This window comes from Bradyrhizobium jicamae, from assembly GCF_018130695.1.
Taxonomy (GTDB): Bacteria; Pseudomonadota; Alphaproteobacteria; order Rhizobiales; family Xanthobacteraceae; genus Bradyrhizobium; species Bradyrhizobium jicamae_B.
Genome location: NZ_JAFCJX010000024.1, coordinates 1 through 56,991, shown reverse-complemented (window position 1 = coordinate 56,991; position 56,991 = coordinate 1). Strand labels below are relative to the sequence as shown.

55 protein-coding genes (1 of these 55 only partly in view) are annotated in these 56,991 nt (G+C 65.2%); 32 read left to right on the top strand and 23 right to left on the bottom strand.

Going from position 1 to position 56,991, the window contains the following annotated elements; translation table 11 throughout:
* The 5 genes in view from JQ604_RS29750 to JQ604_RS29730 are tightly spaced (at most 6 nt apart) and all read right to left on the bottom strand, a layout consistent with a single transcriptional unit that may run on beyond the window.
* Window positions 1–635 carry the 5' portion of a VWA domain-containing protein gene (locus JQ604_RS29750; protein ID WP_212364256.1) on the bottom strand. It extends 541 nt beyond the left edge of the window, so only the first 635 of its 1,176 coding nucleotides appear in the window; it begins with the start codon at window positions 633–635; the stop codon falls past the left edge of the window.
* A complete protein-coding gene (locus tag JQ604_RS29745; RefSeq protein WP_212364255.1) occupies window positions 632–2,860 on the bottom strand; it encodes a DUF5682 family protein in 2,229 nt (742 codons plus the stop codon). The genes JQ604_RS29750 and JQ604_RS29745 overlap by 4 nt, the downstream gene beginning before the upstream one ends.
* A gap of 6 nt (window positions 2,861–2,866) precedes the next feature.
* The gene (locus tag JQ604_RS29740) at window positions 2,867–3,943 is read right to left on the bottom strand and encodes an AAA family ATPase (protein ID WP_212364254.1); all 1,077 of its coding nucleotides are present in this window, start codon (window positions 3,941–3,943) and stop codon (window positions 2,867–2,869) included.
* Window positions 3,940–5,355 (bottom strand): DUF5691 domain-containing protein, encoded by a 1,416-nt coding sequence (locus tag JQ604_RS29735; RefSeq protein ID WP_212364253.1) that lies wholly within the window; start codon window positions 5,353–5,355, stop codon window positions 3,940–3,942. Before JQ604_RS29735 ends, JQ604_RS29740 begins: the two co-directional genes overlap by 4 nt.
* Complete coding sequence (locus JQ604_RS29730; RefSeq protein ID WP_212364252.1) at window positions 5,348–6,736, bottom strand: SWIM zinc finger family protein; 1,389 nt, start codon at window positions 6,734–6,736, stop codon at window positions 5,348–5,350. The genes JQ604_RS29735 and JQ604_RS29730 overlap by 8 nt, the downstream gene beginning before the upstream one ends.
* Window positions 6,737–6,917: 181 nt before the next feature.
* Here JQ604_RS29730 and JQ604_RS29725 point away from each other — a divergent pair, with 181 nt between their 5' ends.
* A complete protein-coding gene (locus JQ604_RS29725) occupies window positions 6,918–7,469 on the top strand; it encodes a carboxymuconolactone decarboxylase family protein (protein ID WP_212364251.1) in 552 nt (183 codons plus the stop codon).
* A gap of 147 nt (window positions 7,470–7,616) precedes the next feature.
* Window positions 7,617–8,489 (top strand): LysR family transcriptional regulator, encoded by an 873-nt coding sequence (locus JQ604_RS29720; protein WP_212364250.1) that lies wholly within the window; start codon window positions 7,617–7,619, stop codon window positions 8,487–8,489.
* An 88-nt stretch (window positions 8,490–8,577) separates the two neighbouring features.
* Here the strand turns inward: JQ604_RS29720 and JQ604_RS29715 are convergent, their stop codons facing one another.
* On the bottom strand, window positions 8,578–9,684 hold the full coding sequence (locus JQ604_RS29715; protein ID WP_212364249.1) for an adenylate/guanylate cyclase domain-containing protein: 1,107 nt from the start codon (window positions 9,682–9,684) through the stop codon (window positions 8,578–8,580).
* A gap of 85 nt (window positions 9,685–9,769) precedes the next feature.
* Here JQ604_RS29715 and JQ604_RS29710 point away from each other — a divergent pair, with 85 nt between their 5' ends.
* Together JQ604_RS29710 and JQ604_RS29705 are read left to right on the top strand one after the other, a co-directional pair.
* Window positions 9,770–10,228, top strand: a complete 459-nt coding sequence (locus tag JQ604_RS29710) for an SRPBCC family protein (RefSeq protein WP_212364248.1) — start codon at window positions 9,770–9,772, stop codon at window positions 10,226–10,228.
* Window positions 10,229–10,344: 116 nt separating this feature from the next.
* Entirely contained in the window at window positions 10,345–10,917 is a 573-nt protein-coding gene (locus JQ604_RS29705) for a histidine phosphatase family protein (RefSeq protein WP_212364247.1), read from the top strand.
* Here JQ604_RS29705 and JQ604_RS29700 read toward each other — a convergent pair.
* The 3 genes from JQ604_RS29700 to JQ604_RS29690 all read right to left on the bottom strand — a co-directional run bounded on the left by JQ604_RS29700 (window position 10,859) and on the right by JQ604_RS29690 (window position 13,719).
* Window positions 10,859–11,626 (bottom strand): DUF2182 domain-containing protein, encoded by a 768-nt coding sequence (locus JQ604_RS29700; protein ID WP_212364246.1) that lies wholly within the window; start codon window positions 11,624–11,626, stop codon window positions 10,859–10,861. The two genes, JQ604_RS29705 and JQ604_RS29700, sit on opposite strands and share 59 nt — an antisense overlap.
* Before the next feature lies 1 nt (window position 11,627).
* On the bottom strand, window positions 11,628–13,223 hold the full coding sequence (locus JQ604_RS29695) for a tyrosinase family protein (RefSeq protein ID WP_212364245.1): 1,596 nt from the start codon (window positions 13,221–13,223) through the stop codon (window positions 11,628–11,630).
* A 139-nt stretch (window positions 13,224–13,362) separates the two neighbouring features.
* Window positions 13,363–13,719 carry an MmcQ/YjbR family DNA-binding protein gene (locus JQ604_RS29690; protein ID WP_212364244.1) on the bottom strand — a complete coding sequence of 119 codons (357 nt, stop codon included), beginning with the start codon at window positions 13,717–13,719 and terminating at the stop codon, window positions 13,363–13,365.
* A 168-nt stretch (window positions 13,720–13,887) separates the two neighbouring features.
* Between JQ604_RS29690 and JQ604_RS29685 the strand changes: the two genes are divergently transcribed.
* From JQ604_RS29685 to JQ604_RS29645, 9 genes are all read left to right on the top strand, one after another.
* Complete coding sequence (locus JQ604_RS29685; RefSeq protein WP_212364243.1) at window positions 13,888–14,580, top strand: GNAT family N-acetyltransferase; 693 nt, start codon at window positions 13,888–13,890, stop codon at window positions 14,578–14,580.
* A gap of 263 nt (window positions 14,581–14,843) precedes the next feature.
* Entirely contained in the window at window positions 14,844–16,706 is a 1,863-nt protein-coding gene (locus JQ604_RS29680) for a hypothetical protein (protein ID WP_212364242.1), read from the top strand.
* Between the two features lie 10 nt (window positions 16,707–16,716).
* Window positions 16,717–18,303 (top strand): hypothetical protein, encoded by a 1,587-nt coding sequence (locus tag JQ604_RS29675; protein WP_212364241.1) that lies wholly within the window; start codon window positions 16,717–16,719, stop codon window positions 18,301–18,303.
* A gap of 113 nt (window positions 18,304–18,416) precedes the next feature.
* Window positions 18,417–18,761, top strand: coding sequence for a Lin0512 family protein (locus tag JQ604_RS29670; RefSeq protein ID WP_212364240.1), 345 nt, complete (start codon window positions 18,417–18,419; stop codon window positions 18,759–18,761).
* A 175-nt stretch (window positions 18,762–18,936) separates the two neighbouring features.
* Window positions 18,937–20,649, top strand: a complete 1,713-nt coding sequence (locus JQ604_RS29665; protein WP_212364239.1) for a dihydroxy-acid dehydratase — start codon at window positions 18,937–18,939, stop codon at window positions 20,647–20,649.
* A gap of 99 nt (window positions 20,650–20,748) precedes the next feature.
* Window positions 20,749–21,453, top strand: coding sequence for a glutathione S-transferase family protein (locus JQ604_RS29660; protein WP_212364238.1), 705 nt, complete (start codon window positions 20,749–20,751; stop codon window positions 21,451–21,453).
* Between the two features lie 90 nt (window positions 21,454–21,543).
* Window positions 21,544–22,872, top strand: coding sequence for a dicarboxylate/amino acid:cation symporter (locus JQ604_RS29655; RefSeq protein WP_212364237.1), 1,329 nt, complete (start codon window positions 21,544–21,546; stop codon window positions 22,870–22,872).
* 24 nt (window positions 22,873–22,896) lie between these two features.
* On the top strand, window positions 22,897–23,937 hold the full coding sequence (locus JQ604_RS29650; protein WP_212364236.1) for an alpha/beta fold hydrolase: 1,041 nt from the start codon (window positions 22,897–22,899) through the stop codon (window positions 23,935–23,937).
* A 101-nt stretch (window positions 23,938–24,038) separates the two neighbouring features.
* A complete protein-coding gene (locus JQ604_RS29645; RefSeq protein WP_212364235.1) occupies window positions 24,039–24,407 on the top strand; it encodes an ArsC family reductase in 369 nt (122 codons plus the stop codon).
* Here JQ604_RS29645 and JQ604_RS29640 read toward each other — a convergent pair.
* Both JQ604_RS29640 and JQ604_RS29635 read right to left on the bottom strand, forming a co-directional pair.
* Window positions 24,404–25,021, bottom strand: coding sequence for a hypothetical protein (locus JQ604_RS29640; RefSeq protein WP_212364234.1), 618 nt, complete (start codon window positions 25,019–25,021; stop codon window positions 24,404–24,406). The two genes, JQ604_RS29645 and JQ604_RS29640, sit on opposite strands and share 4 nt — an antisense overlap.
* A gap of 5 nt (window positions 25,022–25,026) precedes the next feature.
* The gene (locus JQ604_RS29635; protein ID WP_212364233.1) at window positions 25,027–25,629 is read right to left on the bottom strand and encodes a PAS domain-containing protein; all 603 of its coding nucleotides are present in this window, start codon (window positions 25,627–25,629) and stop codon (window positions 25,027–25,029) included.
* Between the two features lie 344 nt (window positions 25,630–25,973).
* On the opposite strand from JQ604_RS29635, the gene JQ604_RS29630 reads away from it, so the two are divergent.
* From JQ604_RS29630 to JQ604_RS29540, 19 genes are all read left to right on the top strand, one after another.
* A complete protein-coding gene (locus JQ604_RS29630) occupies window positions 25,974–26,729 on the top strand; it encodes an ABC transporter ATP-binding protein (protein WP_212364232.1) in 756 nt (251 codons plus the stop codon).
* Window positions 26,722–27,465 carry an ABC transporter ATP-binding protein gene (locus JQ604_RS29625; protein ID WP_212364231.1) on the top strand — a complete coding sequence of 248 codons (744 nt, stop codon included), beginning with the start codon at window positions 26,722–26,724 and terminating at the stop codon, window positions 27,463–27,465. Before JQ604_RS29630 ends, JQ604_RS29625 begins: the two co-directional genes overlap by 8 nt.
* A 39-nt stretch (window positions 27,466–27,504) precedes the next feature.
* Window positions 27,505–28,725: an ABC transporter substrate-binding protein gene (locus JQ604_RS29620; RefSeq protein ID WP_212364230.1), complete on the top strand. Its 1,221-nt coding sequence runs from the start codon at window positions 27,505–27,507 to the stop codon at window positions 28,723–28,725.
* A gap of 64 nt (window positions 28,726–28,789) precedes the next feature.
* The gene (locus tag JQ604_RS29615) at window positions 28,790–29,653 is read left to right on the top strand and encodes a branched-chain amino acid ABC transporter permease (RefSeq protein WP_212364229.1); all 864 of its coding nucleotides are present in this window, start codon (window positions 28,790–28,792) and stop codon (window positions 29,651–29,653) included.
* 1 nt (window position 29,654) lies between these two features.
* Entirely contained in the window at window positions 29,655–30,623 is a 969-nt protein-coding gene (locus JQ604_RS29610; RefSeq protein WP_212364228.1) for a branched-chain amino acid ABC transporter permease, read from the top strand.
* A gap of 238 nt (window positions 30,624–30,861) precedes the next feature.
* On the top strand, window positions 30,862–31,506 hold the full coding sequence (locus JQ604_RS29605) for a DUF47 domain-containing protein (protein WP_212364227.1): 645 nt from the start codon (window positions 30,862–30,864) through the stop codon (window positions 31,504–31,506).
* Window positions 31,507–31,518: 12 nt separating this feature from the next.
* A complete protein-coding gene (locus tag JQ604_RS29600) occupies window positions 31,519–32,523 on the top strand; it encodes an inorganic phosphate transporter (RefSeq protein WP_212364226.1) in 1,005 nt (334 codons plus the stop codon).
* 136 nt (window positions 32,524–32,659) lie between these two features.
* Window positions 32,660–34,279 carry a peptide chain release factor 3 gene (locus tag JQ604_RS29595; protein ID WP_212364225.1) on the top strand — a complete coding sequence of 540 codons (1,620 nt, stop codon included), beginning with the start codon at window positions 32,660–32,662 and terminating at the stop codon, window positions 34,277–34,279.
* Between the two features lie 235 nt (window positions 34,280–34,514).
* Entirely contained in the window at window positions 34,515–35,123 is a 609-nt protein-coding gene (locus tag JQ604_RS29590; protein WP_212364224.1) for a hypothetical protein, read from the top strand.
* A 68-nt stretch (window positions 35,124–35,191) separates the two neighbouring features.
* Window positions 35,192–35,770 (top strand): NnrU family protein, encoded by a 579-nt coding sequence (locus tag JQ604_RS29585; protein ID WP_212364223.1) that lies wholly within the window; start codon window positions 35,192–35,194, stop codon window positions 35,768–35,770.
* A gap of 37 nt (window positions 35,771–35,807) precedes the next feature.
* On the top strand, window positions 35,808–37,403 hold the full coding sequence (locus JQ604_RS29580) for a class I adenylate-forming enzyme family protein (protein WP_212364222.1): 1,596 nt from the start codon (window positions 35,808–35,810) through the stop codon (window positions 37,401–37,403).
* Window positions 37,404–37,561: 158 nt separating this feature from the next.
* A complete protein-coding gene (locus JQ604_RS29575; RefSeq protein WP_212364221.1) occupies window positions 37,562–38,215 on the top strand; it encodes a tetratricopeptide repeat protein in 654 nt (217 codons plus the stop codon).
* A 35-nt stretch (window positions 38,216–38,250) separates the two neighbouring features.
* Complete coding sequence (locus JQ604_RS29570; protein ID WP_212364220.1) at window positions 38,251–38,820, top strand: hypothetical protein; 570 nt, start codon at window positions 38,251–38,253, stop codon at window positions 38,818–38,820.
* Between the two features lie 250 nt (window positions 38,821–39,070).
* Window positions 39,071–40,450, top strand: a complete 1,380-nt coding sequence (gene der, locus JQ604_RS29565; RefSeq protein ID WP_212364219.1) for a ribosome biogenesis GTPase Der — start codon at window positions 39,071–39,073, stop codon at window positions 40,448–40,450.
* A complete protein-coding gene (locus tag JQ604_RS29560) occupies window positions 40,447–41,691 on the top strand; it encodes a TCR/Tet family MFS transporter (RefSeq protein ID WP_212364218.1) in 1,245 nt (414 codons plus the stop codon). Before der ends, JQ604_RS29560 begins: the two co-directional genes overlap by 4 nt.
* Window positions 41,692–41,926: 235 nt before the next feature.
* Window positions 41,927–42,598: an outer membrane protein gene (locus JQ604_RS29555; protein WP_212364217.1), complete on the top strand. Its 672-nt coding sequence runs from the start codon at window positions 41,927–41,929 to the stop codon at window positions 42,596–42,598.
* Window positions 42,599–42,771: 173 nt separating this feature from the next.
* A complete protein-coding gene (locus tag JQ604_RS29550) occupies window positions 42,772–43,446 on the top strand; it encodes a TetR/AcrR family transcriptional regulator (RefSeq protein ID WP_212364216.1) in 675 nt (224 codons plus the stop codon).
* Between the two features lie 229 nt (window positions 43,447–43,675).
* Window positions 43,676–44,338: a DUF3313 domain-containing protein gene (locus JQ604_RS29545; protein ID WP_212364215.1), complete on the top strand. Its 663-nt coding sequence runs from the start codon at window positions 43,676–43,678 to the stop codon at window positions 44,336–44,338.
* A 28-nt stretch (window positions 44,339–44,366) separates the two neighbouring features.
* A complete protein-coding gene (locus tag JQ604_RS29540) occupies window positions 44,367–44,936 on the top strand; it encodes a DUF2147 domain-containing protein (RefSeq protein ID WP_433996296.1) in 570 nt (189 codons plus the stop codon).
* A gap of 167 nt (window positions 44,937–45,103) precedes the next feature.
* Here the strand turns inward: JQ604_RS29540 and JQ604_RS29535 are convergent, their stop codons facing one another.
* The 12 genes from JQ604_RS29535 to JQ604_RS29480 all read right to left on the bottom strand — a co-directional run bounded on the left by JQ604_RS29535 (window position 45,104) and on the right by JQ604_RS29480 (window position 56,569).
* Complete coding sequence (locus JQ604_RS29535) at window positions 45,104–46,339, bottom strand: ABC transporter substrate-binding protein (protein ID WP_212364214.1); 1,236 nt, start codon at window positions 46,337–46,339, stop codon at window positions 45,104–45,106.
* A 182-nt stretch (window positions 46,340–46,521) separates the two neighbouring features.
* Window positions 46,522–47,658 carry a hypothetical protein gene (locus JQ604_RS29530; protein ID WP_212364213.1) on the bottom strand — a complete coding sequence of 379 codons (1,137 nt, stop codon included), beginning with the start codon at window positions 47,656–47,658 and terminating at the stop codon, window positions 46,522–46,524.
* Window positions 47,659–47,902: 244 nt separating this feature from the next.
* Complete coding sequence (locus JQ604_RS29525) at window positions 47,903–48,643, bottom strand: SDR family NAD(P)-dependent oxidoreductase (protein ID WP_212364212.1); 741 nt, start codon at window positions 48,641–48,643, stop codon at window positions 47,903–47,905.
* Between the two features lie 139 nt (window positions 48,644–48,782).
* On the bottom strand, window positions 48,783–50,279 hold the full coding sequence (gene purF, locus JQ604_RS29520) for an amidophosphoribosyltransferase (RefSeq protein ID WP_249158872.1): 1,497 nt from the start codon (window positions 50,277–50,279) through the stop codon (window positions 48,783–48,785).
* 64 nt (window positions 50,280–50,343) lie between these two features.
* Window positions 50,344–50,973, bottom strand: a complete 630-nt coding sequence (locus JQ604_RS29515) for a CvpA family protein (RefSeq protein WP_212364210.1) — start codon at window positions 50,971–50,973, stop codon at window positions 50,344–50,346.
* 155 nt (window positions 50,974–51,128) lie between these two features.
* On the bottom strand, window positions 51,129–52,586 hold the full coding sequence (gene radA / locus JQ604_RS29510) for a DNA repair protein RadA (RefSeq protein WP_212364209.1): 1,458 nt from the start codon (window positions 52,584–52,586) through the stop codon (window positions 51,129–51,131).
* Window positions 52,587–52,652: 66 nt separating this feature from the next.
* Window positions 52,653–53,117, bottom strand: coding sequence for a hypothetical protein (locus tag JQ604_RS29505; RefSeq protein WP_212364208.1), 465 nt, complete (start codon window positions 53,115–53,117; stop codon window positions 52,653–52,655).
* A gap of 135 nt (window positions 53,118–53,252) precedes the next feature.
* Window positions 53,253–53,660, bottom strand: coding sequence for a hypothetical protein (locus tag JQ604_RS29500; RefSeq protein ID WP_212364207.1), 408 nt, complete (start codon window positions 53,658–53,660; stop codon window positions 53,253–53,255).
* Window positions 53,661–53,731: 71 nt separating this feature from the next.
* Window positions 53,732–54,616 carry a prohibitin family protein gene (locus JQ604_RS29495; RefSeq protein ID WP_212364206.1) on the bottom strand — a complete coding sequence of 295 codons (885 nt, stop codon included), beginning with the start codon at window positions 54,614–54,616 and terminating at the stop codon, window positions 53,732–53,734.
* A 145-nt stretch (window positions 54,617–54,761) separates the two neighbouring features.
* Window positions 54,762–55,427, bottom strand: coding sequence for an HAD family hydrolase (locus JQ604_RS29490; protein WP_349631156.1), 666 nt, complete (start codon window positions 55,425–55,427; stop codon window positions 54,762–54,764).
* Window positions 55,428–55,538: 111 nt separating this feature from the next.
* On the bottom strand, window positions 55,539–56,258 hold the full coding sequence (locus JQ604_RS29485; protein WP_212364204.1) for a sulfite exporter TauE/SafE family protein: 720 nt from the start codon (window positions 56,256–56,258) through the stop codon (window positions 55,539–55,541).
* Between the two features lie 134 nt (window positions 56,259–56,392).
* Window positions 56,393–56,569: a hypothetical protein gene (locus tag JQ604_RS29480; protein ID WP_212364203.1), complete on the bottom strand. Its 177-nt coding sequence runs from the start codon at window positions 56,567–56,569 to the stop codon at window positions 56,393–56,395.
* Between the last annotated feature and the right edge of the window lie 422 nt (window positions 56,570–56,991).

Below are 56,991 nucleotides of genomic sequence, written 5' to 3'. Positions count from 1 at the left end.
ACCACCTCGTCGAGATCGACGATCCGCCGCTGGTGGCGCATGAAGCCGATCAGCCGCTCCGGCACCACGGTGCGATGCTCGGCCTGATAGTGGCGCAGATTGGCCTTGATGGTGCGCGGCCAGTCGATGTCGGAAAAGCGCGGCCGGTGAGTGCGTTGCGACCGGTTCAGCGCGCCACGGATCGCATCCGCGGTACGCCGCTCGAGCCGCTCCATCAGCTCCTTGACCACCTTGGCGATCACGACCCGCGCGGTCTCCTTGGTCTTGTCGGGCATTACGCCGCGCAGCGAGACCAGGTCTGCGATCAAATTGACGTCGGCCTCGACGGTGGCGAGGAATTCCGGCTCGATCAGCATCTGGCGCAGGCCCTTGCGCTCGAAGGCGTCCTTCTGGATCACCTGCACCACGGGCGCGGGGAAGAATTCCCTGATGTCACCGAGCCATTTCGCCACCCGCGGCGCCGATCCGCCGAGACCGCCACGGCCTTTCTTCGGCGCCTCGTCGCCGTCGCCATAAAGCGCGGTGAGCGCCTCCGACATCCGCCGGTCGCTGTCGGACAGCGCGGCGCCTTCCGCCTCGGGATCGACACCGAGCGCCAACGTCCAGCGGCGGTTGCGTTCGTCCATCTCGCTCATCGCGGCGCTCCGGATGTGAGGAGTTCGATCACGCGGGCCTGGTGCTTCGGCCAGAGGTCGGAGGCGCCTGGAATCAGCCGATACCCCTTGGCGCCGCCGCCGCTGCGGCCGAACAGGGAGTCCATCAGCCGACGCCGCTCAGTGCGGTCGAGCGCTGCGAACACGCGTCGGAACAGCGGCAGATTGGCGGTGAAGGTCTCCGGATCCAGCGTCATCAGCCAGCTATCGACCGCGCCGCGCAGCGCCGCATCATGGATCAGCCGTTGACCTGCGCCCTCGAAGAAACCTTCGAAGAAGCCGGCGGCGTCCGCGACCGCCGTGCCCGGCGACAGCATCCGCGCCAGCAGCTCGGCGGCGGCATCCGCGGTCAGCAGCTCGACCTCGTAGAGCAGCCGCGCGGCAGCGCCGGCGACGAGCCGGCTCACCTGGTTGTCACGCAGCAGCGTCTGCAGCGCGTCGCGCCAGCCGGCCACCACGTCGGCTTCGAGTTGGGCAAGCTGGATCGCGCCGTCAGCCGCGAGCATCGCGCCGCGCAGCTTGGCGGCGGCCGCCGCGTCGAGATTGCGCGCGGCATAGGGCAGAGCGAGCGCCGCCTGTATCACGATGCGCGGCATCAGCGCGGCGAGATGTTCGACCGTTCCGGCGCGCGCCTCGCCATAGCGCAGGATGTCGGCCATCGGCGGAAGCGCGGCGAGGAGGGCGTGGCAATCGCTGGTCAACGCGGCCTTCGCTTCCAATGCCGCGATGCCGAATTCGGTGGCGCGCGGCAAGTCGGCAATCATCGCATTGCGCACCAGCGTCGCCAGCGTATCGAGCTCGGCGGCCTCCCGCATCGCATCGGTCACGCGCCCGCCCGCGGCATCCGCAATGGTCGAGCCGTGGATCAGATTCTCGACCAGCCGCACCGCGAATTCCGGCTCCCAGCGCAGCTGCCAGTTCTCGCGGAAGGTGCCGCGACTGCGCCCGGCATCGGTCAGCCGGCCCCAGGGCACGTCGAGCAGATTGAGACGGTGCAGCAGCGTCGAGCGCTGCAGGCCGCTGTCGCTGCGCAGATCGAGCGTCAGTGGCCGCTCCAGTGCCTCGGGCTTCAGCCGGCACGCCTTCTGCTGGCGCTGCAGATCCTCCAGCAGCGGCGCGAGCGGCGTGCCGGCGGGAATCGACCCGACGCCGGCGCCGATCAAGAGTTCGTTCGCGACGTCGTTCCACAATGCACGCTCGCCGCCGCACAGGCAGGCGATTGCCGCCTCGCGCAATTCCTCGAAGCCGGGCGAGGGACGGTCGCGAAGTGCTGCGAGCGTGGTCCCGAGCCGCAGTGCCTCGATCACGGACGCGGTCGACACGAAGTGTCCGCGGTCGCGCAGCACGCGCGCGACCTTGGCGAGCCATGTCGAGCCGCGATCGGTGCCGTCGCGCGTGTCCCAGACATGCGCGCACCAGCCGGGCGCAACGACGCCCGCGCCATAGCCGCTGGCGCGCGCCAGCCGCGGTGCGGTCCATGGCGCCCAGGTCGCCTTGATCTTCGCCTTCGGCCGTCCCTTTAGCAATTCCTTGTCGGAAGCGAGGCTGCGGCGTTCGCTCAGCGCCGGCACGTGCCAGGCGCCACACACGACCGCGATCGCGCCGTCGCACTCCTTGGCGGTCTTCGCGATCTCGATCCGCATGTGCGCTTCCCGCGCGGCCTCGCGGGTCGACAACGGACCGGACTCCGCGCGCAGCGCCGTCATCGCATCGGCGACGGCCGCGAACACGGGACCGGACTCCGGATTTTCCTCGATGACGTCGGACCACCAGGATTCGCCGTCGTCATAACCCGCAGCCGTCGCCAGCGCGCCGATCGGATCGCGGCTGATCGGATCTTCTTCAGTAGGGACGGCGGCTTCGTCTACAGCGTCGCTGCTCGCGACGCCGAGACGATCCGACGCCGGCAGATCGATGAAGCGCGGCGCTGCACCGTGGCGCACCGCCCAGCGCGCGGCGCGATATTCCGGCGAGTAGTCGGCGAATGGAAAGAAGCTGGCGTTGGCCGGATTGTCCTCGGCATAGGTGAGGAGTGCCACCGGCGTCGTCATGTCAGGGTCTGCGAGCATCGGCAGCAGATCCGACGCGTCCGCCGGCCCTTCGATCAGCACCGCAACCGGCTTGAGCGCGTCGAGCGCTTCCTCCAGCCGCCGGGCCGAGCCCGGGCCGTGGTGGCGAATGCCGAACAGGAAGATCTCGCCGGGCATGGCTTGTCAGATCAGGTCAGTGAGGGACGCGTAGTAGCCTTCATAGCCGCGCCGCTTCTTCAGCACGGTCTCGAGATATTCGCCGAGCACCGCCGTATCTTGCACGGGATCCTTCACGACCGCGCCGATCATGTTGCTGGCAAGCGTCTCCGGGGTCAATCGGCCGTCGTTGAAGAATGTCGCCTGGCTGATCCCGCCGATCATCACCGCGATCGCTTCCGCGGTCGACAGGCCGCCGGAGGGCGATTTCAGCGCGACCTTGCCGTCCTCGGTGGTCCCCGAGCGCAGCTCGCGGAAGATCGAGACGACGCGCGCGACCTCTTCGGCGACGTTCTTCGGCGCCGGCAGATCGAGATTCTGCGCCATCTCGCCGACGCGCTTGACGATGATCGCGACTTCCTGCTCGGCATTGTCGGGCAATGGCAGAACGACCACGTTGAAGCGCCGCTTCAGCGCCGAGGACAATTCGTTGACACCCTTGTCGCGGTTGTTGGCGGTGGCGATGATGTTGAAGCCGCGCTGCGCATAGACGGCGGTATTAAGCTCCGGGATCGGCATCATCTTTTCCGACAGCACGGTGATCAGCGTGTCCTGCACATCGCTGCCCATCCGTGTCAGTTCCTCGAAGCGGCAGAGTTTTCCATTCTCCATCGCGCGCATCAGTGGGGTGGGGACGAGCGCATCGCGGCTCGGGCCGTGCGCGAGCAACTGGGCATAGTTCCAGCCATAGCGGATCTGGTTCTCATCAGTGCCGGCCGTGCACTGGATGACCATCGTCGAGTCGCCGGTGATCCCTGCTGCGAGATGCTCGGAGACCCACGACTTCGCGGTGCCGGGCACGCCGAGCAGCAGCAGCGCGCGATCAGTGGCGAGTGTCGCGACCGCAGTTTCGATCAGCCGCTTGTCACCGACATATTTCGGCGTGATCACGGTTCCGTCGGCGGCCTTGCCGCCCATCAGATAGGTCACGACCTGGCGCGGCGACAGCGCCCAGCCGGGCGGGCGGTGACCACCATCGGCAGCGAGCGCCTTCAGCTCGGCCGCATAGCTTTGCTCGGCCGGCAATCGCAGTTTTTCGCTCATGGCTTTGCTCCATTGTCGTCCAACGCGGCGTTGAGCCGCAGCATGTCGAGGCGCGGGTCGCCCTGCAGCAGGCCCGCGCCGGTCAATCGATCCAGGATCTGCCGCGCTGCCGCGCGCGAGACGATCAGGCCGAGCGCGTGCAGCTCGACTGCCTGGTCCGACGGCTTCGCATCGTCGCGGCGGAGGGCTGTGATGAGTGCCGTGCCTGCCGGTGCCGCCAGCGGATCGTCGAGCCGCGCGGCCGGCCCTGCGATCAGCTTCGCGATCTCGAAGCGCAGCTCGCTTGCGCGCAGCGCCGTCTCGGTCCGCCTTGCCCGTTGGCTTGGCGCGAGCCGCGGAACCAGCGTCAGCACGATGTTGATCCTGCCTTGCTCGGCCACGAGGTCGGCGGCCGCCGCAACCAGCGCATCGGTGCCGGTTTGCACGATGGCGTTGACCAGGCCGACGTCGGCGGCCTTGTCCTCGCCCCAGCTCCAGATCGTGACTAGCTCCTGCGGCGTCAGGCCGAGGGCCGTGGCGAGCGAAGTGACATCCGCGCCGTCGAACAAGGTCTGCCGGCGCTGCAGCTGCGCTGCCGTCTTGGTGTTCTCGAACTGGATCACGCGCGAACGACGCAGCAGGCCCTTTGTCTTGACGCTGAAAAACCCCGCAAGCTCGGCGGTATCCTCACCTGGCGAGGCGGCATGGCCGAGGCGCGCGAGCAGCGATGTCGCGAGCGCCTTGACCTTGGACGCGCGATCGTTCGCCGCGAGCCCTTCGAGGAAGGCAGCGTCACCGTCGGACAGTTCATCAGACAGCAGCGCCAAGAGGCGGAGCCGCACATCAGCATTCTCCTGCCCGAGCTTGGCCTCCATGACGGCGCGAGCCGCAGCCGGATCGCGCCGCCGCAGCGCTGTCAGCGCGACCTTGCGGGCGGCCGGCCAAAAGTCGTCCCAGTTCTGCGCCGTGATGAGGTCGCCGATCGGCTGCCGGCTGACGGCGTTGGCGGCTGCGATGTCGGCCCAGTCGCGCCACGAGGCGTACACATCGGGGGCGTCATCGTCAGCAGCCGCGGGCATCCAGTCGGCGGGATGCGTGGTGAAGCCGCGCGCGGCGAGGAAGTGGATCAGCTCGGTTCGGGATTGCGCGTCCTTGTTGGCCGTCAAGATTCGACGGACCAAAGACCGAAGCGCATCGGGGACGGTCGGCAATGCAAGGGTAGGGATATCAGGCAGCACATGTAGCGTCGCCGGTGGCTCGGCCGTGACCGCAACACCAAGGAACTGGCCCGACAGGGCGAGCAAACGCAGCTCCGCTTCCGCCGGCTCATTGCCGAGCTCGTCACGCCACATCGCAGCGGCAGGCGCTGCGGCCGATCCCATCGTCCAGCGTGTCAGGACCGCGCCCATCGTGTCGAAGATCGCGTCAGTCATGGCCGTCGATCCGTCCCCAGCGCGTCTGCGCAGCCAGGATGGTAAGGCGATTGCCGGACCAGATGGCGGCGGTTCGTTCGAGATCGGTGCCGCACAGCAGGCCCTCGGCACTGCCGGCGACCGGCAGCGTGGTCGAGCCGTCGGCCGACCGCCACCACGAATGCCCGGCGTCGTCGCGCGCGATCCGTCCCGCCGGCAGCAGCACCGGGATATCCAGCGTCCAGGGTTCGGCGAGCAGCGGCGCGGACAATGTGTCGGTGAGCGCGGCCTCCGGTGTCGGCCACGACGTGGCATCAGCCGCCGTGTCGCGCGAGATCAGGAGCGCCCGCAGCGGCTGCTGCGCAGGATAGAAAGCAAGCTCACCCCGAAATCGCTCGCCAGGTGCGAACACGGAGCCGCGGCGCCCTGCGCTTGCCGGGAAGAAGTCGAGCAGCATCGCAAAGCGTGGACCGGCCTCGCTGAGATTGAGCAGCCACGTGGTCTGCGACACCAGGCCGTCGCGGCGGGTCTGAACCTGTTCGGCCAGCACCTCCCACTGCGACGGCACGCGCAGCGTCTCCGGACCGGCGAGCACGGCGTCGCGGGTTTCCGAGGCGGCGACGGCACGGCGAAGCGCGGCGTCGCGCGGGCTGGCGCGGAAGGCGCGCGCCAGCAGCACCAGCTTGCCGAGCTCGACCACGGCGCCGCGTGGGCGGTCGCCTGCGGGGAGCGCGAGCAGACGACCGGGCAGCTCGTCGATCCGCCCTGCGAGCACCGCAGCCTTGCCGTCGACCAGGCGCGCGGCGATGCGCCGACACCGCGCGGTCACATCGTCGATGAAGGGCGCAAGTCCCATGCGCAGCTGATCGCCGATCCATTGCTCGAGCGCGTCGAGTGCATCCAGGATCGCGCGCTCGGTGTCCTCGCTGCGTTTTGCGGCAGCAGCCTCGCGCCGCGCGATGTCCTTGGGATCGTCGGCCGCTTCCGGCTCGACAAGTTGTGCCGCGCTGACATCCTTGTCGCCGGCAGGCTGAGCATTGGGGGCGGGGGCTTTGGGCGCACCGCCGCTGCTGCGCCGCCGCCCGAGCCAGTCGCTGACCCAGGGCGGTGTCTCGGCCGATGGGAATGGCGCCTTTGCCTCGGCCTTCAGCCACAGCAGGCCGAGCACATGCTTGCAGGGAAATTTTCGCGACGGGCAGGTGCACTTGTTGCCGAGGTCGCGCAGATCGGCCATCACGCGATAGGGATTGGCGCCGGAGCCCGCGCACTCGCCCCACGCCAGCGCGCCATCAGGGCTCATCCCGAGCCCCGACCATTTGGCCGGCTTGGCAAGCCCCGCCGCCGCCTTGAGCGAGGATTGGTCGGTGGCGAGTTGCTCGATCGTCTTTAGATCAATCGCCACGCAGCGGTCCCAATCGAATCCCGGACCGGCAGTATATCGGCCGGCAATGAAAGCTCAATGTCGCCACCACCATGAAACCGCAGCGTGTGGGTCTCGACAGCCCAGCCATTCCCGTGGCGCGGTGCCAAGTCTTCCCAAATATGGCAGCATCCTCGTCGATTTCCATTGAGGGATGACACCGATGTCGCGCGTTTCGATCAAAACCAGGGCCGATCTGCCGCCCGCGCTCCAGCCGCTGTGGGACAAGATGACGACCTATGGCGCATTCGAGAATCAGGCGGGCGTGATGGCGCATCGGCCGCCGATCTTCAAGCATATGTGGTCGCTGCTGGTCGATCTCGCCGATGAGGCTGTGGTATCGAAGCGTCATCTCGAGCTCGCGCTGGTGACGGTGTCGCTGCTCAACAAATGCGACTATTGTGTCTCGCATCATGCGCCGAAGCTCAAGGTGCAGGGCGTGTCGGAGGAGGGCGCGGCGCGCCTGCTCGACACCAAGGATCATCCCGAGCTCGATGATCTCGACAAGCTCGTGGTCGAGTATTCGATCGCCGTCACCAACAACTGGAACAAGACCCGCGACGAGATCTTCGATCGCCTGCGTGCGCATTTCTCGGAGGCGCAGATCGTCGAACTGACCTGGCGTATCGCGCTGTGCGGCGCCTTCAACCGCTTCAACGATATTCTGCAATTCGACATCGAGCAGGGCGTGCCGCACCGCGAGGCGGCGGAGTAGCGCCGGGCCGCCGGTCTGCATTCCGAATGCTGTTGGTGGGCAGTGCAGCATGGCCATTGCCCCAGCTTGAGCCATTGGCCAGAATCCGAGAATTGGGATAAACCGTGTCGCGCTGAGGTGTACTGATCCACCGATGGAGCAATCGGCGTGGAACATCTGCACGACATGGGCCTCTTCGTCGAGGTCGTGAAGGCGAGGAGCTTCCGGCGCGCGGCCGAGACGATCGGCATGCCGAACTCGACGGTCTCACGGCGGGTCAATGCGCTGGAAAAGGCGGTTGGCCTCAGGCTGCTGAACCGCACCACCCGCAAGATCGAGCTGACCGAGGCCGGCCAGCTCTATTTCGAGCGCTGCAAGCGGATTGTCGCCGAGGCGAGATTGGCGCATGAGCAGCTCTCCGAGACGCTGGCGCAGCCGAACGGCACACTGCGCGTCTCGCTGCCGGTCGATTTCGCCACCATCTATCTGACGCCGCTGGTCGCCGAATTCGCCCAGCGCTACCCCGCCATCCGCTTCGAGTTCGACCTGACGCCGCGGCGGGTCGATGTCGCCGCCGAATCCTTCGACGTCGCGATCCGCATGGAGGAGATCACCAATTCCGGTGTGTTCGCGCGCCAGCTGGCGCGCATGCCGCGCTATTTCTACGCCTCGCCGCGCTATCTCGCCCGCGCCGGCGAGCCGAAGGAGCCGAGCGATCTGGCGACCCATGACTGCCTGTGCATGCCGCGCGCCGACCACTGGACGCTCGACGACGGCAACAAGAAGGTCGAGGTCGCCGTCGACGGCCGCTTCACGCTCAACAGCGTCAACATGATCCGCCGTCTGGCGACGCTCGACCTCGGCATCGCCTTGCTGGCGGAGGAGATCGTCGCCGATGATCTCTCGAGCGGCCGCCTGCGCCGCGTGCTGCAGCGCTGGCACGGCGCCCCGGTCCCCGTCTATGCCATCACGGAGACGCGCATCGTGCCGGCCAAGGCGCAGCGCTTCATCGAGTTTTTGCAGGAGCGGCTGGGACGCTAACGCTCTCTTTTTTTGAGCATGATCTCCGCGCAAACGCCTTCGGCGTTTGTCGCGAGGGAAAACCGCTCCACACTTTTCCGGATCATGCTCAATCGTCCGGCAATGCGAACACCTCGCAGGGTGTTGCGATCCCGCGCAACTCGTGAGTGCCGAGCGCGATGAGAGGCATCTCGGTCTCGGCCGCCAGCGCGCCCGAGACGAGCACCGATTTGCCGAGCGGCTTGCACAACCCTTCCAGCCGGCTGACCAGATTGACCGCCCGGCCGATTGCGGTGAAGTCGAGCCGGTCGGCGGCGCCGATATTGCCCCAGAGGATTTCGCCGAGATGCAGCGCCGCGCCGAACGACAGCGGCGGCAATCCCTTGGCGCGCCGCTCCTGGTCGAGATGCGCCATGCCCGCGCGGGTCGCCGTGATCGCGCGCAAGGCGGACTCGCACGCATTGCGCGGCGCGCCGCCGGTGACGGGAAAGATCGCCAATAGGCCGTCGCCGATGAACTTCAGCACCTCGCCGCCGAAGGCATGGATCGCGCCGGCGATGCGGTCGAACCACGCATCGAGCGCCAGGATGACTTCCGCCGGCGGATGATCTTCGGACAGCGCGGTGAAGCCGCGCAGATCGGCGTAGAGCAGGGCAGCCTGAATGGTCTCGCCGATATCGCGCCGGAGCGGCGCGCCGAGCACACGCGCGGCGGTGCGCTTGCCGAGATAGGCTTCCACCGTCGCCGTCAGCGTCGCGCGCGCGGCGAGCACCGCAAGCGGCGCGGCGGCGAAGCGTGCAGCCTGATGCAGGGCAGCGCTCTCCTCGGGCGTAAACGGGCGCGATCCGGTCCAGCTTAGGGTCGGCGCGCCTTGCGCTGATCCGATGGTGTCGACATGAACCGGACCGGCGGCAAAGCCGGCGAGCAGGGGACGGTTGCCGCCACCTGGCTGCATCGCGCCCGGTTCGATCGCGGGGGCTTCCGGCGCAAATCCCAACGCCTCGATGACCTCGCCGCTTGCAGCGCGCCATATCCAGCTGCGGCGGGCGATCAGGGGATGCGGAACCTCGAGCGTGAGCGTGCCGTCGGCCAGCGGCAGACCGTCGGCGAGCAGATGGGTACCCAATTCCGCCAGGAAGCGGTCGGCACGCGCGGTCTTCGCGGCGGAATCGACGAGCCAGGACAAGGTGGGGGACAGTGGGAACGGCGATTGCATTGCATCATCATGGCGCCCGCGCCCTACCATTGTCACGCGCTATCCCTACCTATTGCGTGACGCCGCCATCGGGAGGAGTTGATCGATGCCTGAGCAATTCGTGGTCCGTCGCGAGATGCAGATCGCGGCACCGCCAGCGACCGTGTTCGCTTTCCTGACCGATCCGCAGAAGATCATCAGCTGGATGGGGCTGGAGGCCACCACCGAGCCGCATGCAGGCGGGCTCTATCTGCTCAAGGGCGTCGGCGGCGACCATCAGCGCACTGCGCGCGGCGCCTTCCGCGAGGTGGTGCCGGTGCATCGGCTCGCCTACAGCTTCGGCTGGGACGGCAGCGACGAGGTGCCGCCGGGATCGAGCCTGATCGAGATCGACCTGATCGACAAGGACAGCGGCACCCTGATGCGCATGACCCATAGCGGCCTGCCGAGCGAAGCCCAGCGCGCCAGCCACGAGCGCGGCTGGGCGCATTATCTCAGCCGCCTGACCGAGCGTGCCGCAGGGCGCGATCCCGGCCCTGACCGTGGCGCGTCACACAAGACCTGAGATCGCCCTAAGGTAGATCATATCGGCCACACACTGTTTTGATTGTATGGCGCAGACTGCCTTGGTAGGGTCGGCGAAGCCCATCATGCTGTCGAACACAGGTCTGCGAGGTCGAGATGGACGCGCTCACGCTCTACGTCATCCGTCATGCCGAGAAGCCGGGCGAGGACTTTCCGGGGCCGGGTTTCATGGTCGATGGCGTCGAGGACAAGGAATCGCTCGTCCTTCGCGGCTGGCAGCGTGCCGGCGCCTGGGCGAGCCTGTTCGGCACGCACTTTGGCGGAAGCGACTACGCCAAGCCGGATGCGATCTACGCCGCGACACCCGGCGGTGAGCTTGATCCGAACCAGGGGCCGAGCCGCCGTCCGGCCGAAACCATCCTGCCGCTCGCGGACCGCCGCAAGCTCACGGCGAACGAGGGGTTCGGCAAGGGCAACGAGAAGGGCTTGATGGACGAGGTGCTCGGCCTGAGCGGCGTCGTGCTGATCTGCTGGGAGCACAAGGCGATCATCTCGGACATCATCCCGCGCATTCCCGTCAGCAAGGGCACGCCGCCCAAAAAATGGAACGGCAGCCGGTTCGACGTCGTGCTGCGATTCGATCGCGCCGAGGACGACGACAAATTCAGCTTCAAGGAGCTGTTTCCAAAACTGCTGTCGGGGGATTCCGACAAGCCGCTCGATAGTTGAGCGCGCGGACCTCGCGGCCAACACGCAACCGCGGCCAGGCGGCATTCCATCGCATCGGCTGCGGTGCGCGGGCGCGTTCGACGATCGCGATGAGCATCACCATCGGCATCAACACCCAGTGCAGCGGCCCGCCGGCCAGGAGCGGCAGCAGCATCAGGGACCAGCACGCGCCGGCGCACCAGATGCCGTGGGTGGTGCCATAGACGAGCGCATCGATCTCGGCGCGAATGCCGAAGGCTTCGAGCGCCGGACGGCGATGACAGAGATTGAGGCTGGCTTGCTTGAGGGGCGTCGCCTGCCAACCGAGCGCGATCAGTGCGCCGATCGCGATAGCCGGTAAAGCGGTGGCAGCGGCGAGGACCAGCGATGCCGTGACCAGCAGCACGCCGACGGCAAGCCAGATTGCGACATAGCCCAGGACGAACAGCGCGATGGCGCGGCCGCGCCGCCGCGTCAGGCTGCGCCGCCAGACATGCTGCAGCGGTGAAGCAAGCAATGGCGGCATCATCGCCAGCAGCATCAGCGCAAGATCGGGCAGCCGCGTCAACGCCGCGATGTTGCCCGAGAGCGTGTCGCCGGAAAGACAGAACGCCGGCAACGACGCGCTGCTCTCGCGAAGCGCAAGCACCGTCCATCCGGCCGCAGTCGCCGCAAGCAGCGGTGCAGGCAGCCGCTTCACGGCCTGCCATGCGACCTGCAGCGCGGGCATCTCAGTGCCCCTGGCGGTACACGCTGATGCGGCCGATCGAGACATCGCCGCTGCCGGTGCCGGGCACCGCGGACACCAGTTGCACCTTCAACTCGTTGCCGAGCGCGGATTGCGTGTGCAGCCGGTCGACGATCGGCGTGATGTCGAACGACGCCGAGGCGCCGTTGCCGCCGGTCGGGCCTTGCGGCTTGCTGGCCTTGCTGACGCCGAACATCGAGACCGTGCCCGCCAGATGATCGGGATGCTGTTCGGGGTCGGCGCCTTGCGGCAGGTTGACATAGACGTAGAACATCCCGGCGTCGGTCGGGCTCTTGATGTTCTCCAGCCGGAGATAGACGTGATCGGGCTGCTTCGCGGCGGCCGCGAGGTTGTTGGCCTGGAGGCTTGCCGACAGACGCTGGCGCTGTCCCTCGTCGAGGCGAACGGGAGATTCCACGACATCGCTGTCGATGCGGACCGTGCCGGCATTGGCGCCGAGCAGCTCGGCCGGTTTCGGTGGTGCCATTGTGACGGCTCCTGCAAGTTCGGAGGCGCGGGCCGGGGCCACCCCGAGCGATTCCAGCCGGGCGGAAAGGGTGGTGACCGGGGGCGGCGCGACCGCATCGTCATCATAGACGTAATCGAGGCCGGGCGCCTTGGTATCGAGCATGTCCTGGGCGTTGTATTTGTGCAGCACGCCGTCGATGCCGGGCATGACGAACTTCCGGTCGCTCGGACCTTCGAGCCAATCGGTATCCGTGGGGTTCTTGAATGCGTCCGCCGGCATGCCCGGCCGCCGGATCTGCCGCAGCCAGACGTTCCAGAGCCGGTCGATATTGGCGTGATGCAGCCAGAAGATCGGATCGAGCGCCGCGGTATCGGGATTGGTCATCAAGCCGAGCTCGAGCGGGTTCTGGCTCAGCTGGTTGCCCCTGAAGCCGCCACCGACCAGCACGTGCACGCCGCCATGCGGCGTGGTTTCCAGCACGCCGAACGTGCCGTCGCTGTCGCCATGCGAGAACGGTGTCTTGACCCCGCCGAAGCCGGCGGAGCCGCCATCGGCCGTGCCCTCGAAGAAGTTCTCCGCCAGCGTGGCAGCGACCGCAACGGCGCGCGGATCGAGCTTGATCGGGTTCTGCACGTTGGGAAACTGAACGGCGCCGTAGCGCTGCTTCACGTGCAGGAAGTTCGGACTCCCGTCGGGCAGCGTCGGTTTCGCGAACGCCCGCGGCAGTTCGCGGGCCTCGTCCGTATCGGAATAGTCCCAATAGGGGATCGTCCAGTCATCGGGACCGCCGAGCTTTGTCACGGCATCGCGGACGATCTGCTCGAAGGCTGAGACGAAGCCGCGATGCCAGGGCAGGAAGTACCAGGTCATGTGCTGGCACTGACGCCACAGCGTGTTCTGCATGCTGACCGGCGGCAGCGGCGTGGTGGCGCTGATGAAATTAAAGCCCTGCCAGATGTCGACATCGATGCCGTGGATGGCGCCGAGCGACCACCAGCTCGTCGGATCGGTGATCGGGCGTTGCTTCAGCGCCCCAACCGCCTTGCCGTACCATTCGAGGGTCTTGTCGTCGGCGGGAAGGGTCCAGACATTGCGACGGACGTGCGGCATGACGCGCTCTCCCGGTTCCAAATGGATTGCTGGCAATGGAGGCAGGCTAGGTGAATATAATTATCATTGCAACCTAAGAGTGATCGAATGCTCGTCGCATCTGCGTGATCGAACGGTGCGGCGACGTGCTGTGATCCAATCAGGCGAGCCCGAGTTCCTTGCGCAACTTGCGCGTCAGTCTTGCCACAATCAGTGCGTGCGCCTGTATGAGATATCCCACAAGTTCACGATCGGGCAGGGCATCATTGCTGACCAGTTGCACCCATTTGGCACGCGCAAGATACGGCGCCGGACGAGCAAGGCCTTGTTCGATCAGCATCGCATAGGCCATGTCCGAGGTCTTGAACATGAAGCCGCCGCCAAAGCTCTCGATGAAGCCGCCGGCGATCGCGAACATCTTGCCGCCGACCTTGAACACCGACGTGCCTTCCCACTGCACGATCTTGGTCGCATGCGGCAGGCGCAGGCAGTGCTTTTCGAAGAGTTTGGGACTCATGCCGCTTCATAGGCCGACCGTTCGGCCCGAGACAAGCCTGTCCGGCGCGGTCCGGCGGCCGGCTTGAAATTCCCGTGATGGCGGCTGGCGTGATCGTGAGGCGGCCCGGCTGGATTTTGCTTGCCGTTGCTGCTCTCTTCGACATCGAGAGCAGGAGTCGATTGCCCCATGTCCGATCCGTCATCCCATCCGCTGGACCGTCCGATCTGGAGCGCGTTGACGACGCGGCAGCGCGGCCTGGCCGAAGGCGGCGCCGAGGCGCTACGTTATCCGACGGCGATCGCACCCTTTGCCGATATGGTCGACATCTCCGAGCGGAGCTTTGCCGCGCTCGCGGCGATGATGACGGGGCCGGAGATCGCGGTGCTGTTCACGCCGGAGGCCGTCACGGCGCCACCGTTCTTCAAGGTCCTGTTGGCCGAGACCGGCGAGCAGATGATCGGCACGCCCTCTGAGTTCTCGCTGCCTGGCGTCGAGATCGGCACGCTTGGCGTGAGCGACGTTCCCGACATGATGGCGCTGACCGAGCTGACGAGGCCCGGACCATTCAGCGCGCGGACCCATGAACTCGGCACCTTCCTAGGCATCCGCGTCGACGGGAGACTGGTGGCGATGACCGGCGAGCGGATGACGCCGGGCAACTACACCGAGATGACGGCGGTCTGTGTCCATCCCGAACATCGCGGTCGCGGCTATGCGCAGGCGCTGCTATCGGCGGTCGCCAGGCAGATCGTGGCGCGCGGCGAGATTCCGTTCCTGCATGTCTTCACCAGCAATACCTCCGCGATCGCGCTCTATCGCCGCCAGGGCATGGAGATCCGTCGCCGGCTGCATGTCACGGTGCTGCAGAAGCTGAGTTGAGGGAACAGGGGGCGCTCCTTCGGAAGCGACCCACCGGCTGGCGATGCCGGCCCGAGGCGGCAATCTGCCGCGCATCCCCAGACAGGGCGTGTCGTCGGGCCACTAAATCAGGAGTTGCGATCAGTGTTGGGCACGTGCGAGGATCAGAGATCGAGAGGTTGCGACACCAGAAGCGTTTCAGACTAATTTATTTCGTCGGCCGTTTGCTTTCGGCCTGGGCCTCCTGGTGCCGCTCGCCGCTCATGTTTGTAGGGCAGCACGGCATGACGTCCTCCTATCCCCCACCATCGGTGCGCAAGCTGCGCGTCTATGCATTCGATCCGCAGACGGCGAGCACGCTGGGATCGATCGGTTATGCCTACGCCACGGTCGCGCTGCCCTGGGAGGAGAGCTGGGAAGAGCCGCTCGACGTCGGCCCGGTCAACGAATATCTCGAGGTCATCGATGTCGATCCGGCGAGCGGCCAGTTCTACGAAGCGGTCAATCTCAACGATCCGCATCTGCTTGCCCAGGACGGATTGACGCCGACCGAGGGCAACCCGCAATTCCATCAGCAGATGGTGTTTGCGGTCGCGATGAAGGTCATTCGCCTGTTTGAGCGCGCACTCGGACGAAAGATCATCTGGGCACCGCGCTGGGAGAACCGGCGGTATGTCCCGGTGAAGCGGCTGCGGGTCTATCCGCATGCGCTCCGCGAGGCCAATGCGTATTACAGCCGGGAAAAGCGCGCGTTGCTGTTTGGATATTTCCGCAGCGCCAATGCCTCGGCGGGTGCGAGCTGGATCTTCACGGCGCTGTCCCACGACATCATCGCGCATGAAACGACCCACGCCGTGCTGGACGGCCTGCACCGCCGCTATGCGGAGGCGACCGGTGTGGACAGTCTCGCATTTCATGAGGCCTTTGCCGACATCGTAGCCCTGTTCTCCCATTTTACGCTGAGCGAGGCCGTCTACGCGCACATCCAGGACAAGGGGGGAGCGCTCGAAACACACGCCTCCGTCCTGAGCGGACTGGCGAGCCAGTTCGCGGCCGGGACGACAGGTCGTCAGTCGCTGCGCCAGTATGTCGGCTCCGCTCCCGATCCGGACCTGCTTGCAAAAACCACCGAATGCCATGACCGCGGTGCGATCCTGGTCGCGGCGGTGTTCGATGCGTTCCTGACCATCTACGCCAAGCGGACCGAAGATCTGCTGCGCATCGGCGGCGTCGAGCGCGGGCAAGGCAAGCGCCTCGATGCCGATCTCGCGGCGCGACTGACGCGCGAAGCCGTCAAATCGGCCGACCACGTACTGCGGATGTGCATCCGCGCGCTGGATTACATGCCGCCGGTCGACGTGAAGTTCAGCGAATTCCTCCGCGGGATCATCACTGCGGACAATGATCTCGTCCCCAACGACACCTACAACTACCGTATCGCTTTCACGGAAGCGTTCCGCCGCCGTGGCATTCTGGTCGAAGAGTGTCTGTCGATGTCTCCCGAAAATCTGCTGTGGGAGAGTCCCGAGCAGATGCTCGACAAGAACCCGCTGGAGATCGACGACATCGAGGAGATCGACCTCGATCTTGTCCCGCACTATAGCCGCGATGCGATCATTGAAAGCTCGGAGCAGAATCGCCGCAAGGTCTGGAATTGGCTGGTCCAGCCGGATCCGAAGCAGCCGAAGATCGACCGCAGATGGGAAGAGGCGCTCGGCGTGTACTTCGTGATGCCGAAGGGCCGCGAAAGCATTTTCGAGAGCTGGGACGGCGGGCCGGCGGTCGAGGTTCACAGCGTGCGGACGACGCGCCGGAGCGGACCCGACGGCCAGGACGTTCGCCAGCTTGTCATCGAGGTGACGCAGCGGCGGCGGGGATATCTTGATGCCGACGTGCAAGCGAAGGTCGATGCCGGCGGGCGCAAGCCCAAACCGGATTTCATTTTCCGTGGCGGCGCGACCCTGATCATCGATCTCAGGGAAAATCGTCTGCGCTACATCATGCGCAAGCGCATTGATGACGCGCAGCGGTTGAGCGATCAGCGCGATTTGTTGCTGCAGCCGGATGGCTTCGGTTTCACCTATCTAACGGCCGGCCCCGGACAGCGCGTGGTCGAGCCGTTTGCGATGGCGCATCGCGGCCAGTGAGGGGCAGGCAATGAAGAAGGCCAGGGTCAGGAAAGCAAAGGCTGGGACGGCGCCGCCGACGATCCCGCCATCGTCGCCACAGGGGGCGGGCGCGGCCGGTGGCGAGGTATCGATCAGGATGTACCGGGGTTTGCTCGGCGACTTCTTTTTCGTTCAGCACAAGCAGGGCCCCGACGCCTTCAAGATGCTGATCGATTGCGGCGTGCTGCAATGCATCGGCACCGCCGCCGCCAAGCCGTCGACATCCCGCGGCAAGGGGCGGATCGTCGCCGCCGCAACGGCCTTCATGAAGGATTGCGGCGGCTCGCTCGATCTCGTGGTCGCCACGCACGAGCATTTCGATCATCTGTCCGGATTCATCTTTGCGAAGGATGTGTTCGCGAATTTGAAGATCGGCCGGGTCTGGATGGCCTGGACCGAGGATCGCACCGACAAGGTCGCCAACGGCTACCGGAACAAGAAGGGCAAGGCGCTGGCAGCGTTGACGGCACTGGCGCAGAATTCCCGTTTGGCCGCCACCTCAGAGATCGCGACGGTCAACAATCTCCTGCAGTTCTATGGCGGTCCCGATCACCTCAAGAATGGCGTTGCGCTCGCCGCGGACGGCGCGCTTCCCGGCAGAGCAAGCTGCGAGGCCGTGCTGGAATGGCTGCGGCAGAAGGCAGGCGCGGGCAACGTCGCGTTCCTGAAGCCCGGCGAGGTCGTCCGCTGGGGGGTGAAGGATGGCTTTCGTGCCTATGTCCTTGGCCCACCGCGCGACAACGACAAGCTGCTGCGTCAGCTCGATCCGTCGAAGGGGGCCGCGCGCGAGGTTTATCTGGCGCGTGGTGAAGATGTCGAGACTGTCAGCGGATTGGCCGCGATTCACGGCAAGGACGGCCGGTCGGATTTTGGCGATCAGCCATTCGTAAGTCTGCACCGGCGCCCCTACGACGCGAATGCCAAGCCCGGGAGCAGAGCAGGGAACGCGAAGAGCCTGAAGAAGGATCCCGTCTTCCAGCTCTACAGGAACGCCCATGACGCGTACCGTCGGATCGATGCCGAATGGTTGGGCAGCGCGGAAGACCTTGCGCTCAAGATCGATGGTGACGTCAATAATACCTCGCTGGCGCTGGCGCTCGAACTGTCCGACAAGCGGATCCTGCTGTTCCCCGGTGACGCGCAGGTCGGCAACTGGCTCTCCTGGGGTGACCAGACCTACCCGGCCGACGAGGTCAAGGACGGCCCCCGCCTGAAGGTCGAAGAGCTGTTGGCGCGCGCAGTGTTCTACAAGGTCGGACATCATGCCAGCCACAACGCCACGCTTCGCGAGCGCGGCCTGGAACTGATGACCGATCCGCGTCTGTGCGCAATGATCCCGGTCGTCGAGGAGACCGCGCATGAGCAGAAGACCAGGAGCTCGCCCAATGGATGGGCGATGCCGTATGGCGATCTCTATTCCCGTCTGAATGAGCGCACCAAGGGCCGGATCCTGCGCGGCGATGGCAATGTCGCCGCGGAGAAGGACAGCTTCAAGGATGCTATCTTCAAATTGACCTATGAAAGCAATTCCAGCGATCCGCTCTGGTGCGAGCTCGCGCTCGCTCTACCGTCTTGAGCGGAAGAGCCGGATAGCGGAACGAGGCCGCGGATCGCGGTCTCATGACTTGACGTCGCGCCTGCCACGGTCGAAGGAGGATGCAGGCTTCCTCCAACCCCGCAGGTAATTTCATGACACGCGTGCGCTGTATCACCGAGATGGGCATGGGCGTCGACGTCCACGGCCGCGATGCCACCAAAGCCGCCAGGCGCGCGGTCTCCGATGCGATCCGTCACTCCAGCCTCGGCTTCTTCCGCATGCTCGGCAAGACCGCCAACGACATGTTCGTCGATGTCACCATCGCGGTGCCGAATCCCGAGGATGTCGATACCGCAGCGATCGCGAAGGAACTGCCGTATGGGACCAAGACGGTGAAGGCGATCGCCGGTGGGCTCGAAATCCCCTCTGATATCGGCAATGATCCGATCCTGATCGCGAACGCGGCCGTGATCGTGAGTTTTGACGACGGCAAATGATGCGTAGATGCGTAGGGTGGGCAAAGGCGCGAAGCGCCGTGCCCACCATTCACGGCGTGCTCGCGATGGTGGGCACGCTTCCGCCTTCGCCAAGGCTTCGGCGGACAAGTCGCTTTGCCCACCCTACGATCTTTGCGATCTAGTGACACAACAAACTAAAAAGGGAGACACCACCGTGGTCGAGGACAGCAGCGCCTATTGGAAGAACGCGCGGGTCGAACTTCGCGCTGCCGGCTTCGAACCCGACCGCGCGGCGAAGGCCAGCGCCGTGGTCACGATCGCCAGCGCCTACACCAACGCGCATCGCTGCAACAATCGCGTGCGCGCGATCAGCGACCTTTTGGTCGAACTGCTCGCCGAACGCGGCGGGCTGGGGCTGATCGTCGGCGCGCCGGCGGTGTCTGACGCGCTGACCCAGGGCACGCCGACCGCCGGCTACAGCCTCGCATCGCGCGACGTCGTCGCCGACTGCTTCGAGATCGGCCACTACGCTCACCATGGCGACGCCATGATCGTGATCTCCGGCTGCGACAAGACCGGCGCCGCCGCGCTGATGCCGCTGGCGCGGACCAATGCGTTCGGTCTGGTGCTCTATCCCGGCACCTCCTCGCCGGGGCGGGTGTCGTTCGGCGCCTGGGCCGCCAAGGGCGACAACCTCACCATCATGGACTATGCCGAAGGCCGCGCGGCGCATGAGGCCGGCCGCATCTCTGCCGATGAGCTGACCGAGATCGAGCGCAACGTGATGCCGGGCAGCGGCACTTGCGGCGCGATGTTCACCGCCAACACCATGAGCACGATCGCGGAAGCGATCGGCATGATGCTGCCGCACGGCGCTTCCCATCCGGCCGATTACGGCGCGGGCAAGGATATCCACGCCGACGTCCGGTCGCAGGCGCGCGCCTCGGTTGACGCGCTGTATCGCCTGATGGCGGCCGGCATCCGCCCGCGCGACATCATGACCGAGCGCGCCTTCGAGAATGCGATCGCGACCGTCTATGCGATGGGCGGCTCGACCAACATGTATCTGCATCTGCTGGCGGTGGCGCGCGAGGCGCAGATGCCCATCACCATCGATCGGATCCAGGCGGTCGGCGAGCGGATCCCGCTGCTGGCCAATCTGCAGCCGCACGGTCCGTTCGCAATGGGCAGCCTGCACGCGATCGGCGGCGTGCCCATCGTGATGAAGGAGTTGCTGCGCAACGGCCTGCTGCATGGCGACGTCATGACTGTGACCGGCAAGACGCTGGCGGAAAACCTCGCCGACGTGCCGACGCTGGAGCAGATCCCGTTGCAGCAGATCGTCTCGCCGGTGGCAAAGCCGGTCGCGCCGCCCAACCGTCACATCAGCGTGCTCAAGGGCAACATCGCGCCGGAAAGCTGCGTGCTGAAGCTGTCAGGCAAGACGCTCGACAACGGCACCTTCCGCGGCACCGCGCGGGTGTTCGATTCCGAGGCCGACACCATGGCCGCGATCCGCGCCGGCACGATCAAGCCCGGCACTGTCATCGTGGTACGCAATGTCGGCCCGGTCGGCGGACCCGGCATGCCCGAGATGGTGATGCTGACCATCCAGCTGCAGGGCCGCGGCCTCGGCGACGACGTCGCGCTGATCACCGACGGCCGTTTCTCCGGCGTCTCGCACGGCATCCTGATCGGACACATCTCGCCGGAAGCCGCGCGGGGCGGTCCGATCGCCGCGGTGCGCGACGGCGACACCATCGTGATCGATCCCGTGGCGCGCACCTTGAATGTCGAGCTGTCCGCTGAGGAGATCGCCAAGCGGATGGCCGCGTGGCGTGCGCCGGATCGCGATATCAGGCGGGGCTCGGTGCATGACAAATACACCCGCCTGGTGTCGTCGGCGCATTATGGCTGCGTGCTCTGAGAGGGTGCGCGATCCGATCATCCATGACCGAATGGCCCTTGCGGCTGACGATGTCGTTCGTAGATTAGCCCCTCAACAATAACCAGGCAAAGACCGCTAATGTCCGATCTGTCCCAATTCCCGATTACAAAACGCTGGCCTGCCCAGCATCCCGACCGCCTCCAGCTTTATTCCTTGCCGACGCCGAACGGCGTGAAGGTCTCGATCATGCTGGAAGAGATCGGCTTGCCCTACGAGGTGCATCTCGTCGACTTCGGCAAGGACGACCAGAAGACGGCGGAGTTCCTGTCGCTCAATCCGAACGGCAAGATCCCCGCGATCCTCGATCCCAACGGTCCCGGCGGCAAGCCGCTTGGCCTGTTCGAGTCCGGTGCGATCCTGCAGTACCTTGCCGAGAAGACCGGCAAGTTGCTGCCGCAGGATCCTGCGCGGCGCTGGGAGACCATCCAGTGGGTGCACTTCCAGATGGGCGGCATCGGGCCGATGTTCGGCCAGGTCGGCTTCTTCCACAAATTCGCCGGCAAGGATTATGAAGACAAGCGCCCGCTGCAGCGCTACGTCGCCGAGTCCAAGCGCCTGCTCGGCGTATTGGAGACGCGGCTACAGGGCCGGCAGTGGATCATGGATGACGAGTACACCATCGCCGACATCGCCTCGCTCGGCTGGGTGCGCAACCTGATCGGCTTCTACGGCGCACGCGAGCTCGTCGAGTTCGATCAGTTCAGGGACGTTGCCGCCTGGCTCGTGCGCGGGCTGAAGCGGCCGGCGGTGGAGCGCGGGCTCAACATCCCGAAGCGGCCGTGAATATGATGACCTGAATACGAAGTTGTGATTGTCGGTGGCGCCGTCGGTATCCCAAGATGGCGCCACCAAAAAAGCTGGGGGGACGATCACATGACATCAGACGCGATCCAGCCTGCCGTCCGTCCCCATCATCAGCCCTGGTACAAGATCCTCTACGTCCAGGTGCTGATCGCGATCGTGCTGGGCATCCTGGTCGGCTATCTCAACCCCGATCTCGGCAAGGCGCTCAAGCCGCTCGGCGACGGCTTCATCGCGCTGATCAAGATGATGATCGCGCCGGTGATCTTCTGCACCGTGGTGCATGGCATCTCCTCGATGGGCGATCTCAAGCGCGTCGGCCGCGTCGGCCTGAAGGCGCTGATCTATTTCGAGGCGGTCTCGACGGTGGCGCTGGCCGTCGGCCTCCTGGTCGGCGAGGTGCTGCAGCCGGGCCGCTCCTTCAACATCGATCCGTCCACGATCGACGCCAAATCGGTCTCGACCTATGTCACGCAGGCCAAGGAGCAGGGCATCGTCCAACATCTGATGGCGATCATCCCCGACAGCTTCTTCGGCGCGCTGGCGCGCGGCGACCTCTTGCAGGTGCTGCTGATCTCGATTCTATCAGGGTTTGCCATCGCCCTGATGGGCAAGCCGGGCGAGCCGATCGCGGCTGCGATCGACAAGGCCGCAAAGATGTTCTTCGGCATCATCCGTCTCATCGTTCGCGTCGCCCCGCTCGGTGCGTTCGGCGCGATGGCGTTCACGGTCGGCGCCTATGGCCTCGGCTCGCTGCTGAATCTGGCGGCGCTGATCGGCACCTTCTATCTCACCAGCATCCTGTTCGTATTGATCGTGCTCGGCTCGATCGCGCGGCTCGCCGGCTTCTCGATCATCCGCTTCATCGCCTATATCAAGGACGAGCTGCTGATCGTGCTCGGCACCTCGTCGTCGGAGACGGTGCTGCCGCAGATGATCCAGAAGATGGAGCATCTCGGCGCCTCGCGCTCGGTGGTCGGCCTCGTCGTCCCGACCGGCTACAGCTTCAATCTCGACGGCACCAACATCTACATGACGCTGGCGACGCTGTTCTTGGCGCAGGCCACCAACACCCACTTAACGATCTGGCAGGAGCTCGGCATTCTCGGCATCGCCATGATCACCTCGAAGGGCGCTTCCGGCGTCACCGGCGCCGGCTTCATCACGCTGGCCGCCACGCTGTCGATCGTGCCTGACATCCCGATCCAGTCGATTGCGATCCTGGTCGGCATCGACAAGTTCATGAGCGAATGCCGCGCGCTGACCAATCTGATCGGCAACGGCGTCGCCTGCATCGTGATCAGCCTGTCCGAGGGCGAACTCGACAAGGACGCGCTGCACGAGACCATGGCGCATCCACTCGAGCTCGGCGAGGCCCTGGAGCCTGGGGCGGGCCGCTGATCCCAAGCACGACAGGAGACCTCCATGTTTCAATTTATCGATCGCGGGCGCCGCCGCTTCCTCGGCGTTGCGGGCGGCGCGCTCCTCGCGGACAGGCTGGGCATCATCGGATTTGCCTCTGCGCAATCGAAGCCCGCGCTGCCGGAGGTCAAGGCCGGCGCGCACACCTCGCTCGGTCCGCTGAAGCAGATCGACGCCGGTGTGCTCAATGTCGGGTATGTCGAGATGGGGCCCGCGAATGGTCCGGCCGTGCTGCTGCTGCACGGCTGGCCCTACGACATCCACAGCTATGCCGATGTTGCGCCGGCGCTGGCATCATCGGGCTATCGCGTCATCGTGCCTCACATCCGCGGCTATGGCAGCACGCACTTCCTGTCTTCAGACACGATGCGCAGCGGCCAGCCGGTCGCGGTCGCCGCCGACATGATCGCGCTGCTGGACGCGCTGAAGATCGAGAAGGTCATTCTCGGCGGCTATGATTGGGGCGCGCGCACCGCCAACATCATGGCGGCGCTCTGGCCGGAGCGCTGCAAGGCGATGGTCTCGGTCAGCGGCTATCTGATCGGCAGCCAGCAGGCGGGCAAAATGCCGCTGCCGCCGAAGGCCGAGCTGCAATGGTGGTACCAGTTCTATTTCGCCACCGAGCGCGGCCGCGAGGGCTACGAGAAGTACCGCCACGACTTCTCAAAGCTGATCTGGCAGATCGCCTCGCCGAAGTGGAATTTCGACGACGCAACCTTCGACCGCAGCGCGGCGGCCTTCGACAATCCCGATCATGTCGCGATCGTGATCCACAATTATCGCTGGCGGCTCGGTCTGGCCGAAGGCGAAGCCAGGTATGATGCCTTCGAGACAACGCTGGCGCAGGCGCCTGTGATCGCAGTGCCGACCATCACGATGGAGGGCGACGCCAACGGCGCGCCGCATCCGGAGCCGAGTGCCTATGCGAAGAAGTTCTCGGGCCGTTACGAGCATCGCACGCTGACCGGCGGTATCGGCCACAACCTGCCGCAGGAGGCGCCGCAGGCCTTTGCGCAGGCGATCATCGATATCGCCGAAGGGTAATCGCGTGCCGAGATCGATGTGGAGATGCGTGATGGGCGATCTGGCGCCGGGCTTGCAGCGGGGCTAGTTTCCGCGGCGAGCACCATTTCCCGGGGACTAGCGTGACCATCACCATCTACGGCATCAAGAACTGCGACACCATGAAGAAGGCGCGCGCCTGGCTCGACGACCACGGCGTCGCCTACGATTTCCACGACTACAAGATCGCGGGGATCGGCAAGGACAAGCTGAAGCAATGGAGCGACGAGGTCGGCTGGGAAACCCTGCTCAACCGCGCCGGCACCACCTTCAAGAAGCTGCCCGACGCCGACAAGGACGGCCTCAGCGAGCGCAAGGCGCTGGCGCTGATGGTCGACCAGCCCTCGATGATCAAGCGTCCGGTGCTCGATCTCGGCGGCAAGCGCGTGGTCGGCTTCAAGCCGGATATCTACGCCAAGGAAGTGCCGGCCAAGGCGCGCAAGAAGGGCTAGCTCAGCTCGACCGCGTCATCGCACGATGGACGCGGCGCCGGCACGAACTCGCGATCGATCACGGCGCGGGTGGTGGTGACCGGAACCGTCGTCGCCATCACGCCCATCAGATTGCTGAGCTTGAATCCGCCGTCGATGCTGATTGCCTTGAACGAGCCGACGATCTGCTCGACGGCGTCGCCGCTGCCGAACGGCAGCAGCAGCCGCTCATAGGACACGTCCTTGCCGTCGGCGTCCTGGACGGTCGCGACCGTATAGGTCGGCCGCTTGAGCGCCACGCAGGCGCGGTAGGACGCGATCACGCGCTCATAGCGCTCCCGGCCGAGCGCATCGTCGAGGTAGCGGTTGGTGCGCTCGTCGGGTGCGAGATGTTCGCTGCCATAGGCGGCGGCCAAGCGGGCGCCCTCGCGGGTGATCAGGAAGCGAACCGCATCGCCACTGCGTTCGACATCGTAGCGCATCATGTCGGCCTGCTCGTCGGCGGTCGCCTCGGCACGGAAATCCGCAATCAAGGGCATCGGGCATGGCGCGCGCAGCGCACGATGCCAGGCCTTGTACAGCACCCGCTGCATGATCGACCTGATGATCGACGGGTCGGCGCTTTCGAACAGCATTGCGCCTAACCGAACTCGAGCAGGTCGCCGAACGGGATGCGTCCGGGCGCGCGATGGAACAGGTCGCGGTCGATGATGGCGCGCAGCTTCGGCACCGGCAGCTTGTCGCCGCCGCGCATCAAATTCCTGATCTCGAAGTTGCCGTCCTCGCTGATCGTCTTCAGCGAGGCGATCATGTGCGTCACGGCGCCACCGTCCGAGAACGGCAGCAGCAGCCGCTCATAGGCGACGACGCGGCCATAGATGTCGTCGATTTCAGCGATGGTGTAGGCGGGCAGGCGGCGGGCGATGCACTCCTGGTAGATCGGCACCACCATCGGCGCGAGCCTCGGCCCGAGATAATCGTCGAGCAGGCGGCCCTTGCCGGTATGCCCATAGGCATTGGACAGCCGCGTACCGTCGCTCTCGATCGTCAGCTGCGGCGGTGCATGCGCATTGTCGACGGTGAGGAAGACGAGGTCCGGCAGATCTTCCTCGATCCGTTCGGGACGGAATTCGTCCATCCGCGGGATCACCTGCTCGCGCCCATAGAGTCGCAGCCAGTTGTTCAGGAAATCACGCTGCCTGATCGACTTGACGACGGAAGGATTGGCGCTCTCGAAATGCACGACTGATGTCCGCGATTTCAACTAAATCGCCGGAGCATGGCGAGGAGGGGGAAATATTCTATGAAAACGCGAATTCGCAGCAAAACACCGTTAATGGCGGCTTTCCGGTGGATCGATCGTTCGATCCGCCTCTACGACTAAGGACGGACAGGAACAGGGTGTTGGTTTTGCCGCAGTGCACAGCTTTCCACCTTGCATAACGCGAGCTTATGACGGCATATTCCGGCCCCGGAGGCGGCAGCCCGGGACGGTTTCCAAGACGTCGCGGACGAACTGCCGGACAGGAAAGAATTGGTCACGCGCGGGGAGGCCCCTCGCGCCGATGGCTGACGGGGGAAATTTGTTTGGCCGATGAGTTCATTCTCGAAACCCACGGATTGACCAAGGAATTCGCGGGGTTCTTCGCCGTTCGTGACGTTGCCCTGAAAGTGCGTCGCGGCACCATCCATGCGTTGATCGGGCCCAACGGGGCCGGCAAGACGACCTGTTTCAACCTGCTGACCAAATTCCTGAAGCCGTCGGCGGGGCAGATTCTCTACAAGGGGCAGGACATCACGGCGACCGCGCCGGCCGATGTCGCGCGCCTCGGCCTCGTCCGCTCGTTCCAGATTTCGGCGGTGTTTCCCCATTTGACCGCGCTGGAAAACGTCCGCGTGGCGCTGCAGCGCCAGCACGGCTCATCCTTTGATTTCTGGCGCTCCAAGAGCGTGCTCGACCGCTACAATGGCCGCGCGCTGGAGTTGCTCAATGACGTGGGCTTGAGCGAATTCGCCAACACGCCGGCGGTCGAGATGGCCTATGGCCGCAAGCGCGCACTCGAGATTGCGACGACGCTCGCGCTCGACCCCGAGATGATGCTGCTGGACGAGCCGATGGCCGGCATGGGCCACGAGGACATCGACAAGATCGCTGCCCTGATCAAGCGCATCTCCGCGAAATACACCATCCTGATGGTCGAGCATAACCTCTCGGTCGTCGCCAACCTCTCCGACACCATCACCGTGCTGACGCGCGGGCAGGTGCTGGCGGAAGGCAATTACGCCGACCTCTCCAGGGACGAGCGCGTGAAGGAAGCTTATCTGGGAGCAGGGCATGCCTGAGGCGAAACTGGCGGACAAGCCCGCGACGGCCGGCGGCGCCGAGGTGCTGTCGGTCAAGGATTTGCAGGCCTGGTACGGCGAGTCGCACATCCTGCACGGCATCAATTTCAATGTTAAGGCCGGTGAGGTGGTGACCCTGCTCGGCCGCAATGGCGCCGGCAAGACCACCACGCTGAAGTCGGTGATGGGAATCATCGGCAAGCGCACCGGCTCGATCCGGTTCGATAACGAAGAAATCATCCGCGCCTCGTCCGACCGGATCGCGCGCAAGGGCATTGCGTTCTGCCCGGAGGAGCGCGGCATCTTCTCGAGCCTCGACGTGCGCGAGAACCTGCTGCTGCCGCCGGTGGTGCGCAGCGGCGGCCTGTCGCTCGAGCAGATCTTCACGCTGTTTCCGAACCTGAAGGAGCGGCTCTCCAGCCAGGGCACCAAACTCTCCGGCGGCGAGCAGCAGATGCTGGCAATCGCGCGCATCCTGCGCACCGGCGCGCGCTTCCTGATGCTGGACGAGCCGACCGAAGGCCTTGCGCCGGTCATCATCCAGCAGATCGGCCACACCATCGCGCGGCTGAAATCGGAGGGCTTCACCATTCTCCTGGTCGAGCAGAACTTCCGCTTCGCTTCCACCGTCGCGGACCGCTACTACATCGTCGAGCACGGCAAGGTGATCGACGGTTTTGCCAATTCGGAACTGTCCGCCAACATGGACAAGCTCCACACCTATCTCGGCGTCTGAAGTCGCCAAAATCATAAGATCAAAAAGAGGGATGACGACATGAAGAAGACGATTTCAGCGCTCCTGCTCGGCACCGCCCTGACGGTAGCGTCCACCGGCCTTGCGGCCGCGCAGGACAAGTCGGTGAAGATTGGCGCACTGTCCGACCAGTCCGGCCTCTATGCCGACCTCGGTGGCCCCGGCTCGACGCTGGCGGCGCAGATGGCGGTCGAGGATTCCGGCCTGCAGGCCAAGGGCTGGAAGATCGAGATCATCTCCGGCGATCACCAGAACAAGCCGGACATCGGCACCACCATCGCGCGGCAGTGGCTCGACGTCGACAAGGTCGACGTCATCGTCGACGTGCCGAATTCGGGCGTAGCGCTGGCCGTCAACAACGTCATCAAGGAAAAGAACGCGGTCTACATCAACTCGGGCGCCGCGACCTCGGACCTGACCAATGCGCAGTGCTCGCCGAACACCGTGCACTGGACCTACGACACCTACATGCTGGCCCACACCACCGGCCAGGCGCTGGTGAAGGCCGGCGGCGACACCTGGTTCTTCCTGACCGCGGACTACGCCTTCGGCGCCGCGCTCGAGCGCGACACCACGGCGGTGGTCACCGCCAACGGCGGCAAGGTGGTTGGCGGCGTCAAGCATCCGCTCAACACCTCGGACTTCTCCTCCTTCCTGCTGCAGGCGCAGTCGTCGAAGGCCAAGATCATCGGCCTCGCGAATGCCGGCGGCGACACCACCAACTCGATCAAGCAGGCGGCCGAGTTCGGCATCGTCAAGGGCGGCCAGAAGCTCGCCGCGCTGCTGCTGTTCCTGACCGACGTCAAGGCGATCGGTCTGGAGACCGCGCAGGGCCTCAACTTCACCGAGACCTTCTACTGGGACATGAACGACAAGACCCGGGCGTTCTCCAAGAAGTTCGCCGCCCGCATGAAGAACAACGCGCCGCCGACCATGGTGCAGGCCGGCGTCTATGCGGGCCTGCTGCATTACTTCAAGGCGCTGGACGCGCTCGGCGGCAATCCGCATGACGGCGTCAAGGTCGTGGAGAAGATGAAATCGATCCCGACGGAGGACGATCTGTTCGGCAAGGGCGAGATCCAGCCCAACGGCCGCACCATCCACTCGGCCTATCTGTTCGAGGTCAAGAAGCCCTCGGAGTCCAAGGGGCCCTGGGACTTCTACAAGCTGATCGGCACCGTTCCGGGCGACCAGGCCTTCACGCCGCTGTCCGAAAGCAAGTGCGCGTTGCTCAAGAAGTGACTATCGTGCCCGCCAGCGGACGTGCCGCCGGCGGGCTTCATTTAAGTAGCGGAAGCTAATCCCGATGCAGGCTCTCTACGCACAGCTACTGGTGGGACTGATCAACGGCTCGTTCTACGCGCTGCTCAGTCTGGGGCTCGCCGTCATTTTCGGCATGCTCAACATCATCAATTTCGCGCATGGCGCGCTCTACATGATGGGCGCGTTCGCCGCGTATTTCCTGCTCAATCTGGGCGGCATCGGCTACTGGCCCGCGCTGATCATCGCGCCGATCGTGGTCGGCATCTTCGGCATGATCCTCGAGCGCACCATGCTGCAATGGCTGGCCGGGCTCGACCATCTCTACGGCCTGCTCCTGACCTTCGGCATCGCTCTGATCGTGCAGGGCGTGTTCCAGAACTATTTCGGCTCCTCCGGCCTGCCTTACGCGATCCCGGACCAGCTCAAGGGCGGCATGAATCTCGGCTTCATGTTCCTGCCGATCTACCGCGGCTGGGTGGTGGTGTTCTCGCTGGTCGTGTGTCTGGCCACCTGGTTCCTGATCGAGAAGACCCAGCTCGGCGCCTACCTGCGCGCCGCGACCGAAAATCCGACGCTGGTGCGCGCCTTCGGCATCAACGTGCCGCGCATGATCACGCTGACCTACGGGCTCGGCGTCGGTCTCGCCGCGCTCGCCGGCGTGCTGTCGGCGCCGATCAACCAGGTCCGCCCGCTGATGGGCGCCGATCTCATCATCGTGGTGTTCGCGGTGGTGGTGATCGGCGGCATGGGCTCGATCATGGGATCGATCATCACGGGCTTTGCGCTCGGCGTGATCGAGGGACTGACCAAGTATTTTTATCCCGAGGCTTCCAACACCGTGGTGTTCGTTCTGATGGTGCTGGTGTTGCTGGTGAAGCCGACGGGACTGACGGGACGGGCGGCCTGATATGTCAGCATTGACCGACGATACACTTCCGGTAACCCCGCGCGCGATGCGCGACGAGATGATCGTGTTCGCCGTGATGGCGGTGCTGCTGGCGGCCGTGCCGTTCTCGGGCATCTATCCGTTCTTCGTGATGCAGGCGCTGTGCTTTGCGCTCTTGGCCTGCGCCTTCAACCTCCTGATCGGCTATGGCGGCCTGCTGTCGTTCGGCCACGCGATGTTCCTCGGCACCGCCGGCTACGTCTCGGCGCATGCGCTGAAGGTCTGGGCGCTGCCGCCGGAGCTCGGCATCCTCGTCGGCACCGCGGCGGCGGCCTTGCTCGGCCTCGTCGCCGGCTACATCTCGATCAAGCGACAGGGCATCTACTTCTCGATGATCACGCTGGCGCTGTCGCAGCTCCTGTACTTCATCTACCTGCAGGCGCCGTTCACCCATGGCGAGGATGGCATCCAGGGCATCCCGCAGGGCCATCTGCTCGGCATCTTCGATCTCTCCAAGCCGACGGTGCTGTATTACGTCGTGCTGGTGGGCTTCCTTGCCGGCTTCCTCCTGATCTACCGCACCATCAACTCGCCGTTCGGTGAGGTGCTGAAGTCGATCCGCGAGAACGAGCAGCGCGCGATCTCGCTCGGCTACAAGACCGATCAGTACAAGCTGCTGGCGTTCATCCTGTCCGGCACGCTGGCGGGCTTTGCCGGCTCGCTGAAAGTGTTCGTGGCGCAGAACGCCTCGCTCACCGACGTGCACTGGTCGATGTCCGGTGAAATCGTGCTGATGACGCTGGTCGGCGGCCTCGGCACCATCTTCGGGCCGGTGGTCGGCGCCTTCGTGATCATCGCCATGCAGCAGTATCTGGCCGGCTTCGGCCAGTGGGTGACGGTGATCCAGGGCGTGATCTTCGTGGCCTGCGTGCTGCTGTTTCGCCGTGGCCTGGTCGGTGAAATCGCCCATTGGCTGCGCCGTTCGCTCTAAAGCGCGAATACGATCGCGCTTTAGGTCGTTGTTTGAGCATGATCTTTTCGGAAAACCGCTTCACACTTTTCCGGATCATGCTGTAACGGCCGCCATTTTAGGCAATTTTGGCCATCGACAAAGCGGTGGATGACCGCGGCCGGGCCGGCCGCGGGCCGCGGCTTTACCCGGAAAGTGTTCTATGACAGTTCTGTGACAGCCCGCCGCACGGCTGGTCCCGGAACGATGGAACTTACCTATGCTGCGCTGGTTTCGCGCCTTTCTCCCCAAGGAAGAGCGTTTTTTCGACCTGTTCGCCCGCCACGCCAAGACATCCGTGAGTTGCGCGATCGCGCTGCAGGACATGCTGAAGGGCGGGGAAGAGACGCCGGTGTTCTGCCAGCGCGTCAACCAGTTCGAGAATGACGCCGACAATATCACCCGAGAGGTGCTGACTGCGGTGCGCCGCACCTTCATCACCCCGTTCGACCGCGGCGACATCAAGAACCTGATCACCTCGATGGACGACGCCGTCGACCAGATGCAGCAGACCGCCAAGGCCGTGGTGCTGTTCGAGGTGCGCTCATTCGAGCCGCCGATGCGCGAGATGGGCGCCCTGATCTCGGAATGCGCAAACCTGGTCGTTCGCGCGCTGCCGCTGCTGCAGTCGATCGGCGAGAACGTCTCGATGCTGACCCAGATCACCGAAGAGCTCACAAAGCTCGAGGGCAGGGTGGACGATCTCCACGACATCGGGCTGAAGGAGCTGTTCCTCAAGCACCGCAATGCCAACACCATGGACTTCATCGTCGGCGCCGAGATCTACGATCACCTGGAGAAGGTCGCCGACCGTTTCGACGACGTCGCCAATGAGATCAATTCGATCGTCATCGAGCAAGTGTAAGCGGGGCATCACGTGGACGCCACGCTGGGTCTTCCCGTACTGGTCATCCTGATTGGCGTCGCGCTGCTGTTCGACTTCCTGAACGGCCTGCACGACGCCGCGAACTCGATCGCGACCATCGTCTCGACCCGCGTGCTGCGGCCGCAATATGCGGTGTTCTGGGCGGCGTTCTTCAACTTCGTTGCGTTTGCGGTGTTCGGCCTGCATGTCGCCAACACCATCGGCACCGGCATCATCGAGCCGAGCGTGGTCGACGCCACCGTGATCTTTGCGGCCCTGGTCGGCGCCATCGTCTGGAATCTGATCACCTGGGGGCTCGGCATTCCCTCATCGAGCTCGCATGCACTGATCGGCGGCCTGGTCGGCGCCGGCATGGCCAAGGCCGGCATTTCGGCCGCGGTGTGGAGCGGGCTGACCAAGACGCTGCTCGCGATCGTGCTGTCGCCGGCGGTCGGCTTCCTGCTGGCGCTGGTGCTGGTCGCGGTCGTGTCCTGGCTGTCGGTGCGCTCGACGCCCTTTGCCGTGGATCGCGCCTTCCGCATCCTGCAATTCGTCTCTGCCTCGCTCTATTCGCTCGGCCATGGCGGCAACGACGCGCAGAAGACCATGGGCATCATCGCGGTGCTGCTCTACTCGCAGGGTCATATCGGCGAGAAGTTCGAGATCCCGTTCTGGGTGGTGATGGCCTGCCAGACCGCGATGGCGCTGGGCACGCTGATGGGCGGCTGGCGGATCGTCCGCACCATGGGCCTGCGGATCACCAAGCTGACGCCGATGCAGGGCTTTTGCGCCGAGACCGGCGGCGCCGCGACGCTGTTCATCGCGACCTATCTCGGGGTTCCCGTCTCGACCACCCACACCATCACCGGCGCGATCGTCGGCGTCGGCGCCGCGCGGCGGCTCTCGGCGGTGCGCTGGAATGTGGCCAGCTCGATCGTCTACGCCTGGGTGATCACCATCCCGGCCTCGGCTGCGGTGGCGGCCGCGACCTATTGGGCGGTGCTGATCCTGCGGTAGGCATGATCCGGAAAAGTGGGGACCGGTTTTCCGAAGAGATCATGCCCGGAAAAAGAGGCAAAATGGGCGAAAATCCCCATATCGCCGGTATTGATCCCGCTTGATTGCGCCAAAATTCCCTGCCAAACGCTGCGCCATGTCCGACATTGCCGCTTCTGCCGAATCGCCGTCCCGCTCGCCACTGTCAGAGGAAGTGGCGCGGCGCCGCACGTTTGCGATCATCTCGCATCCGGACGCCGGCAAGACCACGCTGACCGAAAAGCTGCTGCTGTTCGGCGGCGCCATCAATCTGGCCGGTCAGGTCAAGGCCAAGGGCGAGCGGCGCAACACCCGCTCGGACTGGATGAAGATCGAGCGCGAGCGCGGCATCTCGGTCGTCACTTCGGTGATGACCTTCGAGTTCAACGACCTCGTGTTCAACCTGCTGGATACGCCGGGCCACGAGGACTTTTCGGAAGACACCTATCGCACGCTGACCGCGGTCGACTCCGCGGTGATGGTGATCGACGCCGCCAAGGGCATCGAGGCGCGGACGCGAAAACTGTTCGAGGTCTGCCGCCTGCGCGACATCCCGATCATCACCTTCATCAACAAGATGGACCGCGAGAGCCGCGACACCTTCGATCTCCTGGACGAGATCGAGAAGACGCTGGCGCTCGACACCACGCCGATGACCTGGCCGGTCGGCCGCGGCCGCGACTTCCTCGGCACCTATGACGTCGTCAATGGCGGCGTGCGGCTGCTCGAAGGCGGCGGCGCCAAGACCGGCGCCACCGAGCAGATCGACATCGCCGATCTCGGCAAGCGCAATCCCAATCTCGACGTCGCCGAGGTCAAGGACGAGCTCGCGCTGGCCTCGGAAGCCTGCAAGCCGTTCGAGCTCGAGGCTTTCAGAGAGGGCCACCTGACGCCGGTCTATTTCGGCAGCGCGCTGCGCAACTTCGGTGTCGGCGATTTGCTCGAAGGCCTCGGCAAATTCGCGCCGGCCCCGCGCGCGCAGGAGTCCAACCTGCGCAAGGTCGAGGCCGCCGAACCGCGGATGAGCGCCTTCGTGTTCAAGATCCAGGCCAACATGGATCCGAACCACCGCGACCGCATCGCCTTCGCGCGGCTCTGCTCCGGCAAGCTCAGCCGCGGCATGAAGGCCAAGCTGGTACGAACCGGCAAGAACATGAGCCTGTCGAGCCCGCAATTCTTCTTCGCCCAGGATCGCTCGGTCGCCGACGAGGCCTTTGCCGGCGATGTCGTCGGCATTCCCAATCACGGCACCTTAAGGATCGGCGATACGCTGACCGAGGGCGAGGACCTGACCTTCGTCGGTGTTCCCAGCTTCGCGCCTGAAATCGTCCGCCGCGTCCGCCTGACCGACGCGATGAAGGCGAAGAAGCTGAAGGAAGCGCTGCAGCAGATGTCGGAAGAGGGCGTCGTGCAGGTGTTCCGCCCGCGCGACGGTGCCCCCGCGCTGGTCGGTGTGGTCGGCCCGCTGCAGCTCGACGTGCTGAAGGCGCGGCTCGATGCCGAATATTCGCTCCCGGTCGAATTCGAGATCAGCGAATTCTCGCTGGCGCGCTGGATTTCCGCCGACGACAAGAAGGCGCTGGAAGCTTTCATCTCCGCCAACAATTCCGGCATCGCCGACGACGTCGACGGCGACCCCGTCTTCATGGCCAAGAACGAGTTCTATCTCGGTTACACCCGCGAGCGCGCCGAGGGCATCACCTTCTCCAACGTCAAGGATGTGAAGAAGAAGGCGTAGGGGCAGGCCGCTTCCCAACTACCGGTGTCATCCCCGCGAAAGCGGGGACCCAGTACGCCGCGGCCTATCGGCTCAATCACCGCCGCCTCTGGAATACTGGGTCGCCCGATTAAATCGGGCGATGACACCTTTCGTGTGGCTTGGTTGTGCCGCCTTAACGCGGAGACGTGAAGTGCCGGCCGCTTGAACCGGCGCATCGGCTGGCGCATCTACAGGGGATCACGGAAGGCCCTTCATGCGCCGGCATATCCTGACCAGCCTGATTGTCCTGTGCGGCGCCGCTGCGGCCGCGTCGCCCGCGTTCGCCCAGCGCGACCGCACCAACCCGGTGCCCTTCGCGCACACGCCCTGCAGCGTGCTCGATTACGAGCCGTGCACACCCACGGTCTGCGGCATCTATGACCCGTGGCCGTGCTTTCCCGAGATCAACTATCCCTACGGCCAGAATTTGCAGTTGACGATCCTGACCGTGCCGCCGCAGGACCAGGCCGCAAAATATCAGAAGCCCGACCATGACCTCGATACCATCGGCGATCTCTTCGCCGCGTTGCGCGCCTGCTGGTCACCGCCCGCGGCCGACACCGCGCGCGAGGGCATGCAGATGTCGGTGCGCTTCAGCTTCAAGCGCACGGGCGAGATGATCGCAACGCCGCAGGTGACGTTTGCGACCAAGGGCATCCCGGCCGACACCCGCACGACCTATCTTGACGCGATCAATGCTTCGCTGAAGGCCTGCCTGCCGCTGAAGTTCACCAAAGGCCTCGGCGGCGCGCTGGCGGGGCGGCCGATTGCGATCCGCTATGTCGACAATCGCGAGCTCGGCAAGCAGGCGGTGAAGCCCTGACGCATTGCCTCGCGTGGGGTGAAAATGATACCCGAGAGAGCAGATGGCAGCACCAAGGGAGGGACATCGTGGGACTGCTGGTGATGATCCTGGGCTTGATCCTCTTCCTCGGCGTCCACACGCTGACCACCCAGCGCGAGCTGCGGGGCGCTTTCGTCAAATCATTGGGCGAGGGCGGCTACAAGATCGGCTATTCGCTGGCCTCGGTCGCGGGCCTCGTGCTGATCATCTGGGGTTTTGGCAGCTACCGCGCCGCCGGCATGATCCCGGTCTGGGAGCCGCCTGTCGCGATGAAGCACATCACGGTGGCGCTGATGCTGCCGGCCGTGATCCTCGTCGTGGCGTCCTATCTGCGTGGCCGCATCTACGCGACGCTGAAGCATCCGATGCTGGCCGGCATCAAATTGTGGGCGGCGGCGCATCTGCTCGCGAACGGCGATCTCGGCTCGATCATCCTGTTCGGCTCGTTCCTGGCCTGGGCGGTGTTCGACCGCATCTCGCTGAAGCGCCGCTCGGACGCGGGCGCGCCGCCGATCCCGGTCGGTGGTCCGACCAATGACCTGATCGCGGTCGCGGTCGGTGTCATCGCCTATCTGGCGCTGGCCTTTGCCTTCCATCCGGTGGTGATCGGGGTGCCCGTGGTCTAAGCTGCCGCAAGAACGAACAACAAGGGTGGAAAACCTGATGGACTGGTCGCAGCACGCAATTCCTCCAATGCGGCTCGAGCCGCGCTTCGGCGACCGCGTCGTCCCGGCGTTCTGCGAACGTCCGAACAGCCTCTGGGCGATGATATCAGCGGCGGCCGCGCAAAATCCCGATGGCGAGGCTCTGGTCTGCGGCGAGGTGCGGCTGACCTGGCGACAGGTCGCGCAGCAATCGGCGAAACTGGCGGCGGGCTTCCACAAGCTCGGGCTCAAGCCCGGCGATCGCGTCGCGATCCTGCTTGGCAACCGCATCGAATTCCCGCTTTTCCTTTTCGGGGCCGCGCATGCCGGGCTGGTCACGGTGCTGCTCTCGACACGCCAGCAGAAGCCCGAGATCGCCTATGTGTTGAGCGACTGCGGCGCCAGGCTATTGGTGCATGAGGCGTCGCTGGCCGAGCGCATTCCCGACGCAGCCGACGTCCCCGAGCTGAAGCATCGCATCTCCGTCAGCGACGACAGCGCCTCGCAATTCGCTGGCCTCCTCGACAATCCGCCGCCGTCATCGCCTGCGGATGTGAGCGAAGAGGATACCGCGATGATCCTCTACACCTCGGGCACCACGGGGCGGCCGAAGGGCGCGATGCTCGCCCATTGCAACATCATCCATTCCTCGATGGTGTTCGTGTCGGCCTTGAACCTGACGCAGGCCGATCGCTCGATCGCCGCTGTCCCGCTCGCGCATGTCACCGGCGCCGTCGCCAACATCACGGCCATGGTCTGCTGCGCCGGCGCGCTGATCATCATGCCGGAGTTCAAAGCGAGCGAATACCTCAAGCTCGCCGCGCGCGAGCGCGTCACCTACACGGTGATGGTGCCGGCCATGTACAATCTCTGTCTCTTGCAGCCGGATTTCGACAGCTACGATCTGTCGAGCTGGCGCATCGGCGGCTTTGGCGGCGCGCCGATGCCGGTTGCGACCATCGAAAAGCTCGACGCCAAGATTCCCGGCCTGAAGCTCGCCAATTGCTACGGCGCGACCGAGACCACGTCGCCGTCGACCATCATGCCGGGCGAGCTGACCGCCGCTCACATCGACAGCGTCGGCCTGCCGTGTCCCGGCGCCGAGATCATCGTGATGAGCCCCGATGGCCACGAACTGCCGCGCGGGGAGATCGGCGAGATCTGGATCCGCAGTGCCTCCGTCATCAGGGGCTACTGGAACAATCCGAAGGCCACCTCCGAGAGCTTTACGGCCGGCTTCTGGCACTCCGGCGATCTCGGTTCGATCGACGCGCAAAATTTCGTCCGCGTGTTCGACCGCCAGAAGGACATGATCAACCGCGGCGGCCTGAAGATCTATTCCGCCGAGGTCGAGTCGGTGTTGGCCGGCCATCCCGCCGTGATCGAGAGCGCGATCATCGCAAAGCCGTGCCCGGTGCTCGGCGAGCGCGTCCACGCCGTGATCGTGACCCGCGCCGAGGTTGGGCCCGAGGCGCTACGCGCCTGGTGCGCCGAGCGGCTCTCCGACTACAAGGTGCCGGAGACCATGGCCCTGACATCGGATCCGCTGCCCCGCAACGCCAATGGCAAGGTGATCAAGCGGCAGCTCCGGGAGACCCTGACGGCCGGAGCTTGAGGGGTGGAGGGGTGCCCTTCCACCGTTAACGCTTTGATCCGCCTCGCTTTGCCTTGCCTCCGCCATATCGTTAAGGTAACGCCGCCGCGACGTGGGGATCGGGAGCGAGCGGAAGCTCTCCCGAGTCGCTTTGCCCTGAGGGGATGGGATAAGCTTAAGTGTCTGAATTATTTGATGAAGTCGACGAGGAAGTCCGTCGCGAACAGCTCAAGAAGCTGTGGGACAAGTACTCGATTTTGATCATCGCGCTGGCGGTTTTGATCGTCGCCGGCGTCGGTGGCTGGCGCGGCTATCAGTATCTGGAGGCCAAGAAGGCCGCCGAGGCCGGCGCCGCCTTCGACCGGGCGGCGGAACTGTCAGAGCAGAACAAGCATGCCGAGGCGGAGGCCGCCTTTGCCGATCTCGTCGCCAAGGCGCCGTCCGGCTACCGCATCCTGGCGCGGCTCAGGCTGGCCGGCGAGGTCACCACGCGCGATGCGCAGGCAGCCGCCAAGCTCTATGACGAAATCGCCGCCGATCGCAGCATCCCTGGTCCCGAGCAGGATCTGGCGCGCGTCCGCGCTGCGCAACTGCTGATGGAAACCACGACCTATCCGAACATGCTGCAGCGGCTGGAGCCGGCGACCGCGAAGGATTCGACCTTCCGCCACACCGCGCGCGAATTGCTGGCGCTGTCGGCCTGGCGGGCCAATGACACCACGGCTGCGCGGCAGTGGCTCGATGTGATCGCCAATGACGGCGATACGCCGCCGGGCATCCGACAGCGTGCCGAAGCCTTGCAGGCTTTGCTGCCACCGGTCGCAAAGAGTTAGTGGCGGGACCCCGAGTTTTGAGTGAGAGATCGACCATGCGCCGCTCGCAACGACTGATCGCAGGCACCGTCCTCCTCGCGCTTTGCAGCGTGCTGGCGGGCTGCGGTGGTGGCGGCATGGCCAATTTCGATCCGAGCGACCTGCTCGACTTCATGGACACCAAGAAGAAGCTGCCGGGCGACCGCAAGCCTGTCTTCCCCGACGGCGTGCCGGGCCTCGAGCAGGGCGTGCCGAAGGATCTGTACAAGGGCGCCCGCCAGGATCAGGCCGATCAGCCGCCGCCGGTCGATGCGGCCGCTGCCGCGCCGGCGCCGGAGCCCGCCAAGGGCAAGAAGAACGCCAAGAGCAAGGGCAAGCCGGCCGCGACCGCCGCAGCCCCCGCTGCCGATCCTGCGGCAGCTCCCGATGGCGAAGCCGCGGCCGCCGAGGAGGGCGCGCCCGCCGCGTTGCCGCCGGAGCCGAAGCCGAAGAAGATCGTCCGCCGCCGCACCACGGCGCCGCCGCCCGATCCGCAACAGGCTCAGCAGCCCGCGCAATCGCAGACCACGCAACAGCAACAGTCGGCATTCCCGGCGCCGATGCCCAGCGGCTCGTTTACCCGCTAGCCTTCTCTTCACCTCGCCCCGCTCGCGGGGAGAGGTCGGAATTCAAGCGCAGCTTGAATTCCGGGTGAGGGGGAGTCTCCACGAACTCACTGCATGCTGGGTTCGCGGAGACAGCCCCTCACCCTAACCCTCTCCCCGTAAGAACGGGGAGAGGGGAAAATACACTTCGTTTGCCTCGACCGGCGCACCTGCTGTAGTCGTTGCACCTATTCGTTTGACACGCGCTGCCGGCGTAGCGCCCGGATGATCCATGTCTTTCACCATTGCCATCATCGGCCGGCCCAATGTCGGCAAGTCGACGCTGTTCAACCGTCTGGTCGGGCAAAAGCTCGCCCTCGTCGATGACGAGCCGGGCGTCACGCGCGACCGCCGCGAGGGGCAAGCCAGGCTCGGCGATCTCGCCTTCACCATCATCGACACCGCCGGCCTCGACGAAGGCGCCAAGGGCTCGCTGACCGCGCGGATGCAGGAGCAGACCGAGACCGCGATCGAGCTTGCGGATGCCCTGATGTTCGTGATCGACGCTCGCATGGGCCTGACGCCGAACGACCGCGCCTTCGCCGATTTCGCCCGCCGCGCCAACAAGCCCGTGGTGCTGGTCGCCAACAAGGCCGAGGGCAAGCATGGCGAGTTGGGCGCGATGGAATCCTACGCGCTCGGGCTCGGCGATCCCGTGCAGATCTCGGCCGAGCACGGCGAGGGCATGGGCGAGCTCTACGATGCACTGGCCGCGCTGATGCCGGAGCCGGTCGACGATGAGGAAGAGCTCGACGACGAGGAGATCTCCGAGGAGGAGGCCGCCCAGCGTCCGATCCGCGTCGCCATCGTCGGCCGGCCCAATGCCGGCAAGTCGACGCTGATCAACCATCTGCTCGGCGAGGAGCGCCTGCTGACCAGCCCCGAGGCCGGCACCACCCGCGACTCCATCGCGGTCGAGATCACCTGGCAGGGCCGGCAATTCCGCGTGTTCGATACCGCAGGCCTGCGCCGCCGCTCGCGCATCGAGGAGAAGCTGGAAAAGCTCTCGGTGGCGGACGCGCTGCGCGCGGTGCGCTTTGCCGAAGTCGTCGTGATGATGATGGACGCGCAGAACAAGTTCGAGGAGCAGGACCTGCGCATCGCCGATTTGATCGAGCGCGAGGGCCGCGCCATCGTGCTTGCGGTCAATAAGTGGGATCTCGTCGAGCGCAAGCCGAACCTGATCTCGCAGCTGCGCATCGATGCCGATCACTGGCTGCCGCAGGTCAAGGGCGCGCCCGTCGTCGCCGTCTCCGGCCTGATGGGCGAGGGCATCGACCGCCTGATGACCGCGATCCAGGAGGCCTATGCGCTCTGGAACCGGCGCCTGCCGACCTCGGCGCTGAACCGCTGGTTCGAGCAGGCGATCCAGGCCAATCCGCCGCCGGCGGTGTCCGGCCGCCGCCTTAAGCTCAATTACATCACCCAGGTGAAGGCGCGGCCGCCGAGTTTTGTCTTGTTCTGCTCGCGCGCTGACGCAATCCCGCAATCCTATCTGCGCTATCTCATCAACTCGCTGCGCGAGACATTCGAGCTGCCGGGCACGCCGATCCGAATCACGCTGCGCGAAAAGGCCAATCCCTTCGCCCACAAGCGCAAACGGCCGTCATGAGCGGCGAGGCGTCGAACGAGATTGTCGACGCGCCGCCGGTGCGCAGCGGCGCCGCTGCCTTCATCTTCGTCACCATCCTGCTCGACATGCTCGCGCTCGGCCTGATCCTGCCGATCCTGCCCAAGCTCGTCGAAAGCTTTGTCGACAACGACACCGCGACCGCCGCGCGCATCTTCGGCCTGTTCGGCACCGCCTGGGCGCTGATGCAGTTCTTGTTCTCGCCGATCCTCGGCGCGCTGTCCGATCGTTTCGGCCGGCGGCCGGTGGTGCTGCTGTCGAATTTCGGACTGGCGCTGGATTACGTGCTGATGGCGCTGGCGCCGTCGCTGCTCTGGCTGTTCGTCGGCCGGGTGATCTCCGGCATCACCTCGGCGAGCATCTCGACCGCGTTCGCCTACATCGCCGACGTGACGCCGCCGGAGCGGCGCGCGTCGACCTTCGGCAAGATCGGTGCGGCGTTCGGCGCCGGCTTCATTCTCGGCCCCGCGGTCGGTGGCCTGCTCGGCGGCATGGATCCGCGGCTGCCGTTCTGGATCGCGGCGGGGCTCAGCTTTGCCAATGCGCTTTACGGCTGGCTGATCCTGCCGGAGTCGCTGCCGCCCGAGCGGCGCGCGCCGTTCCGCTGGAAGGCGGCCAGCCCGCTCGGCGCGCTCAATCTGCTGCGCTCCAACCGGATTCTCGCCGGGCTGTCGCTGGCGAACTTCTTCGGCCAGCTCGCGCATGTCGTGCTGCCGTCCACCTTCGTGCTCTACGCCACCTATCGATATGGCTGGGATACGAAAACCGTCGGTCTGACGCTGGCGCTGGTCGGGGTTTGCGCAATGGTGGTGCAGGGCGGAGGCGTCGGGCCGATCGTCAAGCGTCTCGGCGAGCGCCGCGCGCTGCTGCTGGGGCTTGGCTGCGGCGCGCTCGGCTTCTTCATCTATGGCGCAGCCCCAACCGGGCCGCTGTTCTGGACCGGCATTCCCGTGATGGCGCTGTGGGGCGTCGCGGGTGCTGCGATCCAGGCGCTATCGACGCAGCTCGTGGCCCCCGATCAGCAGGGCCAGCTGCAGGGCGCGACCAACAGCGTCAACAGCATCGCGCAGATGGCGGGCCCGTTTCTGTTCACGCTGACCTTCGCGTATTTCATCGGCGACAATGTGCCGGTGAAATTGCCGGGCGCGCCGTTCCTGCTCGCTGCGGCACTGCTGGTGCTGGCGCTGCTGGTCGCATGGCGCGCGACATCACAGAAATCATAGAAATCGTAGGGTGGGCAAAGCGTAAGCGTGCCCACCATCACGAGCACGCCGTGCATGGTGGGCACGGCGCAAGCGCGCCTTTGCCCACCCTACGCATCTCGCGACATCGCACAGACCTCTTCCCGGGGCGTCCAACTTCTCCTATTTACAAACCATCCGGTTGGTTTGTATAGAAGGCAACCCGATGCGGGTTGGATCAGTGCGGCCCATCCGGCCGCCGAGGAGTGAGGACCAGATGAGCAAGGCCGCGACGCTTGATGTGATTTCCGTAACCGCCCTGGTGGCGGCCTTGAGTTCGACGCTGGCATCCGGCGCCGCGCGCGCCGCGGATCTGGCGCCCCAATACAAGGCGCCGGCCTATACCTCGCCGCAGCCTGCGTTCTCCTGGACCGGCCTCTATGGCGGCGTCCATGCCGGCTGGGGCACCAGCGGCGACAACGCCTTCAACAATCTGCTGGGTACCAGCGGCGGCAAGGTCAAGGGCGGGCTCGGCGGCCTGCAGGCGGGCTACAATTACCAGCTCTCGCCGATGTTCGTGGTCGGCATCGAGAACGATCTCGACGCCACCGGGCTGTCGAACCATGACGCCGTCGACAGCGCCGCGGTGAAGATGCCGTGGCTGACAACCGGCCGCGCGCGTGCCGGCGTTGCGCTGCTGGACTCGCGCCTGCTGCTCTACGGGACCGCGGGCCTTGCCACCGGTGAGCTCAAGGATGGTGCGATCAGCAAGATCAGGATGGGCTGGACCGCGGGTGGCGGCGTCGAATACGCGTTCTCGCCGCAATGGTCGGCCAAGGCCGAATATCTCTATGTCGATCTCAAGCACGACAATCTGCCGGACTGGAACGCCGCCAAATTCCACACCGTGCGCACCGGCGTGAACTACCATTTCGATCTGTTTCGCTGATCGTTAGTCTGGAGAGCCAGGGATCGTCCCTGGTTCTCCAGCAATGTGGCGAAGGACGATGTCATTGACGTCTGCGTGATTTGCCCCGTTTCTCGGACGGAGGTTCGGTGCTTGAGCTTCCCGGACCTCGCTCTGTATACTCGGTTATTCCGCACCTCTTTGAGTCTTGTTGCATGGACAATCCCTCCCGTTCCGAACGATCGCGCAGCGCTGCGCTCGAGGCTGCGATCACCATCGTGTCGCGCGATGGCCCGGGGCGGCTGACGCTGGATGCGATCGCGCGCGAATGCGGGCTGAGCAAGGGCGGCGTCATGCACCAGTTCCGCACCAAGGAGGCGGTGCTGAAGGCCTTGCTCGAGCAGCAGATGGCCTATTTCGAGGAGTTCTCGAACCGCTTCATCGCCAAGGCGCGCGACACCACGGCGCAGCCGGAATTGGCCGCGCAGATCGCGACGCTGCGCGAGGCGATCAAGACGCCGCGGGCCGGCGCCTTCGCGCTGCTGGCGGCGATGAGCGAGAATCCCGAATTGATGGCGTTGCCGCGCAATGCCGACGCCAAGAAGATCGCAGCCATCAAGGCCGAGGCGCGCGATCCCGAGCTCGCGCTGTTGCGTCGCGCCGCGGCGAGGGGCCTGCTGCTGGACTCGATGTTCGGCCTTTCCGTGTTCACGGATGCGGAGCGCGATCGGCTGTTCGAGCGGCTGCTCGACGACGGCAAATGGAGCGCGATCGAGCAGGCCGGCAAGGCATCTGAGAAGTCGAGCGGGAAGGCGGTCGCAAAGTCGGCCGCGCCGAAGCCGGCCGGCGCGCGCAGCGCCAAATCCTCCGCGGCGCGCAAGGGCGCCTGAATTTCCACGACACGTCATTCCAACCGCTGCCCATGAGGCTGCGACGAGTATCCGCGATTTGTTACTTTACAAACCAACTGGTCGGTTTTATAGTTGCGACACTTGAAGCAAGACCCTGGCGGCGCCGGACGGTGAGCCGGGCCAACAGGAGAGGTCGCAGCCACGATTGTTCCCGGCGTGGCTGCGACCTCCGAACTGTGCCGCTGAGCCGGACCTTGAGGAGACTGGAATGGATAGCTCGATCGCCGCGCGCGGTCTGGGAGTGCTGGCGCTTTGCGTGCTTGCGGCGGCCTGCGCCGCAGTGAAGCCCGCGCCATACGCCGGCATGACGTCGTCGCCCTCCATGGTGCCCGATGCCTCCGACGCCTCGGGCCGAGTGCCTTATCGTTACTCTGCGGCGGTGGACTGGCGCAGCTACGACAAGCTCATTCTCGAGCCGGTCGTGATCTACCGGGGTAGGGATCACCAGTTCGGCGACATGTCGGAGAAGGACAAGGCGACGCTCGCCGCCCACATGCAGGCCCGCTTCACCGACAAGCTCCGTACCCGCTTCACCATGGTGAGCGCGCGCGGGCCGAACACGCTTCGCCTGCGATTGACACTGACCGGCGCCGTCACCAACACGCCGGTGATCGGCACGCTGTCGCGCGTCGATCTGGCAGGCGCGGTCTACAACGGCGTGCAGGCCGCGCGCGACGGCGAGGGGACGATGACCGGTTCGGTCATCTATGGCGTCGAGATCTTCGATGCCCCGACCTCGCGGCTGCTCAGCGCCTACGTCACCAAGCAATATCCCGATGCCTACGACATCAAGGCCACCGTCGGCGCGCTCGCCGCTGCGACCGAAGGCATCGACAAGGGCGCCGATGCGCTCATGGCGCAATTGAAGTGAACGAGCTGGACAGAGAAAGGTGCTGCAGGTGAATTTCTGGGTTCGCATGTGCTGGCGCGGCGTGGTCGCCGTGGTGCTGATGAGCTCGACCGGCCGCGCGGAGGCGGCAAGCCCGGCGGATCCCAGCGGGACCTGGCTGGTCGAGGACGGCCGCGCCCGCATCCGGCTCGAGCGCTGCGGCCCGACTCGCGAGCGCGTCTGTGGCTTCATCGTCTGGATGAAGGTATCAGATGATTCACGCGGCCGGCCGCTGCGCGACGAACTTAATCCCGATCCCGAAAAGCGCTCACGCCCGCTGCTCGGCCATCAATTGATCATGGGGCTGAAGCCTGCGCCGGAGGGACGGTTCGACGGCGAGATCTACAATGCCGAGGACGGCAAATCCTATGCGGTCTCACTGTGGCGTGACTCGTCCGATCGCCTGAAGCTGAAGGGTTGCCTGATCAGGTTTCTGTGCCAGACCCAGACCTGGACGCAGACGCTCGATGTCCAGCCCGGACAACTGGTCGGCCTGACCGGCGACGTCAACGGCCCGCGCGCCGACAAGGAATGGGCGGTGGTGCCGACGCCCGTGAAGACAAAGGCCGCAGCGAAGTGATGATGTGCGGCGTAGCAGTCGCGTAGGGTGGGCAAAGCGACCCCGTCACGCCGTAGCTCAACGAGCGAAGGCGGAAGCGTGCCCACCATCACGAGCACGTCGCGAAAGGTGGGCACGGCGCAAGGGCGCCTTAGCCCACCCTACGCATCAACTACGTTTCTACAATTTTACTGCGTCTGCTTCTTCACCAGCGGGCACTCGCTGGATTCGATCGGCTTGGCGGCGTCTTCCGGCGCGATGGTGGCGACGAGCTTGTAATAGTCCCACGGATACTTGGACTCTTCCGGCTTCTTCACCTCGAACAGATAGGCCGGGATGATGCGGCGGCCATCGGCCCGCAGGGGGCCCTTGCCGAACAGCGGATCGTCGGTCGGAATTTCCTTCATCTTGGCGACGACCTTGGCGCCGTCATGCGGATTGCCGCCGAGCGCTTCCATCGCCTTCAGATAATGCAGCACGCCGGCGTAAAGGCCGGCCACCGTCATCGACGGCATCGCGTTCTTCGGCGACACCTTCTGGAAGCGCTTCGACCATTCGCGGGTCTTGTCGTTGAGATCCCAGTAGAAGGATTCGGTGAAGGTCAGGCCATGCGCGGTCTTCAGGCCGAGCGAATGCACGTCGGTGATGAAGAGCAGGAGCGCCGCGAGCTTCTGGCCGCCGGCGACGATGCCGAATTCGGCTGCCTGCTTGATCGCATTGGTGGTGTCGCCGCCGGCGTTCGCAAGGCCGATCACCTTGGCCTTGGACGACTGCGCCTGCAGCAGGAACGACGAGAAGTCCGACGAGTTGAGCGGATGCTTGACGCCGCCGAGCACCTTGCCGCCATTCGCGGTGACGACCGCCGACGTGTCGCGCTCCAGCGCATGGCCGAAGGCATAGTCGGCGGTGAGGAAGAACCAGCTGTCGCCGCCGGCCTTGGTCAGCGCCTTGCCGGTGCCGTTGGCGAGCATGTAGGTGTCGTAGGTATAGGAGATCGTGTTTGGCGTGCAGGCCTTGCCGGTGAGGTCGGCGGTCGCAGCACCCGAGTTGAGCAGGACCGAGTTCTTTTCCTTGACCAGATTGTTCACGGCGAGCGCAACGCCGGAGCTCGGCGTATCCGAGATCACGTCGACCTTCTCATTGTCGATCCATTGCCGCGCGATGTTGACGCCGATGTCGGGCTTGTTCTGGTGATCGCCGCTGAGCACGTCGATCTTCCAGCCCTTGGCGGGAAGGCCGGAGTCTTCGATCGCCATCTTGACCGCGGCGACCGAATTGGGGCCGCCGATGTCGGCGTACAGGCTCGACATGTCGTTGAGCACGCCGATCCTGACCGTCTTGTCCTGGGCGAGTGCGGGCGTTGCGAGGCCGAAAGCGGCGCAAGCCAAAAGCGCGGCAGTGCGCCGCGTAAGCGTCGTTGTCATGAAAATCTCCTCCACTGTCAAAACTCCGGACGGCTCTCTTGCGGAGCATTCATTCCGGCGCATGGGAACCCGATTAGCCTGTCCCGGGACAGACGGCAATGCGTCAAAAGCCGGATGGCGCTGCGTCGAAGCGTCATCCGGATTAACTTTTGGGCAGGGCAATCCCGTGGAAAAACGGGTGTCTATTTCAGCGCGTCCGAGGTCAGCTGGAATTTCTGGATGCGCTTACCGGTATCGACCTCGGCGGTATAAACGTTACCCCTCGCGTCCACGGCCATCGCGTGCACCCAGTGGAATTGCCCGGCATTGCGGCCGTTGCGGCCAAAACTGCCGACCACCGTACCGTCGTCACGCTTGATGATGCGGATCTCGTTGTTCTCGCCGTCGGCGCTGAGCAAATAGGTCTGTTTCGGATCGGGCCAGATCGCGATATCCCACACCGCGCCGTTGCCGAGCGTGTTCTTCTCGAAGAAGAACTCCTTCACGAACGTCCCGTCCTTCTTGAACACCTGGATGCGGTTGTTGATGCGGTCACAGACATAAACCAGCCCGTCATTGGCGAGCTTCACGCAATGCACGGGATTGGCGAATTGCTGCGAGACCGGCGCCTTGGGATCGTAGGGCGGCTGCTTGGCATCGTCGGGCTTGTTGCCGTAGGCGCCCCAGTGCCGCTTGTAGGCGCCGCTCGAAGCGTCGAACACGATGACGCGGCGATTGCCGTAGCCGTCGGCGACGTAGATCTCGTCGGCCGCCTTGTCGATCGCGGTCTCCGCGGGCTTGCCGAGTTGCGTGGTGTCGTTCGATCCCTTGCTCGGCGCGATCGTGCCGATCTGCGAGACGTATTTTCCATCGAGCGTGAATTTCAGGATCGCATTGTCATTGTCGGCATTGCCGCCGACCCAGACAAAACCGCGCTCGTCGACCTCGATGCCGTGCTCGCGGCCGACCCATTTGTAGCCGGCGCCGGGCCCGCCCCATGAGCGTAGCAGATTACCCTCCGAGTCGAATTCAAGCACCGGCGGCGCCGACACGCAGCACTTCGAGCGCGGCGGATCGAGGCTCGCGCCTTTCTCGTCATCGGTCAGCGAGCGCGGCCGATGAATGATCCAGATGTGGCCCTGCCAATCTACCGTGATGCCGCCGACCTGGCCCAGGATCCAGTTGTTCGGCAGCGGCTTTGGCCAGGACGGATCGACCGCAAAGGTCGGCACGTCGCCGGCCTGCGCCGGCACGGGCAGGGCGAGAAGCGCGGCGGATGCGATGCAGGCGGAGAGAAGTCCGGACAGTTTGAAGCGCGCACGATTGAGCGTCGGCGTCATTGCTTGCCTCCCCGTGATTTTTCTTGGGCGTGTTGCCGCTTGGGAGGTAGTCAATCGCGAGGAGGCGACCGAGTCAATCGCGTGGGCAAGGCAAGATCGGCGCAACAAATAGGGTTGTCATCCCCGCGAAAGCGGGGATCCAGTATTCCAGAGGCGATCGCGATTGAATCGAGAAGCCGCGGCGTACTGGATCCCCGCTTTCGCGGGGATGACACGGGAGGACGTGTCGTCCACCGCGCGCCCCTCACGCCGGCGGCTGGAAGCTCTTCAGCGCGCGCGCCTTGTAGTCGTAGAGCTTGCCGGTCTCGGTCCATTCCGGCTGGCACATCGGCACGATGAATTCGGCGGCCATGTCGGGTGTGTCCAGCGTCATCGGGTCCTCGCCGGGAAATACCGCGGCGCGCATGCGGGTGCGGATCGGGCCGGGGCTGAACAGATTGACGCGCATTTTCGTATTCGCGGTCTCGTGGGCCCAGGAGCGCACCAGCGCTTCCATGGCGGCCTTGGAGGCGGCGTAGGGGCCGAGATAGGCGTTGGCCTTGTGGGCGGCGCCCGAGGTCACGAACACCGCGCGGCCGGCGTCGGAGACGCGAAGCAACGGGTCCATGCAGCGGATCAGCTGGAAGTTGGCGGTGACGTTGACCGCCATCACGTCGTTCCACGGCTTCAGCTCGATATGGCCGAGCGGCGAGGACGGGCCGGGCGCGCCGGCATTGCCGACGAGGATGTCGAGCTTGCCGTGGCGCTCGTGCAGCGCCAGCCCAAGCCGCGCGATGCCCTCGTAATCGGTGAGTGAGAGCGGCACCAGCGTGGCGCTGCCGCCGGCTTTGCGGATCTCGTCGTCGAGCTCTTCCAGCCCGCCTTGCGTGCGCGCGAGGGCCACGACATGCGCGCCGGCTTTGGCGAGCGCGACCGCGGTGGCATAGCCGATGCCGCGCGAGGCGCCGGTCACGAGGGCGATACGGGAGGCGAGGGGTTTGGTCATGAGAGTCTAGCCTTCGTCGTGCCCGGCCTTGTGCCGGGCATCCACGTCTTCGCGGCGGGTTTTACAGACGTGGATGGCCGGGACAAGCCCGGCCATGACGGAAAAACGGGCGTCCGAAGCGCCCAGGGTCAAGTACTGCTCAGCTCGCCTCCGCCAGCAGCGACAGCTGCCGGGGCTGCGGTTCGACCTCGCTTTGGTCGGTGAGGTGGGTCGGATAGACGCCGGTGAAGCAGTGATCGGAGAATTTCGGGTTGGCCGGGTCGCGGCCGGGATAGCCCATGGCGCGGTACATGCCGTCGATCGACAGGAAGGCGAGCGAGTCGGCGCCGATGGTCTCGCGCATCTCCTCGAGCGTCTGGGTCGCGGCCAGCAGGCCGCCGCGGTCCGGCAGATCGATGCCGTAATAGTCAGGATACAGGATCGGCGGCGAGGCGAGCCGGAAATGCACCTCGCGGGCGCCGGCGTCGCGCATCATGCGCACGATCTTCTTCGAGGTGGTGCCGCGCACCAGCGAGTCGTCGATCAGGATGATGCGCTTGCCTTCGATCGCGGCGCGGTTGGCTGAATGCTTCATGCGCACGCCGAGCTCGCGCACGCTCTGGGTCGGCTGGATGAAGGTGCGGCCGACATAGTGGTTGCGGATAATGCCGAGCTCGAACGGCACGCCGGAGAACTGGCTGTAGCCGACGGCTGCGGGCACGCCGGAGTCCGGCACCGGCACCACGACGTCGACCTCCGGATGGCTCTCGCGCGCGAGCTGGGCGCCGAAGGCCTTGCGGACGTCATAGACCGAGCGGCCGCCGACGATGGAGTCAGGCCGGGCGAAATAGATGTATTCGAAGATGCAGGGCCGCGGCGGCTTCGGTGGGAACGGCTTGTGGCTGTGCGCGCCGGCCTCGTCGAACACGATGATCTCGCCGGGCTCGATGTCGCGGACATAGCGGGCGCCGATCATGTCGAGCGCGCAGGTCTCCGAGGTCAGGATCGGGCGGCCGTCGAGATCGCCGAGCACCAGCGGTCGGATGCCGAGCGGATCGCGCGCGCCGATCAGCTTCTTGTTGGTGAGTGCGACCAGCGCATAGGCGCCCTCGATCGCGCGCAGCGCCTCGATGAAGCGGTCGACGAAGCGCGAGCGCTTGGACTGCGCGACCAGATGCAGGATCACCTCGGTGTCGGTGGTCGACTGCATCATCGCGCCGCCCTTCACCAGTTCACGGCGGAGCGTGAGGCCGTTGGTGAGGTTGCCGTTGTGGCCGACCGCGAAACCGCCGGCGCTGAGCTCGGCGAACAGCGGCTGCACGTTGCGCAGGATGGTGCCGCCTGTCGTGGAGTAGCGGACATGGCCGACGGAGGCGTTGCCGGGCAGGCGCTCGATCACCTCGCGGCGGGAGAAGGCGTCGCCGACGAGGCCGAGGCGCCGCTCGGAGTGGAAGCGGCTGCCGTCGAAGGAGACGATGCCCGCGGCTTCCTGGCCGCGATGCTGCAGGGCGTGGAGGCCGAGCGCGGTGATCGCGGCGGCCTCGGGATGGCCATAGACGCCGAACACGCCGCATTCCTCACGCAGCGTGTCGCCATCGAGATCGGGGTGATATCTGAGATCGTCCTGCTTATCGATCGGGCCGAGGTCGAAATCCATCTGGTCGGCGTGATCGGAAAGGGTCTGCATCTCGTTCATCGCCTCTCGTTAGGGCCCAAAGGAGTTAGCGGCCCGCGGGTTTCTCGATCAGCTTTTTCAAGCTGTCACGCGCAGGTTTACTATAGCCGTCACCCGACGCCGGCGTCGCCTGATCGGCGTCGGCAGAATCGTCCTCCGGCTTATTCTTTTTGAATTTCTTTAAGATGGTGTTCTCGGGGTCGTCGGGCAAGAGCGACATTAGCCAATCCCCGGTTCCCTGCAGGACCATACGGGATTTGGCGCCGGTGACCCAGTCCGGACGCTGCTTGTCCGGAACCAGCCAAGTGAAGAACAGGAAGGCGACGACCACGATCAGGAGGCCACGGGCGAGGCCGAACAGGAAGCCCAGCGTGCGGTCGAGCGCGCCGATCCGCGAATCCAGGATCATGTCGGAGATCCGGACCGTGATCACGGAGACCACGATCAGGGTCCCGATAAAGGTGCCGGCGACCACGACCACGGCCGCGAGCGTGTCGTTATTGACGTAAGTTTTCGCGGTCGGCAGCAGCTTTGCGAAAGCATACAGAGTGACGAGGGCGGCGGCGCCCCAGGCCGCGATCGAGAGGATCTCGCGCATGAAGCCGCGAACCATCGCAAGCAGCCCGGAGATCAGCATCACACCGAGCAGGACGAGATCGAGTATCGTTACAGGCATCGGCTGGTCAGGTCCGCTGGTACGTTCGTCTGGCTCGAATCGGCATGTCGGTGCCGTCCTAGGAGACGGGCAGATGACGCTTCCGGCAAGGCCGGAAATTCCCTGTCCCGCGCGCGGCGATGTATAGCGGCGGGGGCGGGGCAGGTCACGTCGGTTTAGCCATTTTCGCGACGGAATCGGGCCGGTGTGGCATTTTTCTCCGGCTCCTGGTCGCGGGGGGCCTCTCGCCCGCCTCTCGGGGTGCCGCGTGCGGCGATTTCGGCGACCAGCGTGGTCAGATTACCGACGCTGTTGAGCGTCAATCCGGCGTCGCCGCCGGCCTCGCCACGGGCCGATTCGGGCAGAATCGCGCGCCCGAAACCGAGCTTGGCGGCCTCCTTCAGCCGGCCCGCGGTCTGCGCCACGGGACGGACCGCCCCTGAGAGCGAAATCTCGCCGAAATAGACCGCATCCGTCGGCAGCGGCGCGTTCACCAGCGAGGACACCAGCGCTGCGGCCGCGGCGATATCGGCCGCCGGTTCCTGGATGCGCAGGCCGCCGGCAACGTTCAGATAGACGTCGTAGCCGGAGAGTTTCACCCCGCAATGGGCCTCGAGCACCGCCAGCACCATCGACAGCCGGCTCGGATCCCAGCCGACCACCGCGCGCCGCGGCGTGCCGAGCGAGGTCTGCGCCACCAGCGCCTGCAGCTCGACCAGCACCGGCCGCGTGCCCTCGATGCCCGCGAACACGGCCGTGCCGGGGCTGCCGAGATCACGCTCCGACAGGAACAGTTCGGACGGATTGGTGACCTCGCGCAGGCCCAGCCCCGTCATCTCGAATACGCCGATCTCGTCGGTGGCGCCAAAGCGGTTCTTCACCGAGCGCAGGATGCGGAACTGCTGCGAGCCTTCGCCCTCGAACGACAGCACCGCGTCGACCATGTGCTCGACCACGCGGGGACCCGCGATCTGGCCGTCCTTCGTCACATGTCCGACCAGGATGATCGCCGAGCCGGTCTTCTTGGCAAAGCGAATAAGCGCCTGTGCGGAGGCGCGGACCTGCGTGACCGTGCCGGGCGCGGATTCCACCGTGTCGGTCCACATGGTCTGGATCGAATCGATCACGATCAGCCGCGGTGTGGCGCCTTCCGACAGCGTCGAGACGATGTCCTCGACCGAGGTCTCGGACGCCAATTGCACCGGCGCATCCGCAAGGCCGAGCCGCTCGGCGCGCAGCCGCACCTGCGCCACCGCTTCTTCGCCGGAGATATAGACCACGCGATGCCCCGCGCGCGCCATCATCGAGGTCGCCTGCGTCAGCAGCGTCGACTTGCCGATCCCGGGATCACCGCCGACCAGCAGCACCGAGCCGCGCACGAACCCGCCGCCGGTGACGCGGTCGAGCTCCGCCATCCCCGACGACACCCGCGGCGCGTCCTGGGTCTTCCCCGTCAGGCTCTCCAGCGCAAACGTGCGCCCCTTGCGCTTGCTGCGGATCGACACCGGCACGCTGCCGGTCGTGTCTTCTTCCGCGAGCGTGTTCCACTCACCGCAGGACTCGCACTTGCCCTGCCAGCGATTATACGACGCGCCGCAATTCTGGCAGACAAAGGAGAGGGTGGATTTGGCCATGGAGTGATCGATTCCGCTTTCTTTCCATAGCACGAATTGTGCGACGGCAACGTTCGGTCTGGCCGCCTATACCGCGCGCTGCTTGACGACGCGAACCGCAATTTCAGGCGCTGGCCATAGCTGCAGCCTGTAATGGTCGTTTCCCTGCAGTCCGTCCGCCGAGAGCGAATCAAGTGCGCCGTACGAGGCTCGCACCCTATAGGTCCCGATGGGAACATCGATGCGTTTGGCATCGGGGAAGTAGTCGGTACATCCCGCGATCACGATCCGCCCCGATGCGACGTCGAGGCTGGCCTCGACCACGTGATCCCAGCGGGTGGAATCATCTTCCGGCTCATGGTCGAGAATCTGAACCGACACCGGAACATGCATATTCCGCACAGTGCCAATTCCGACCGTGCCCGGCGCGATCGCGAGCAAACGGTCCGTGGCTTCCTGCGTCCAGGCGTCGGAAAGATCGCCGGCCGCAGATTCATCCTGAAGGTAGAACTGGAAGTAGTCCGCCAACAGCGAGAGTTCGATGCATTGCATGTTCGAGCCGCTCGTTGCTGGAGGTGCATTTCCCCACCGCGGTGGATGCACCGTGGTCTCTGCCCGGGTTGCATAGCCGCGTGATACAATTGTATCAACTCGCAGCTTGAGAAACTACGCCCTTCGAACCGTCTCTCACCGCGCGGTCGGCAATTGGTCCTTGCGCTTGCACAGCAAATAGGGCTTGCCGTCGATCTTGATCGTGCCGCCGGCGCCCGGCGCGAGCTTGATCGTCACCTTCCTCCCGTTGGCGTTCTTCTTGTAGTCGTCCCAGAACTCAAAGCAGGTGGTTGAGAGCACGAGGCCATCGCCAGCCGGAATCTTGCGGTCGACGCGGCAGTGGTTTTCGTACTGATCGACCAGCGGTGCGGGCTTGCCGTTGATGACGTTTTCGAGATCGATCATCGTCTTGCTGTCGGCGCCTTCCTTGTCGCGGCAATCCTGCTTCGTTGCGGCCCACAACCCGTCGAACGACTGCGCGGCATGCATCGGCTGCGACGTGACGAGAACGAAGCCGGCGGCGATCATGAGGGGGGTGCGCATGCGTTGGCTCCGAGATGAGCATCGGCGCCCGGGACGATGATCCCGGGCGCCGCGTTTGGTGGGGGCGTCGATTACTTCACCGTGACGAACGGCACCGTCGAGCCCGGCACCATCGTGGTCGGCAGCGCGCCGTTCCAGCGCTCGGCCTGCACCAGGGTGACGAGGTTCGGGTTGTCGCCGAGCGCCTTGCCGCGGGCTGCGATGGCGGCGGCTTCGGCTTCGCCTGTGATCTTGATGTTGGAGGCCTTGGCTTCACCGGCGAGGCGGGTGGCGTCGGCCTGGGCTTGCGCCTCGGCGCGGATCGCATTGGCCTTCGCGGTCGCCTGCGTCACCGTGATCTGGGCCTGCACCTTCTCGCGCTCGGCGTTCTGCTGCAGCCGCTGCACCTCGACCTCGGCCAGCATGCGCTGCTCGATCGAGTGCAGATAGTTCTGGCTGAACTCGATATTCTCCAGCTGCACGCTCTCGATGATGATCATCGGATCGTATTTCAGCGTCTCCGTGATCGCGTCCTTGATCGATGCGTTGAGTGCGCCGCGCTCCTGGATCGCTTTCACCGCGGTGTAGCGGCCGAACACGACCTTGACCTGCTGGTTCACGACCGGGCTGACCACCTGATTTACCGCGGTGTCGAGCCGGCCGAACTTGGCGTAGAGATCGCCGACCTTCTCCGGCGCCGCGCGCAGCGTGACGCTGATCTTCAGGTCCGCCGGCTGCTGGTCGTAGGAATAGGAATTCATCTTGTCCCAGGCATAGGTCGCGGTCTTGACGCTGACCTTCTCGACGCTGTCGACCAGCGGCAGCTTGAAGCCCAGGCCCGGCTGCGCGACGCCGACCACGGCGCCATAGCGCAGCAGCACGCCGCGCTCGGTCTGATCGACCGTGTACCAGCTGCCCAGAATTCCTGCGATCACGACGAGGCCGATCGCGGCCGCTGCAATAATTCCCCGATTCATGAAATTCTCCTGAAGCCAATGACCAATTTCGCGGGCGATCATCCGCACCCGCGCGCAATCGCGCTGTGACCGATGTCACTTCGTGTCGCCGAATGGTGGATTGGTTCAGGGCTGGTTCAGGAGATCACAGGCGACTGCGTGAGGCTCAGGCTGTGAAGAACTGCCGGGCGAGGCGCTCGACCTCCGCCCAGGAGTTCGCCAGGTGCACCGCGCCGGCGTCACGGAGCACGGCGTCATGGCCGTCGCGGATGTGGCTCGCCGCGCACAGGCCGATCGTCGTCATGCCGGCCGCTGTGGCGGCCTTGATGCCGCCCGCGCTGTCCTCGATCACCAGGCATGCGCCGGGTTTCGCGCCCAGTCGTTCGGCGGCGAGCAGAAAAATGTCGGGATGCGGCTTGCCGCGCGCCACCATGTCGGCGCTGAAGACGCGCCCCTCGAATTCAGCCTCCAGCCCCAGGATCGACAGGCAGAGCTGCAAGCGGTCGATCGAACTGGAGGAGGCGATGCAGCGTGGGATGTGGGCGAAGCGGCGGATGAAAGCACCGGCGCCGCTGACCTCTTGCAGATCGGTGCGGAAGCGCTCCAGCGTGGCCTGCTTGAGCGCGCCGGAGAAATCATCCGGCACAGATTTGCCGATGGCCCGTTCGATCTCGGCGATCACGTCGCCCCAGCGTTTGCCGCAATAGCGGGCGAGAGCCTGGTCGAGCGTGGTGGCGTGGCCGAGATCGGTGACGGTCTCTGCCAGCACGGTATTCGCGATCGCCTCGCTGTCGGCGATCACGCCGTCGAAATCGAAAATCAATGCGCCCACTGCTTGCCCCGATCAGAATCGGCGGCACCCTATCAGGGCCTCGCTGCGAAATGGGCGCGCTCGCCGCTCACGCGCAACACTTTCTGTTGCAGAATGTCTCAGGGAGGACGATCAGAACGCGTTGATCAGCATCGACACGCCGGCAGCCAGCATGATGCCGTCCATCAGCAGGCGAAACATCTCGGGCTTCAGATGCAGCACGAACCGCTTTGCGATGAAGGCGCCGGCCATCAGCGATGAGCCGGCGATCAATCCCTTCAGCGCGACATCTGATGTCAGCGCGCCGAACCGTTCGAACGTCACGGATTTGCTCAGATACAGCCCGAGCGAGCTCGCAGCTTCGGTGGCGAGGAAGGCGCCCTTGCTGAGGCCGTAGAACAGGAACAGCGGCACGCTGAGCGGACCGGTCGAGACCACGATACCGGTGAGATAGCCGATCACGGCGCCGCCGATCGCGAGATGGTAGAGGTTCGCTTTCAGGTCATGCCGCGCCAGCCAGTGCCGCACCGGCACCATCGCAATCAAAAACAGGCCGATCGAAATGTCGACGGCATGCGCGGGCAGCGCCAGCAGCGTGCGCGCTCCGAGCGCGGCGGCCGGAATGCCGGTGACCGAATAGGCCGCGCAGGCGCGCCAGTCGACCTCGCGCCACCACGCCAGGATGCGCGAGAAGTTCGCCATCACGGCCGCGACCGCCATGATCGGCACCGCCTGTTTCGGCCCGAACTGATAGACCAGCACCGGCATCAGCATGATCGACGACCCGGTGCCGACGATGCCGGAGATGGTGCCGGCGAGCAGGCCGACGGCGAGGACGAAGATGTAGCCCAAAGGCGCTCTGCTGCTATCGACCCTCATCCTGAGGAGCGCGGAACGCGCGTCTCGAAGGACGAGGCCCCACTATGGCCTCATGGTTCGAGACGGCGCAAGAGCGCCTCCTCACCATGAGGGGATGGAGCGCACACTCAATACTTCGCGACGACCGGTCCGCCAAAACGGTAGTTGAGCCGCACCGTCACCATGTCGACGTCCTGGCAGATGTGTTCGTTATGGTTGAGCTGGGCGATGGCGGCGGAGGCGCCGGCTGTGCTGACGGCGAGCGCAGCAATGGCTGCTGCAATGCCTGCAAGCAATGTCTTCATGGAGTGCCCCAAAACGCCAAATCAAAATCGGGTACAGCCTAGCGATCCGCGCCACCACTGGCTGTGTCCGGCCAGCAACGATTGGAACAAATCGGAGTGGTGTCGGCTCCTTCGCTCTGCATGGCTGGACTGCATAAACAGAAGTTCTGATTATGATAAATAATGCTTGACGGGAGACCCAAATCAGATGTCTAATATTCCCCGTCTCACCCGACACGAGGGGCGCTCGCGAACGCCACGAACGTGGGTGGAGATGCGGTGGCCGCCGAGCGTGCAATAGGCGTGTGTGCGCAAGGCGGACGGTGAAGTCGTGTGGGCCTGCCGCCCCGATGTTGGTGGCAAGTTCGCGAGAGGTCCAAAGCCGATCGCGGATGATGGTGGCACAAAAGCAGAGTCTCACCAGGGCGAGCACGTATAAGCCG

Excerpts from the sequence above, each read along its gene's own strand:
- JQ604_RS29745 (WP_212364255.1), bottom strand. The coding sequence starts at position 2,860 with ATGCCCGGCGAGATCTTCCTGTTCGGCATTCGCCACCACGGCCCGGGC.
- JQ604_RS29740 (WP_212364254.1), bottom strand. The coding sequence starts at position 3,943 with ATGAGCGAAAAACTGCGATTGCCGGCCGAGCAAAGCTATGCGGCCGAG.
- JQ604_RS29735 (WP_212364253.1), bottom strand. The coding sequence starts at position 5,355 with ATGACTGACGCGATCTTCGACACGATGGGCGCGGTCCTGACACGCTGG.
- JQ604_RS29725 (WP_212364251.1), top strand. The coding sequence starts at position 6,918 with ATGTCGCGCGTTTCGATCAAAACCAGGGCCGATCTGCCGCCCGCGCTC.
- JQ604_RS29715 (WP_212364249.1), bottom strand. The coding sequence starts at position 9,684 with ATGCAATCGCCGTTCCCACTGTCCCCCACCTTGTCCTGGCTCGTCGAT.
- JQ604_RS29710 (WP_212364248.1), top strand. The coding sequence starts at position 9,770 with ATGCCTGAGCAATTCGTGGTCCGTCGCGAGATGCAGATCGCGGCACCG.
- JQ604_RS29705 (WP_212364247.1), top strand. The coding sequence starts at position 10,345 with ATGGACGCGCTCACGCTCTACGTCATCCGTCATGCCGAGAAGCCGGGC.
- JQ604_RS29700 (WP_212364246.1), bottom strand. The coding sequence starts at position 11,626 with ATGCCCGCGCTGCAGGTCGCATGGCAGGCCGTGAAGCGGCTGCCTGCA.
- JQ604_RS29695 (WP_212364245.1), bottom strand. The coding sequence starts at position 13,223 with ATGCCGCACGTCCGTCGCAATGTCTGGACCCTTCCCGCCGACGACAAG.
- JQ604_RS29690 (WP_212364244.1), bottom strand. The coding sequence starts at position 13,719 with ATGAGTCCCAAACTCTTCGAAAAGCACTGCCTGCGCCTGCCGCATGCG.
- JQ604_RS29685 (WP_212364243.1), top strand. The coding sequence starts at position 13,888 with ATGTCCGATCCGTCATCCCATCCGCTGGACCGTCCGATCTGGAGCGCG.
- JQ604_RS29680 (WP_212364242.1), top strand. The coding sequence starts at position 14,844 with ATGACGTCCTCCTATCCCCCACCATCGGTGCGCAAGCTGCGCGTCTAT.
- JQ604_RS29675 (WP_212364241.1), top strand. The coding sequence starts at position 16,717 with ATGAAGAAGGCCAGGGTCAGGAAAGCAAAGGCTGGGACGGCGCCGCCG.
- JQ604_RS29670 (WP_212364240.1), top strand. The coding sequence starts at position 18,417 with ATGACACGCGTGCGCTGTATCACCGAGATGGGCATGGGCGTCGACGTC.
- JQ604_RS29660 (WP_212364238.1), top strand. The coding sequence starts at position 20,749 with ATGTCCGATCTGTCCCAATTCCCGATTACAAAACGCTGGCCTGCCCAG.
- JQ604_RS29655 (WP_212364237.1), top strand. The coding sequence starts at position 21,544 with ATGACATCAGACGCGATCCAGCCTGCCGTCCGTCCCCATCATCAGCCC.
- JQ604_RS29650 (WP_212364236.1), top strand. The coding sequence starts at position 22,897 with ATGTTTCAATTTATCGATCGCGGGCGCCGCCGCTTCCTCGGCGTTGCG.
- JQ604_RS29640 (WP_212364234.1), bottom strand. The coding sequence starts at position 25,021 with ATGCTGTTCGAAAGCGCCGACCCGTCGATCATCAGGTCGATCATGCAG.
- JQ604_RS29625 (WP_212364231.1), top strand. The coding sequence starts at position 26,722 with ATGCCTGAGGCGAAACTGGCGGACAAGCCCGCGACGGCCGGCGGCGCC.
- JQ604_RS29620 (WP_212364230.1), top strand. The coding sequence starts at position 27,505 with ATGAAGAAGACGATTTCAGCGCTCCTGCTCGGCACCGCCCTGACGGTA.
- JQ604_RS29615 (WP_212364229.1), top strand. The coding sequence starts at position 28,790 with ATGCAGGCTCTCTACGCACAGCTACTGGTGGGACTGATCAACGGCTCG.
- JQ604_RS29610 (WP_212364228.1), top strand. The coding sequence starts at position 29,655 with ATGTCAGCATTGACCGACGATACACTTCCGGTAACCCCGCGCGCGATG.
- JQ604_RS29605 (WP_212364227.1), top strand. The coding sequence starts at position 30,862 with ATGCTGCGCTGGTTTCGCGCCTTTCTCCCCAAGGAAGAGCGTTTTTTC.
- JQ604_RS29595 (WP_212364225.1), top strand. The coding sequence starts at position 32,660 with ATGTCCGACATTGCCGCTTCTGCCGAATCGCCGTCCCGCTCGCCACTG.
- JQ604_RS29590 (WP_212364224.1), top strand. The coding sequence starts at position 34,515 with ATGCGCCGGCATATCCTGACCAGCCTGATTGTCCTGTGCGGCGCCGCT.
- JQ604_RS29580 (WP_212364222.1), top strand. The coding sequence starts at position 35,808 with ATGGACTGGTCGCAGCACGCAATTCCTCCAATGCGGCTCGAGCCGCGC.
- JQ604_RS29570 (WP_212364220.1), top strand. The coding sequence starts at position 38,251 with ATGCGCCGCTCGCAACGACTGATCGCAGGCACCGTCCTCCTCGCGCTT.
- der (WP_212364219.1), top strand. The coding sequence starts at position 39,071 with ATGTCTTTCACCATTGCCATCATCGGCCGGCCCAATGTCGGCAAGTCG.
- JQ604_RS29560 (WP_212364218.1), top strand. The coding sequence starts at position 40,447 with ATGAGCGGCGAGGCGTCGAACGAGATTGTCGACGCGCCGCCGGTGCGC.
- JQ604_RS29555 (WP_212364217.1), top strand. The coding sequence starts at position 41,927 with ATGAGCAAGGCCGCGACGCTTGATGTGATTTCCGTAACCGCCCTGGTG.
- JQ604_RS29550 (WP_212364216.1), top strand. The coding sequence starts at position 42,772 with ATGGACAATCCCTCCCGTTCCGAACGATCGCGCAGCGCTGCGCTCGAG.
- JQ604_RS29545 (WP_212364215.1), top strand. The coding sequence starts at position 43,676 with ATGGATAGCTCGATCGCCGCGCGCGGTCTGGGAGTGCTGGCGCTTTGC.
- JQ604_RS29535 (WP_212364214.1), bottom strand. The coding sequence starts at position 46,339 with ATGACAACGACGCTTACGCGGCGCACTGCCGCGCTTTTGGCTTGCGCC.
- JQ604_RS29530 (WP_212364213.1), bottom strand. The coding sequence starts at position 47,658 with ATGACGCCGACGCTCAATCGTGCGCGCTTCAAACTGTCCGGACTTCTC.
- JQ604_RS29525 (WP_212364212.1), bottom strand. The coding sequence starts at position 48,643 with ATGACCAAACCCCTCGCCTCCCGTATCGCCCTCGTGACCGGCGCCTCG.
- purF (WP_249158872.1), bottom strand. The coding sequence starts at position 50,279 with ATGGATTTCGACCTCGGCCCGATCGATAAGCAGGACGATCTCAGATAT.
- JQ604_RS29515 (WP_212364210.1), bottom strand. The coding sequence starts at position 50,973 with ATGCCTGTAACGATACTCGATCTCGTCCTGCTCGGTGTGATGCTGATC.
- radA (WP_212364209.1), bottom strand. The coding sequence starts at position 52,586 with ATGGCCAAATCCACCCTCTCCTTTGTCTGCCAGAATTGCGGCGCGTCG.
- JQ604_RS29505 (WP_212364208.1), bottom strand. The coding sequence starts at position 53,117 with ATGCAATGCATCGAACTCTCGCTGTTGGCGGACTACTTCCAGTTCTAC.
- JQ604_RS29500 (WP_212364207.1), bottom strand. The coding sequence starts at position 53,660 with ATGCGCACCCCCCTCATGATCGCCGCCGGCTTCGTTCTCGTCACGTCG.
- JQ604_RS29495 (WP_212364206.1), bottom strand. The coding sequence starts at position 54,616 with ATGAATCGGGGAATTATTGCAGCGGCCGCGATCGGCCTCGTCGTGATC.
- JQ604_RS29480 (WP_212364203.1), bottom strand. The coding sequence starts at position 56,569 with ATGAAGACATTGCTTGCAGGCATTGCAGCAGCCATTGCTGCGCTCGCC.